This window comes from Pandoraea sp. PE-S2T-3 (genome assembly GCF_002179965.1).
Classification (GTDB): Bacteria; Pseudomonadota; Gammaproteobacteria; order Burkholderiales; family Burkholderiaceae; genus Pandoraea.
Genome location: NZ_NGUQ01000035.1, coordinates 401307 through 458977, shown reverse-complemented (window position 1 = coordinate 458977; position 57671 = coordinate 401307). Strand labels below are relative to the sequence as shown.

Here is a 57671-nt window from a genome sequence, read left to right as displayed (position 1 = left end):
GCGGCGTGTTGGTGGCCTGCGCAATGAAGATGACCGCGAGCGTCAGGTAGATGGAGAACCCGTCAAGGTTGAACGAGTACCCGGTCGGCACGACCAGACCCACGGTGGACTTCTTGATGCCCATCCACTCGAGCTTGCGCATCACGGTCGGCAACACGGCATCGGACGACGCCGTGCCCAGCACGATGGACAACTCTTCGCGGAAATACTTGATGAACTTGAAGATGTTGAAGCCCGCCAGACGCAACACGCCGCCCAGCACCACGGTCACGAATACGGCGCAGCTCAGATAGAACACGAAGACGAGCATGCCAAGTTGCTTGAGCGACGACGCACCGTATTTGCCGGTGGTGAAGGCGACGGCACCCAACACGCCCAGCGGCGCCAGACGGATGATGAACGCCATCACGCGGAAGAACACGTGGCTCAGGTCTTCAATGAAACGCGCGACCGGCTTGCCCCGTTCACCCAGTGCAGCCAGCGCACAGCCGAACATCACGGAGAAGACGAGAATTTGCAGGATGTCGCCCTTGGCGAATGCGTCGGTAATCGTGTTGGGAATGATGTTCAACAAGAAGCCGGCGGTGTCTTTGAGACTCTTGGCGTTCTCGGTGTACGTCGCCATCGCGCTCGGGTCGAGGCTGCGAATGTCGATGTTCATGCCGACACCCGGACGCGTCACCCACGCCAGCACGGCACCGATCACCAGCGCAAAGGTGGTGATGATCTCGAAGTACACGACGGCCTTCACGCCGACGCGGCCCACTTTGCGCAAATCGCCCGCGCTCGCCATACCGCTGACGACCACGCAAAAGACGATGGGGCCAATGACCATCTTGATGAGCTTGAGGAAGCCATCGCCCAACGGACGCAAGGACTCGCCCAACTGCGGAAACCAGATGCCGAGTGCCACGCCTACTACCAACGCGATGACGACTCGGCCAAACAACGAACGGAACAGCCTGGGCATGGTGTGTCTCCTCTGCCTGCGTAGATCTTGCGGATTTTGTTGATCTCTACTTCGACGGATTGCTCTTTCGGGGGCTCTGCGGTACGGCGCTTTCCTCACCATCAGCCAGTTTATCGTTACAAGTCATACCGGTCTGACCAGTGGTGTTATGGCGAATATTAGAAAGTCAATATGTGGCGGTCAAGGCGCACGCGCTGAGGGGATACCCTAGGGCCGCGTCCGGCCCGGGGTACGTGCGTTTCGCAGGCTGAACCCCGCACGGTTTCCCGGGGATGACGGCCGGAACTTCGGTTTCCGGCATGGGGTCGCACTGGGTATCCCCAACAAGTCGCAAACACAGGTCAGGGAGACGCCATGCGAATGAAAGACACGGTGGTACTCGTCACAGGCAGCGCGCAAGGTATCGGGCGCGCTATCGCCATCCGGCTGGCACAGGAAGGCGCGCGCATCGTGGTGGAAGACCGGCAGGACAGCGCGATGGCAGAGCAGACGCTGGATGCGGTACGCAAGGCCGGTAGCGATGGCTGCGTGATCGCCGGTGACGTGGGGCGCGTGGCGGATGTTCAGGCGGTCGTGGCGAAGGCGGTTGAGCAGATGGGGCGGCTCGATGTGCTGGTCAATAACGCTGGGGTGGAGCGTCGCGCCGCCTTTCTGGACGTGACGGAAGCCGACTACGACCTCGTGCTGGACATCAATCTGAAAGGCGCGTTCTTTCTGACGCAGGCGTTTGTTAAGCACCTGCGCGATACGAAGCGCGGCGGGCGCATCGTCAATGTCAGCTCGGTGCACGAAGAGTTGCCGTTTCCCCACTTCACCAGCTACTGCGCCAGTAAAGGCGGCATGAAGATGATGATGCGCAATCTCGCCATCGAACTCGCGCCGCTCGGCATTACGGTCAATAACGTCGCGCCCGGCGCGGTCGGCACGGCGATCAATCAGCAACTGCTCAAGAACAAATCGGAACTCGACGCGCTGCTCGCCAACATTCCGCTGGGCCGTCTTGCCGATCCGAGTGAAGTGGCTAACGCCGTGCTGTTTCTCGCGTCGCCGGAAGCCAGTTACGTGACGGGGACGACGGTGTTCGTCGACGGCGGTCTGCTCTGGAATTATTCGGAGCAATGACCATGACCGACACCGCGCAACGTACGCTTTCGCAAGGGGGCATGACGCCGGAAGTCGCGCATGTCGCGCCCTCGGACGTGCTCACCCCGGCGGACCGGTATCAGGAGTTGTTTGTCGCCGTGCAGACGCAGCGCATCTTCCCCGACAGCAAGACGTTCGTGGACTGTGTGCCGAGACTGGCGCCAGAGGAGGTTCTCCGGCGTTATCGCGAGGACGCCAGCCGCCCGGGCTTCGATCTCCCGGCGTTCGTTTCCGGGCACTTCACGATGGAGCGCATTCCCGACAGCCACTATGTGTCGGACCCGGGGCAAGGGCTGGTCGCCCATATCGATGGCCTCTGGGATGTGCTGACCCGGCTGCCGCAAGCGCACCCGGCCGACAGTTCGCTGCTGCCGTTGCCGCAGTCCTACGTGGTGCCCGGCGGACGCTTTCACGAACTCTATTACTGGGACTCCTATTTCACGATGCTCGGCCTCGCGCAAAGCGGACGCCACGACCTGCTCGTGAATATGGCCGACAACTTCTCGTTTCTCATCGATACGTATGGTCACGTGCCGAACGGCAACCGTACGTACTACCTGAGCCGGTCGCAGCCCGCGATGTACGGTCTGATGATCGAGCTCTTCGAGTCGCACGGCGTGGCGCGTGCGGTCCGCTATTTGCAGCATCTGCTGCGTGAGCACGCCTACTGGATGGAGGGGGAGGAATCGCTCGCTGCCGGTGACGCGTTCCGTCATCTGGTGCGTCTGCCCGACGGCGCACTGCTCAATCGCTATTGGGATGAACGCGATACGCCGCGCGAGGAGGGCTATCTCGAAGACGTCAATACGGCGCTGCATGCCCCCGCGCGTAATGCGGGGGAGGTGTATCGCGATCTGCGCGCCGGGGCAGCGTCGGGCTGGGATTTCAGTTCGCGCTGGCTCGGCGACGCGAACGATCTCTCTACGATTCGCACGACGGCGATTCTGCCGGTCGATCTGAATAGCTTTCTCTTCGCGACGGAGCGGCAGATCGCACGACTGAGTGAAGCGGCCGGTGACGCGCAGCAAGCGCTGGCGTTTGCCGCGCGTGCCGAAGCGCGCCGACGTGCGATGACGCGCTTTCTCTGGAGTGACGACGACGGCGCGTTCATGGACTACGACTGGCAGTTCGGGGAGATTCGTCGGCAATTGACGGCGGCGATCGCCGCGCCATTGTTTGTCGGCATGGCTTCGCGTGAAGAGGCCCATCGCACGGCACGCGCGATGGCCGATCGCCTGATCGCGGCGGGCGGGCTCCGCACTTCAGAGGCATCAATGCAAACCTCAAGCCTTCAGCAATGGGACCCGCCCAACGGCTGGGCGCCGCTGCAATGGATCGCCATTCATGGCCTGCGCAAGTACGGCGAGAATCGGCTGGCCACAGAGATCGCCCATCGCTGGCTGGCGACGGTCGGGGCGCTTTACACGCGGGAGAGCAAGCTAGTGGAAAAGTACTCGCTGCACACGAGCGACGCGATGTGCGCTTGTGGCGGCGGGGGCGGGGAGTATCCGCTGCAAGATGGCTTCGGCTGGACGAACGGCGTGGTGCGGCGCCTGCTCGGCGACCATCCGGAACATCATGCGCACACGGCGCTGGCGCGCGGGCGGCCGCGAGGGTAACCAAGGGCGCAGGGTTGGTGGCGGCAGAGAGGGCGGTCGGGCAGGCCGGAGGCAACCGGGAGGCAGGCGCGCAGCGGGCCCGGCAGGTGGCGCTTGCAGCCCATGGGAGGGCGCTGCATCCGCCGATATTTGGCGTCGTACAATGCGCCATACTGATCCGCGCGTATTTCGCGGAATTCCCGCACGACTTGTGAGGCCTCATGAAGCATTCGGCACACGCCGTAACCGACGCTGCCGTCGCCATCATCCGCGAGCGCATTGAGCGTCAGGTCTATCCGACCGGCGCGATGTTGCCGTCGCAACGCCAACTCGCCGAAGAACTGTCGATCAGCCGCGCCTCGCTGCGCGAAGCCCTCTCGACGCTCGAAGCCCTCGGTATGGTCTCCATCCGCCCCGGCAAGGGCGTGTACGTGAGCGACGCCTCGGCCCGCGTCGGCGTGGCCTGGCGCTTCGCCGACCAGATCTCGCTCGCCGACACGTATCAACTTCGCTACGCGCTCGAAGGCTTTGCCGCCCGGCTGGCCGCCCACGCCGCCGGCGCCGATGAGATGGCATGGCTCACCGACAACGTCGACGAAATGAAGGCTGCCCTCATCGAAGGGGACGTGGATACGGCGGCGCAGCTCGATTTCGCGTTCCATCTGCGCATCGTCGGACTCGCCGGAAACGGCGCCATTGCCGACATCCTGCGCGGCAGCACCGAAATCGTCATGGAAAGCCAGCGCCTGCCGTTCTATCAGCGCGAACTCGTGCTTTCTACCTATCATGAACACATGGAGATCCTCGACGCCCTGCGACGCCGCGATGGCGCCGCCGCAGGGGCCGCGATGGAGCGCCATATCGTGCTGGCGGCCCAGCGGGCGGGCATTCACTTCCCTATCCCCTCTGCGTATTCGTCCGCTGGCGGCCTTGCCCCCAGGGAGAACGCAGAGCGTACTGGTGCTCCACACGTTCAGCTTTGAGATGAAAGGGATTTGCGCTATACTTTGAGGGTTTTGGTCATTTAACCCTCACCCTAGCGCCTACCCGCCTGACATCTCGTCCGCAGTCCGAGCATCCGCTGTGCGCATATTCCGCGCAATTCCGGTGCCCGCGCTGATGTCATCGCGGCGGACGATGGGGCTGGCAGCCGGGGTGAACCCTTCAGGAGTTTCCCGTGCTGCCGTCATTCCCACCCGCTATTCTCGCGCTCGCTGACGGCACGGTCTTTCGTGGGTACGCCATTGGCGCTGCCGGTCACACCATCGGCGAAGTCGTGTTCAACACGGCCATCACCGGCTATCAGGAAATCCTCACCGACCCCAGCTATGCGCGCCAGATCGTCACGTTGACGTATCCGCACATCGGCAACACGGGCGTCAACAGTGAAGACGTCGAAGCCACGAAAGTCCATGCCGCCGGCCTGATCATCAAGGATCTTCCGATCCTCGAATCGAATTTCCGCGCCGACAAAACCCTGTCGCAATATCTGAAAGACGAAGGCGTCGTTGCCATCGCCGGTATCGACACGCGCCGACTCACCCGCATTCTGCGCGAGAAGGGTGCGCAGAACGGCTGCATCCTCGCCGGTGAAGAAGCCGACGAAGGCAAGGCCATCGCGCTCGCCCAGTCGTTCCCGGGTCTCGCCGGGATGGATCTCGCCAAGGTCGTCTCGACGACCGAGCGTTACTCCTGGACGCAGACGGAATGGCGTCTGGGCGAAGGCTACGGCGAGCAAAAAGACCCGCAGTTCCATGTGGTCGCCCTCGACTACGGCGTCAAGCGCAACATTCTGCGCATGCTCGCCGAGCGCGGCTGCAAGGTCACGGTGCTGCCGGCCCAAAGCACGGCTGACGACGTGTTCGCCCTGAACCCGGACGGCGTGTTCCTCTCGAACGGCCCCGGCGATCCGGAACCGTGCGATTACGCCATCGCCGCCACGAAGACGTTCCTCGAGCGCCGCATCCCGACGTTCGGCATCTGCCTCGGCCACCAGATCATGGGCCTGGCCGTCGGTGCGAAGACCCTCAAGATGAAGACCGGCCACCACGGCGCGAACCATCCGGTGAAGGACTTGGCGTCGGGCCGCGTGGTGATCACCTCGCAGAACCACGGTTTCGCAGTCGACGCAAACAGCCTGCCGGACAACGCACGCGTCTCGCACGTGTCGCTGTTCGATGGCACGCTGCAAGGCTTCGAACTGACGGATCGCCCGGCATTCTGCTTCCAGGGTCACCCGGAAGCCTCGCCGGGCCCGCACGACATCGGCTATCTGTTCGACCGCTTCGTGCAGTCGATGGCCGACGCGAAACAAGCCGCCTGAGCGCGACGAACGGATCAGGAAACACGCACCATGCTCGGAAACTCACTCGGCATCGTCAACCTCTGGACCTATCTGGCCGGGGTGGTGGTGGTCATTCTGCTGCCGGGGCCGAATTCGATCTATGTCCTCTCGGTCGCCGCCCAGCGCGGCGTTCGGCAAGGCTACGCGGGCGCCTGCGGGGTGTTCCTCGGTGACACGATCCTGATGGCCCTCGCGGCCGCAGGCGTCGCGTCGCTGCTGCACGCCCAGCCGGCACTGTTCTTCGTGGTGAAGTACTTCGGCGCCGCCTACCTGTGCTGGATGGGCTTCAACATGCTGCGCGGCGCGGTGAAGAACATCCGTGCTGCGCGCGAGAACCCCGCGGCACCGGCGTTGCCGCCGAAGCAGGTGGATGCCGACCGGCCGTTCCGGCGGGCACTGGTTATCAGCCTGCTCAATCCGAAGGCGATCCTGTTCTGCGTGTCGTTTTTCATCCAGTTTGTCGATCCGGGCTACGCCTGGCCGGCGCTGTCCTTTGCAGTGCTGGGCGTGATCGTGCAGACCTGTAGTTTCCTGTACCTGAGCACGCTGATCCTGGCCGGTTCCCGTCTGGCCGAGCACTTCCGGCGACGTCGCCGGTTGAGCGCCGGGGCGACCGGCGGCGTGGGCGCGCTGTTCGTCGGCTTCGGTGTGAAGCTCGCGACCGCGACGCTGAGTTAAATTTTTGTTGAGAACGTTATGCCAAAGCGCACAGACATCAAGAGCATCCTCATCATCGGCGCCGGCCCGATCATCATCGGTCAGGCATGCGAGTTCGATTATTCCGGCGCACAGGCCTGCAAGGCGCTGCGCGAGGAAGGCTACAAGGTCATCCTGATCAACAGCAACCCGGCGACGATCATGACCGACCCGGATACGGCCGATGTGACCTACATCGAACCGATCACCTGGGAAGTCGTCGAGCGCATCATCGCCAAGGAGCGCCCGGATGCCATTCTGCCGACCATGGGCGGCCAGACCGCGCTGAACTGCGCGCTCGATCTGCACAAGCATGGCGTGCTCGACAAGTACAAGGTCGAGCTGATCGGCGCCTCGCCGGAAGCCATCGACAAGGCTGAAGACCGTCTGAAGTTCAAGGACGCGATGACCAAGATCGGTCTCGGTTCGGCCAAGTCGGGCATCGCCCACTCGATGGAAGACGCGCTCGCCGTGCAAGCGCAGATCACCGCCGAGATCGGCGGCAGCGGCTACCCGATGGTGATTCGCCCGTCGTTCACGCTGGGCGGCTCGGGCGGTGGTATTGCCTACAACCGTGAAGAATTCGAAGAGATCTGCAAGCGCGGTCTCGACCTCTCGCCCACGCGCGAACTGCTCATCGAAGAGTCGCTGCTCGGCTGGAAGGAATACGAGATGGAAGTCGTGCGCGACCGCGCCGACAACTGCATCATCGTTTGCTCGATCGAAAACCTCGACCCGATGGGCGTGCACACCGGTGACTCGATCACGGTTGCACCGGCCCAGACGCTGACCGACAAGGAATACCAGCTGCTGCGTAACGCATCGCTGGCAGTGCTGCGCGAAATCGGCGTGGAGACGGGCGGCTCGAACGTCCAGTTCTCGATCAACCCGAAGGACGGCCGTATGGTCGTCATCGAAATGAACCCGCGCGTGTCGCGCTCGTCGGCCCTCGCATCGAAAGCCACCGGCTTCCCGATCGCCAAGATCGCCGCCAAGCTGGCGGTCGGCTACACGCTCGATGAACTGCGCAACGACATTACGGGCGGCGCCACGCCGGCCTCGTTCGAACCGACGATCGACTACGTCGTGACGAAGGTGCCGCGTTTCGCGTTCGAGAAATTCCGTGAAGCCGATGCCCGCCTGACGACGCAGATGAAGTCGGTCGGCGAAGTGATGGCGATTGGCCGTACCTTCCAGGAATCGTTCCAGAAGGCCATGCGCGGTCTGGAAGTCGGCGTGGACGGTCTGGACGAAAAGTCGACCGACCGCGACGAGATCGTGGCCGAAATCGGCGAGCCGGGCCCGGACCGTATCTGGTACGTCGGCGACGCATTCCGTCTGGGCATGAGCCTCGAAGAGGTGTACGCCGAGACCGCGATCGACCCGTGGTTCCTCGCGCAACTCGAAGCCATCATCAAGAAGGAAAAGGCACTCGGCGGCCGTACGCTCGAGAGCCTGACGACCGAAGAACTGCGCTTCCTGAAGCAAAGCGGCTTCTCGGATCGCCGTCTGGCCAAGCTGCTCGGCACCGACCAGACCGCCGTTCGCAAGGCGCGTATCGCCCAGAACGTGCGTCCGGTCTACAAGCGCGTGGACACCTGTGCGGCCGAATTCGCGACCAACACCGCTTACATGTACTCGACCTACGAGGAAGAGTGCGAAGCCCAGCCGACCAACAAGAAGAAGGTCATGGTGCTCGGCGGCGGCCCGAACCGTATCGGTCAGGGTATCGAGTTCGACTACTGCTGCGTGCACGCCGCGCTGGCGTTGCGCGACGATGGTTACGAAACCATCATGGTCAACTGCAACCCGGAAACGGTGTCGACGGACTACGACACGTCGGATCGTCTGTACTTCGAGCCGGTGACGCTCGAAGACGTGCTCGAAATCGTCGACCTCGAAAAGCCGGTCGGCGTGATCGTGCAGTACGGCGGTCAGACCCCGCTCAAGCTCGCGCTCGATCTCGAAGCGAACGGTGTGCCCATCGTCGGCACCAGCCCCGACATGATCGACGCGGCCGAAGACCGCGAGCGCTTCCAGAAGCTGCTGCACGATCTGGGCCTGCGTCAGCCGCCGAACCGCACTGCTCGTGCGGAAGACGAAGCGCTCAAGCTGGCCGCCGAGATCGGCTACCCGCTGGTGGTGCGCCCGTCGTACGTGCTGGGTGGCCGCGCGATGGAAATCGTCCACGAGCCGCGTGACCTCGAGCGCTACATGCGCGAGGCCGTCAAGGTGAGCCACGACAGCCCGGTGCTGCTCGACCGCTTCCTCGACGACGCTATCGAATGCGACGTCGACTGCATCTCCGACGGCACGGACGTCTACATCGGCGGCGTGATGGAGCACATCGAACAAGCCGGCGTGCACTCCGGTGACTCGGCTTGCTCACTGCCGCCGTACTCGCTGTCGGCCGAAACGGTCGCTGAACTCAAGCGTCAAACGGCCGCGATGGCCCACGCGCTGAACGTGGTCGGCCTGATGAACGTGCAGTTCGCGATTCAGCAGGGCAACGGCGTCGACACGATCTACGTGCTCGAAGTGAACCCGCGTGCCTCGCGTACGGTGCCGTACGTCTCGAAGGCGACCGGCCGCCAACTGGCCAAGATCGCCGCGCGTGCGATGGTCGGCCAGACGCTCAAGGAACAACGTGTGACGAGCGAAGTCTCGCCGCCGTACTTCAGCGTGAAGGAAGCCGTGTTCCCGTTCGTGAAGTTCCCGGGCGTCGACCCGGTGCTTGGACCGGAAATGCGCTCGACGGGTGAAGTGATGGGCGTGGGCCGCACGTTCGGCGAAGCGCTCTTCAAGTCACAACTGGCCGCGGGCTCGCGTCTGCCGGCCTCGGGCACGGTGCTGCTCACGGTGAAGGATGCGGACAAGCCGCGCGCCGTCGAAGTGGCCCGCATGCTGCACGCGCTCGACTACCCGATCGTGGCAACACGCGGTACGGCTGCCGCGATCGAAGCCGCCGGTATCCCGGTGCGCGTGGTCAACAAGGTGAAGGACGGCCGTCCGCACATTGTCGACATGATCAAGAACGGCGAGATCGCGCTGGTGTTCACCACGGTGGACGAAACCCGCACGGCCATTGCCGATTCGCGCTCGATCCGTATGTCGGCGCAGGCGCACAAGGTCACGTATTACACGACGATCTCGGGTGCCCGTGCTGCCGTGGAAGGCCTGAAGTACTTGCAGAATCTGGAGGTCTACGACCTGCAAAGCCTGCACGCGCTGCTGCCGGCCCAGGCCTGATCGGGGCAAGGTAACAGGGCGGATCTCCGGCGCGGTTCACGCTGCGCCGGGGGAAGTCGCAAAAATGGCGCGTAGACCGGGGAACCCATCCCCGGCCTACGCGCCAAATGCATTATGTGGTGCGGATTGCCGCGCGATTCGTCACCTGTCGAACTTCGACGCGTGACTGGATTGGCAGCTACGGCAACTCTGCTACACTAACGCCATATAGGTGTCACAGCCGCGGTCAAGCGGCGTTCGCAAAAAGTGCGAATGCGGCTTTGCTGCGGCAATTTTTTTGTCTTTCGGAACAACGCGCATGAGTACCATTCCTCTGACCAAGCGGGGCGCCGAGCTGCTCAAGGATGAGCTGCACCGCCTGAAGACCATCGAACGTCCGGCTGTGATCATTGCGATCTCGGAAGCCCGTGCGCAAGGCGATCTGTCGGAAAATGCCGAATACGACGCCGCCAAGGAAAAGCAGGGTTTCATCGAAGGCCGCATTCAGGACCTCGAATCGAAGCTGTCTGCCGCGCAGATCATCGATCCGGCGGCGCTTGATGCCGAAGGCCGTGTGGTCTTCGCCGCAACGGTCGAACTCGAAGATCTCGATAACGGCGGCACGGTGCTGTATCAAATCGTCGGCGACGACGAAGCCGACATCGACCACGGCAAAATTTCGGTGAGTTCGCCGATCGCGCGTGCGCTCATTGGCAAGCATGCAGGCGACGTGGCCGAAGTGCAGGCCCCGAGCGGCGTGCGTGAGTACGAGATCATCGATGTCCGTTACGTCTGATATGACGACCGGCGTGGCGTCGGCCGGCGGAGCACCACGACTGGAACGACTGTTCCGGTTGGTGGCGACCGTCTGGTGCGGCAGCCAATGGGCGATCGGCTACATTGTCGCGCCCACGCTGTTCGCCGTGCTTGAGTCACGCATGGTGGCCGGCACGGTGGCAGGTCGACTGTTTCACACGCAGGCGTGGCTGAGCCTGGTTTGCGGTGTGTTGCTGGTCTGGCTGGCCACTGCCCTCGTGGCGCGCACGGCCGACGAACAAGCCGCGCGCCGTTATCGCGGCCTGCGTTGGCTGGCGGTGGCGATGATGGTCTGTGTGCTGATCAGCTCGTTTGCGTTGCAGCCGTTTATGGCGCAATTGCGTGCGGCGGCCGAAGCCACGGGCGTCGAGATCGGGCAATCGCCGTATGCAGCACGTTTCGGCATGCTGCATGGTATTTCCAGCGTCATCTATCTGTTGCAAAGCTTGCTGGGTGTGGTGCTGATCTGGCGCCAACCGGTGCGCGGCTAAATGCCGCAGGCGGCGAGAGCGGGCAATCCAGTCGATTGACCGTGGTCGTTGCCCAATAAAAAACGCGCCCGACATTGTGCGGGCGCGTTGTCTTAGGAGCGGTCGGAATCGTGAGAACGAACCACCGTCCCGGTCAGACGCGAAGCGGGCTGAAATCCGCTTCGATCCGGAATGGTCCGGATCAGTCGTTGCGTTGACGCTTGACGCTCGTCTGACGTTTCTTGGCTTTCTTGACGATACCACCAGCCGTCATGCGCTCGTTACCGCGCACGGTCATCTTCTTGACGGCGGGGCGGCGACCGGAGTGCGGGCTGTTCTTGACGACCGTCACGGTGCGCGGTGCGCGACCCTTGACGGTAGTGCCGCTACCGCCGGAGCGTGCGCGCACCGGGGTTTCATCTTCGTCCGGGGTCGGGCGATACACCACGAGCAGTTTGCCGATGTGTTGTACCGGCGCTGCACCGAGTTGGTCGCAAATGGTTTCGTAAATGGCGATGCGTGCGTCGCGTTCGTCACCGAAGACACGTACCTTGATCAGTTCGTGGGCCTTCAGGGCGCCGTCGATTTCCTTGAGCACCGCTGGCGTCAAGCCGTCGGCGCCGATCAGAACGACAGGGTTCAGCGCATGGGCGGCGGAGCGCAGGTCGGCGCGTTGCGCCGGGGTCAGGGTCAAAGCAGACATAGAAGACAGACGAGAGACAAACGAGACAAACGAAGAGGAATGCGCCTGGGAGCGATCACCGGAGCACCTGCCACTGGCAAGTCCGACTCAGCATTTTGGGCGCGCAAGGGCGTATTATCCTGCAAATTCGCAGTGTTTTTGAAGAATTATGGCAAAAAACCGTTTCAGCCACGCCTGGCTGCACGATCACATCAACGATCCCTACGTCAAAATGGCGCAGCGAGAGGGCTATCGGGCCCGCGCAGCGTACAAGCTTAAGGAAATCGATGAACAGGACCGGCTGATCAAGCCGGGCCACGTGATTGTCGACCTTGGCGCAACCCCTGGCAGCTGGAGCCAGTACGCCCGCAACAAGCTCGCAGCAGGTAAGCGGGCCGACGGCGGTATCGACGGCACGATCGTCGCGCTGGACATCCTCCCGATGGAGCCGATTGCCGATGTGACGTTCCTGCAAGGCGATTTCCGCGAGGACAGCGTGCTCGAACAGCTCGAAGAAATCGTCGGGGGCCGGAAAGTGGACCTTGTACTTTCCGACATGGCCCCCAATTTGTCAGGTGTCGCGGTGGCAGATGCGGCGCGGATCGAGCATCTTTGTGATCTGGCGCTGGATTTCTCTCAACGGCACTTGAAACCGGAAGGGGCGTTACTGGTCAAATGTTTCCACGGCAGCGGCTATAGCCAGATTGTCGAAAAATTCAAACGCCAGTTCAAAACCGTGGCGCCGCGCAAGCCCAAGGCGTCTCGCGACAAATCTTCCGAAACTTTCATTCTGGGTCGGGGTTTGAAAAATCCGGCTTGATGCCCGTCAAACCAGCGCTCTGGCGCTATGGTGGCGGTAAAGAATCACTATGGCGGTGCGCCTGCGAGTGGATTAGAATGAATTCCTGGCGCGAAGCGATTTCATGAAGGAGCAACGCTTTGAACAATAATATGTTTTCCAAAGCGGCGGTGTGGTTAGTCATCGCGCTGGTCTTGTTTACTGTTTTTAAACAGTTCGACAAGCCGCACGTCCAGGAGGGCGTGACGTACTCCCAGTTCATGGACGATGCCAAGAACGGCAAGATCAAGAACGTGATAGTGCAAGGGCGTAGCCTTCAGGTGACGCCGAGCGACGGCCAGAAATACACCATCGTGTCGCCGGGCGACATCTGGATGGTGGGCGATCTCATGAAGTACGGCGTGCAAGTGTCGGGTAAAGCCGACGACGAGCCGAACGTGCTCATGTCCGCACTGTATTACCTCGGACCAACGCTGCTGATCATCGGCTTCTGGTTCTTCATGATGCGACAGATGCAGGGCGGCGGTAAGGGCGGTGCCTTCTCCTTCGGCAAATCCCGCGCGCGTCTCATCGATGAAAACGCCAATCCGGTCACATTTGCGGACGTCGCCGGTTGCGACGAAGCCAAATATGAAGTCGGCGAACTGGTCGACTTCCTGAAAGATCCTCAGAAATTCCAGAAGTTGGGCGGTCGTATTCCGCGCGGCGTGCTGCTGGTTGGCCCGCCGGGGACCGGTAAGACGTTGCTCGCGCGCGCCATTGCCGGCGAAGCGAAGGTGCCGTTCTTCAGCATTTCCGGTTCGGACTTCGTTGAAATGTTCGTCGGCGTGGGCGCTGCCCGTGTCCGCGACATGTTCGAAAACGCCAAGAAGCAGTCGCCGTGTATCGTGTTCATCGACGAAATCGACGCGGTCGGCCGTCATCGTGGCGCCGGTATGGGCGGCGGTAACGACGAACGCGAACAGACGTTGAACCAGATGCTCGTCGAAATGGACGGCTTCGAAGCCAACTCGGGCGTCATCGTGATTGCCGCGACGAACCGTTCGGACGTGCTGGACAAGGCGTTGCTGCGTCCGGGCCGTTTCGACCGTCAGGTCTACGTCGGTCTGCCGGATATCCGCGGCCGTGAGCAGATCCTGAAGGTGCACCTGCGCAAGGTGCCGATCTCGAACGACGTCGACGCTTCGGTGATCGCACGTGGCACGCCGGGCATGTCGGGCGCCGATCTGGCCAACCTCGTGAACGAAGCCGCGCTGTTTGCCGCGCGCCGTAACAAGCGCATCGTCGAGATGCTCGACTTCGAAGACGCGAAGGACAAGATTTTCATGGGTCCGGAGCGCAAGTCGGCTGTCATGCGCGACGAAGAGCGCAGGGCAACGGCTTACCACGAGTCGGGTCACGCAGTGGTGGCGATGTCGCTGCCGGGCGCCGATCCGGTGCACAAGGTGACGATCATTCCGCGCGGCTGGGCGCTGGGCGTGACGATGCAGTTGCCGGAGCACGACAAATACTCGGAGTATCGCGACACGATGCTCGTGCAGATCGCCATGCTGTTCGGCGGTCGTGCAGCGGAAGAAGTGTTCCTGAACAAGATGTCGACGGGCGCTTCGAACGACTTCGAGCGCGCCACCAAGCTGGCTCGCGACATGGTAACCCGTTACGGTATGTCCGACGCCCTGGGCCCGATGGTCTACGTCGACACCGAGCAGGACTCGATGTTTGGCCGGATGTCGGCCAAGTCGGTGTCGGAAGCCACGCAGCAGAAGGTCGACGCGGAAGTTCGCCGCATTCTGGACGAACAATACGCACTGGCCCGCAAACTGCTGGAAGACAACCGCGACAAGGTCGAAACGATGACCCAAGCCCTGATGGACTGGGAAACGATCGACGCGGAACAGGTCAAGGACATCATGGAAGGGCGCCCGCCGCGTCCCCCGAAGAATGGTCCGTCGAGCGGTGGCGCATCGGGTGGCAATCCGCCGCTCAAGCCGAGCAACACGCCGGCAACCGTCTGAGACGGTCGCCATTCGGCGAGTTGACCGATAGCGGTTCAGGAAGTACCCAGCAAAAAGGCCGGCAAATTGCCGGCCTTTTTGCTTTGGCACCCGCGGCGATCGTCTGATGAAGTGTCCGAAGACTTGTCCGATGAAGGGATGTCAGGAATTCTGAAATTCCGTGTTACCGAGTGTTTCCGTGGTCGATACACGAAGTGAATCCGGTAACATTACGGCCATACACGATAAGGTCCTACAGAGCCAAGAGTTTCCGAATGTCCACCGAGCCGCTGACATCTTCCGTTCCCCCGTCCGACGACATGACGTTCGCCGTCGCCGGTGACACTACGCCGCCCGCGAAGCCCGACACGCTGGCCCTGGGGCCGCGATTTCGACTCGATGCGCGGCGTGTGCATGTCATGGGCATTCTCAATGTCACGCCCGACTCGTTCTCCGACGGCGGCAAGTTTGCCGGCCGTGACGCAGCACTGCGGCATGCCGAGCAGTTGATTGCCGAGGGTGTGAACATTCTCGATATCGGCGGAGAGTCCACACGTCCGGGCGCCGAGGCGTTGCCGGAGGCCGCCGAGCTTGACCGTGTCGTCCCGATCGTGGAGGCCCTGCGTGACTGCGGCGTGCCGCTCTCCGTCGACACGTACAAGCCCGGTGTGATGCGCGCGGTGCTGGCCGCCGGTGCGGACATGATCAACGACATCTGGGGTTTCCAGAAGCCGGGTGCCGTCGACGCCGTACGCGATAGCGAAGCGGCGCTGTGCATCATGCATATGCTGCACGACCCGAAAACCATGCAGGATGCACCGATCTACACCGACGTCGTGACCGAAGTGGCGGCCTTTCTCGACGGTCGCGTCGACGCCATGATGTCCGCAGGTGTTGCGCCGGAACGTCTGTATCTCGATCCGGGATTCGGTTTCGGCAAGAATCTTGCGCATAATCTCGCCTTGCTCAAGCACCTGCGGGTGCTCTCTCGCGACGGCTTGCCCCTGTTGGTCGGCATGTCGCGCAAGCGCATGCTGGGTGAGATCACCGGCCGTGAGACCCCGATGGAGCGTCAGGTGGCGAGCGTGGCCGCCGCGATGTGCGCCGCCGATCGCGGCGCAGCGATCGTGCGTGTTCACGATGTGGCGGAAACCGTCGACGCGCTTAAGGTGTGGCACGCCGTACGCGACGCCGAGTAATATCGCGGACCGGCTGGATCCGTCGCCGGCGAGCAGTTGGCGAATGCGGCCCGCAAACGGCAAGCGGCAGCGGCGAGGGGACGTGACTGGGACGTCTTTGGTCAAAAATGTCAGCTAGCGCAAACCTCGCCCGACGACGAAAATCGTACACAACGAAAGCAATAGGAACGAAGCGCGCGGCAGGACCTTCCACGGTCGTGACGCGCCAACAGGGAATGACGCAACGATGAAACGACGCTATTTTGGCACCGACGGGATTCGCGGTACGGTGGGCGAGGGGCCCATTACGCCGGAGTTCGTGCTTCGATTGGGGTATGCCGCAGGCCGCGTGCTGGCCGGCAACCAGCTACTGGGCCGCCCCACTGTGCTGATCGGCAAGGACACGCGTGTTTCGGGCTATATGCTGGAAGCGGCACTGGAAGCGGGCTTTGCTGCCGCGGGCGTCGACACGATGATGGCCGGGCCGATGCCCACGCCGGCTGTGGCTTATCTCACCCGCGCGTTGCGTCTCGCCGCCGGTGTGGTGATCAGTGCTTCGCACAATCCGTATCACGACAACGGCATCAAGTTCTTCTCGGCAAACGGCAACAAGCTGCCGGACGAGACCGAGCTGCAAATCGAGGCCGAACTCGACAACCCGATGAGCTGCGTGCGCTCCGAGCAACTGGGCAAGGCCCGTCGACTGGACGACGCCGCCGGACGTTACATCGAATTCTGCAAGAGCACGTTCCCGAACGAGTTCGACTTGCGCGGTGTGAAGATCGTGGTCGATTGCGCGAACGGTGCGGCCTATCACATCGCCCCGCACGTGTTCCACGAACTGGGCGCGGAAGTCATTGCCATCGGCAATCAGCCGAATGGCTTCAACATCAATGAAGACTGCGGCGCAACCTCGCCCGATGCGCTCATGCGCGCGGTGCGTGCCAATCATGCCGATATCGGTGTCGCGCTGGACGGCGACGCGGACCGTGTGCAGATCGTCGACGGCGCCGGCCGCCTTTATAACGGCGACGAGTTGCTCTACCTGCTCGTCAAGGACCGTCTGGAGCACGGCACTGTGCCGGGTGCCGTGGGTACGTTGATGACGAACATGGCCGTGGAAGTGGCGCTGAAGGGCCTTGGCGTGCCGTTCGTGCGGGCCAAAGTCGGTGATCGCTACGTGCTTGAGCAACTCTATAAACACGGCTGGCAGATCGGCGCGGAAGGCTCGGGTCACATTCTGTGCCTCGACAAGCACACGACCGGTGACGGTATCGTCTCGGCATTGCAAGTTCTCGCCGCCATTCGCCGCGCCGACAACAAACCGCTGGCGAAGCTGCTCGAAGGCGTACGCCTGTTCCCGCAGCACATGATCAACGTGCGTACGCCGGTCGGCTACGACTGGACGGCCGATACGCGTCTGGCCGCCGAGCGCGATGCCATCGAGGCAAAGCTGGGCGACTCGGGGCGCGTATTGATTCGTGCATCGGGCACCGAGCCGGTGTTGCGTGTGATGGTCGAAGCTCGCGACGAGTCGCAAGCGACGTCGTTCGCTCAGCATCTGGCCAATGTCGTGAAGGGTGCGGCTTAAGTCCGAAATCTTCCGCTGAACGGCGAGCTCTCGCGGTTCCTGAACACAGCGTGATTGTCACCGTCACCGTCATCGGCACCGGATATCGGCGCCGATGACGGCAGCGGCAGCACCAACCTTCCTATGCCGGGAATGCTCCCCCTCACTGTCACATTTGTGACAGCCTGCCGTCCGTCGTAAGACCAATTCCGACAGTGTCACGGTAATGCCACATTCCCTCCACCCCCTCGTAAATCGCGATACATTGTCTTAGGAAAGCTCCGAAAGCCGCGCCGATATTGGGTTTCACGAAAATGCCATCGACACCGCGCACTGTGTCGAATGTGACATTCCCGGGGCGGTGAGATGACAGTCAGATGGTGAATATCCGGAAATGACACATGATTGTCACATTCGGACTCTATTCTTCGAGCCATCCACACGCTGTACACACCACTCGGAGAAATCCATGAAGCTGATGAAGACTGCGATTGCCGGCCTGGCTGGCGCACTGTTCGCCGCTGGCGCAATTGCGGGCGAGATTACCGGCGCCGGCAGCACGTTCGCGGCCCCTATCTACACGAAGTGGGCCGATTCGTACCAGAAGGCGACCTCGAACAAGGTCAACTATCAAGGTATCGGTTCCTCGGGCGGCATCAAGCAAATTCAAGCCAAGACCGTCGATTTCGCCGGTTCTGACGCCCCGCTGACGGACGAAGAGCTGGCCAAGCAAGGCCTGTTCCAGTTCCCGACGGTGGTTGGCGGCATCGTGCCGGTGATCAACGTTCCGGGCGTGAAGCCGGGCGAGCTGGTGCTGTCGGGTGAACTGCTCGGCGACATCTACCTGGGCAAGATCAAGAAGTGGAACGACCCGGCCATCGCCAAGCTGAACCCGAAGGTCAAGCTGCCGGATACCGACATCGCTGTGGTTCGCCGCGCCGACGGTTCGGGCACGAGCTTCGTGTTCACGAACTACCTGTCGAAGGTCAACGCCGAATGGAAGAGCAAGGTTGGCGAAGGCACGACGGTGAACTGGCCGACGGGTACGGGCGGTAAGGGCAACGACGGCGTCGCCGCCTTCGTGCAACGTCTGCCGGGCGCTATCGGCTACGTGGAATCGGCTTACGCCAAGCAGAACAAGCTGACGTACACGGCCCTGACCAACGCCGCTGGCAAGGTTGTCGAGCCGAACGCCGAAACGTTCAAGACGGCTGCCGGTCACGCCGAATGGTCGAAGACGTTCTACCAGATCCTGACGAACGAGCCGGGCGAAAAGTCGTGGCCGATCGTGGCTGCCACGTTCGTTCTGCTGCACCAGAAGGCTGACGCCGGCAAGGAAGCGCAAAGCGCCGAAGTGCTGAAGTTCTTCGACTGGTCGTTCAAGAACGGCAACCAGACCGCGACGGAACTGGACTACATTCCGCTGCCGGAAGATGTCCTGAAGCAAATCCGCGCCGGCTGGAAGGCAAAGGTGGCCGATTCGGCCAACAAGGCTGGCATCTAAGACGCCTGCCCGGCACCGTGCCACGCTTTGCGGCGTAGCACGGTGCTCCAGACCTGCTTTATCCGCGCCGCCCGCGCCGCCGCCTGATGGTTGATCCGGCAACGGCTGGCGGCGCGTCTCACGAAAGAGACGACATCATGGCAGAAGCCACCAGCCCCCTCGCAACGCCGGGCGCCGCTACGCAGCGGGCTCCGTCTTCCGCTGGCGACATCCTTTTCGCACTGATCGCCCGCGCCGCCGCCGTTATCACGCTGCTCCTGCTGGGCGGAATCATTGTGTCGCTCATCGTGAGCGCACTGCCGTCCATCCAGAAGTTCGGTTTTGCGTTCCTGTGGACGAAAGAATGGGATCCCCCTGCTGAACAGTTCGGGGCACTGGTGCCGATCTACGGCACGATCGTGACGTCGATCATCGCGCTTCTTATCGCTGTGCCGGTCAGTTTCGGCATTGCGCTGTTTCTCACTGAACTCTCGCCCGTATGGCTGCGTCGCCCGCTGGGCACCGCCATCGAGCTGCTGGCCGCTATTCCGAGCATCGTCTACGGGATGTGGGGTCTGCTGGTTTTCGCTCCGATCTTCAGCCAGTACTTCCAGAAGCCGCTGCAAGGCCTGCTTGGCAACGTGCCGGTGATCGGCGCGTTGTTTCAGGGCCCGCCGCTGGGCATCGGTATCCTGCCGGCCGGCGTGATCCTCGCGATCATGATCATTCCGTACGTCGCCTCGGTCATGCGCGACGTGTTCGAAGTGACGCCCGTGCTGCTCAAGGAATCGGCCTACGGTATCGGCTGCACCACGTGGGAAGTGATGTGGCGCGTGGTGCTGCCCTTCACGAAGACGGGTGTCATCGGCGGCGTCATGCTCGGTCTGGGCCGCGCGCTCGGCGAGACCATGGCCGTCACGTTCGTGATCGGTAACACGAACCTGCTCGATAACGTTTCGCTGTACTCGCCGGGGAACAGCATTACCTCGGCACTCGCCAACGAATTCGCCGAAGCCGGCCCGGGTCTGCATACCGCGGCCTTGATGGAACTCGGCCTGATTCTGTTCTTCATCACCTTTGTGGTGCTGGCGCTGTCCAAGCTCATGCTGCTGCGCCTCGAAAAGGGCGAAGGTAAATAAATGACCCAACAAGCGCTCGAATTGGAAACGCCCGACGTGAAGCCTACCGACGCCTTTACCCGCGTGCGGCTGCAAGCCTACCGCCGCCGCAAAAACGTCTTCGCGATCGCGATGTCGCTCGCGGCGATGGCCTTCGGCCTGCTCTGGCTGCTGTGGATTCTCTACACCACGCTCTCGCTGGGCATCGGCGGCCTGTCGCTGTCGCTGTTCACCGAAATGACGCCGCCGCCGAATACGGCGGGCGGGGGGCTTGCCAACGCCATCGCCGGCAGCCTGATCATGGTCGGCGTGGCTACGCTCATCGGCACGCCGCTGGGCATTCTGGCCGGTGTGTATCTGGCGGAATACGGCCAGAAGTCGTGGCTGGCAAGCATCACGCGCTTCATCAACGACATTCTGCTGTCGGCGCCGTCGATCGTGATCGGCTTGTTCGTCTACGCTCTGGTGGTCGCGCAGATGGGTCACTTCTCGGCATGGGCCGGCATCATCGCGCTCGCGCTGCTGCAAGTGCCGATCGTGATTCGCACGACCGAGAACATGCTCAAGCTGGTGCCGAACAACCTGCGTGAAGCGGCCTTCGCACTGGGTACGCCGAAGTGGCGCATTATCGTGAAGATCACGTTGAAGGCGTCGATGGCCGGTATCGTGACGGGCGTGTTGCTGGCCGTGGCGCGTATCGCCGGCGAGACTGCACCGCTGCTGTTCACGGCGCTCTCGAATCAGTTCTGGTCGCTGAACCTGAACCAGCCGATGGCCAACCTGCCGGTCACCATCTTCAAATTTGCCATGAGCCCGTTTGCGGAGTGGCAGGCGCTTGCCTGGGCAGGCGTGTTCATCATCACCCTTGGTGTGCTGTTCCTGAACATTCTGGCGCGCACGCTGTTCGCGAAGAAGTAACCGAACGCGACAACAAACGACGCGACGACATAACGCATACCTGACGGCTGAGACAGACCATGACGAATCCGACACAAGAAATCAAGCTGCCCTCGAAGATCGAAGTCAAGAACCTGAACTTCTTCTACGAGAAATACCACGCGCTCAAGAACATCAACCTGCGCATTCCCGACCGCAAGGTCACGGCCTTCATCGGCCCGTCGGGTTGCGGCAAGTCCACGCTGCTGCGCACGTTCAACAAGATGTACGCCCTGTATCCGGAGCAACGCGCCGAGGGCGAAATCAACATGGACGGCGAAAACCTGCTGACGTCGAAGCAGGACATCGCGCTGCTGCGCGCCAAGGTCGGCATGGTGTTCCAGAAGCCGACGCCGTTCCCGATGTCGATTTACGACAACATCTCGTTCGGCGTGCGCCTGTTCGAGAAGCTCTCGCGCTCGGAAATGGACGATCGCGTGGAGTGGGCGCTGACCAAGGCGGCGCTGTGGAGCGAAGTCAAAGACAAGCTGCAACAGTCGGGCTACGGCCTGTCGGGCGGTCAGCAACAGCGTCTGTGCATTGCGCGCGGTATCGCGATTCGCCCGGAAGTGCTGCTGCTCGACGAGCCGTGCTCGGCGCTCGACCCGATTTCCACGGGCCGCATCGAAGAGCTGATTGCCGAACTCAAGGATGACTACACCGTGGTGATCGTCACGCACAACATGCAGCAGGCGGCACGTTGTTCGGACTACACGGCTTACATGTATCTGGGCGAACTGATCGAATTCGGCGAAACCGAGAAGATCTTCATCAAGCCGGACCGTAAAGAAACCGAAGACTACATCACCGGCCGTTTTGGTTGATCCCCACGAGGAAACCTGCGACATGAACGATAAACACCTTTCCAGCCAGTTCGATTCCGACCTGAATCAGGTTTGCTCGCGCGTCCTCGAGATGGGCGGCCTGGTCGAATCGCAGATCGTCACCGCCATGCAGGGCCTCATCGGGTTCGACCGTGCATTGGTCGACGAAGTGATCGCCAACGAGCACCGTCTCAACACGCTGGAAGTCGAGATCGACGAAGAGTGCAGCAAGATCATTGCGCGCCGTCAGCCGACCGCGCGCGATCTGCGCCTGCTGCTCTCGATTTCGAAGACGATCACCAACCTCGAGCGCGCAGGCGACGAGGCTGAGAAGATCGCCAAGCGCACGCGTCACCTGCTTGAAGACGGTGCGGCACAGAGCGTGAATTTCGCCGAGATCAAGCTCTCGGGCGAAATGGCAGCGCAGTTGCTGCGTCGCACGCTGGACGCGTTTGCGCGTCTGGACATCGTGGCGGCGGCCGAAATCGTGCGCGACGACAAGGCCATCGACAATGAATTCCGTGGCTTCGTGCGAAAATTGGTCACGTACATGATGGAAGACCCGCGCACCATCTCGGCTGGCCTGGATTTCCTGTTCATCGCCAAGGCCATCGAGCGTATCGGCGACCACGCGAAGAACATCGCCGAATTCATCATTTACATCGTCAAGGGCACCGACGTCCGGCACATTTCGCGCGAAGATTTGCAGCGCAAAGTGCAAGGCGAATAACAAGCTCGACATTACTGAAGGTTTGAGAGGCAACCGATGCCCAGCAGCATTCTGATCGTAGAAGACGAGCCGGCGATTTCCGAGCTGATCTCCGTTAATCTGCAACATGCGGGTCACTATCCGATCCGGGCGTACAACGCCGAGCAGGCGCTCACGCTGATTAGCGACGTCCTGCCGGATCTCGTTCTGCTCGACTGGATGCTGCCCGGCAAGTCGGGCGTGACCTTCGCGCGCGAACTGCGGGCGAACGAGCGCACCAAGCACGTGCCCATCATCATGCTCACCGCGCGCAGCGAAGAGCAGGACAAGGTGATGGGTCTGGAGATCGGCGCGGACGACTATGTCACCAAGCCGTTTTCGCCCAAGGAATTGATGGCGCGTATCAAGGCGGTGTTGCGCCGCCGTGCGCCGCAGTTGACCGAAGATGTGGTCAGCGTGAACGGCCTGAAGCTCGACCCGGCCACGCACCGTGTGACGAGCCATCAGACGAGCGGCGACATCAAGCTCGATCTGGGCCCGACGGAATTCCGTCTGCTGCACTTCTTCATGACGCATCCGGAGCGCGTGCACAGCCGCTCGCAGTTGCTCGATCAGGTGTGGGGCGATCACGTGTTCGTGGAAGAGCGCACCGTGGACGTGCACATCAAGCGTCTGCGGGCTGCGCTCAAGCCTGCCGGGCACGATGCTATGATCGAGACCGTACGCGGCAGCGGCTACCGCCTGACGAAGTCGGTCTAAGGCGCTCTGGGCGCTCCGAGGCTGAACCCTGACGTGCGCCGTCGGCGCCGTCAGCCGTCGTTCTCCCCTGCGACTGACGATGGCGTGTGATCGTCTCGTCAGCCCCGGGTAGCGGCGGCAAACCCCTGTGCATCGTCTATGAATATCATTTGGGCCCGTGCGCTGGCGTTCCTGATCCTGCAAGCGGCCATTTCCGTGGCCGTGGGCTGGCTGCTCGGCGCGCGCGCAGGCTACGTCACCGCAATTTTCCTGCTGGTGGTGCAGCTTTTCTTCAACGTCTACCACGCGCAACGCCTCTGGCGTCTGCTCGATGCCCCGGTCTACGGGGAAGTGCCGAGCGCGCTCGGCCTGTGGGGCGAAATCTACTACCGGCTGCACAAGCTCGCGAAGCGCTGGCACAACCAGGTCAAGCAGGTCGAGCAACAGCACGCACGCTTCATTCAGGCCATTCAGGCCTCGCCCAACGGCGTGATCATGCTCGACGAGCATAACCAGATCGAGTGGTGCAACGCGATTGCCGAGACGCACTTCGGCATCGACGCCAAGCGCGATCTACGCCAACAGATCACCCATTTGCTGCGCACCCCCGCCTTCGTGCATTACCTCTCGTCCGAGCGGTATGACGAGGCGCTGATCATGCAGCACATGGGCGTGAAGCGGAACAACGTGCTCTCGATGCAGGTGTTTCCGTATGGCGACAACCGCAAGCTGATCATCTCGCTCGATGTGACTGATCTGGAACGCACGGACGCCATGCGCCGCGACTTCGTGGCTAACGTCTCGCACGAGTTGAAGACGCCGCTGACGGTGCTCTCCGGCTTTCTGGAGACAGTGGGTGAGCTGCCCCTCTCCGCAGACGAAATTCAGCGTTATGTCGAGATCATGCGTCAGCAGGCATCGCGCATGCAGAGCATCGTGAACGACCTGCTCACGCTGGCCAAGCTCGAAGGCAGTGGCAAGCCGCCTTCGGATGAGCGGATCGACATGGGCGTGCAGATGCGCACCCTGCGCAGCGATGCGGAAGGGCTCTCGCAAGGCCAGCATGCGATCGAGGTCACCGGCGTCGACGGGCTGGACGTGCGCGGCGCAGAAGGCGAATTGCACAGCGCGTTCAGTAATCTGGTCAGCAACGCGGTGCGCTATACGCCGCAGGGCGGCAAGATCTGCATCGACTGGAGTGCGACCGACGATGGTGGCGCGCGCTTTACCGTCATCGACTCGGGGCTGGGGATTCCGGCGGAACATATCCCGCGTCTGACCGAGCGGTTCTATCGCATCGATCGCAGCCGTTCGCGCGATACGGGCGGGACCGGGCTGGGGCTGGCCATCGTCAAGCACGTGCTCACGCGCCATCAGGCGGACTTGCGGGTGACGAGCGAGGAAGGGCGTGGCAGCACGTTCAGCATCCATTTCCCGCCGTCACGGGTGGTTCACCGTGCACCGGCCGATCTGCCGGCCGCTGCGCCGTCGAACGTGGCCGCTAACGGTTGATCGATTCGCCGCACAGGCTGGCACGATCCCAACGTAAAAAAAGGCGTCTGACTTAACTGTCAGACGCCTTTTTGTGCCCGCGTGTTTGTCGTTCGCGCGGTTAGTTACCCGTCTGCACGTACTGGGTCAGCTCCTGCATGAGCGCCAGTTGGCTGTTGAACGGCTTCTTGCCCGCGCGACGGCGCAGGTAGCTGCCATCCGGGCGCATCAGCCATGCGGACGTGTTGTCGCGCAGATGCACCATCAACCCTTCGCGAATCACGCGGGCCTTCAGGCGTTTGTCATGCACGGGGAAGGCCACTTCCACGCGACGGAAGAAGTTGCGTTCCATCCAGTCGGCGCTTGAGAGCATGACCTTCTCGTCGCCATGCGCATAGAAGTAGTAAATGCGATGGTGTTCAAGAAAACGTCCCACGATCGAGCGCACGGTGATGTTCTCCGAGAGCCCCGGCACGCCTGCGCGCAGCGAGCAGACGCCGCGCACGATGAGGTCGATCTTCACGCCGGCGCGTGATGCCTTGTAAAGCTCGGCAATGATCGTCGGATCGAGCAACGCGTTCATCTTCGCGATGATGCGGGCCTTCTTGCCCGCCACTGCCGCTTCCGTTTCGCGCCGGATCGCTTCGAGCAGATGCGTGTGCATGGTGAACGGCGACTGCCAGAGGCCGTGCAACTGCGTCTGCCGGCCGATACCGGTGAGCTGCTGGAAGACGACATGCACATCGGCGCAGAGCTTTTCGTCGGCCGTCATCAGGCCGAAGTCGGTGTACAGGCGTGCCGTGCGCGGGTGGTAATTGCCTGTGCCGAGGTGCACGTAGCGCTTGAGGTACGTCTTCTTGCCCTCGTGCGTGCGGCGCACGACCAGCAGCATCTTCGCGTGGCACTTGTGGCCGACCACGCCATACACGACGTGTGCACCGACCGCTTCGAGCCGCGCCGCCCAGTTGATGTTCGTTTCCTCGTCGAAGCGCGCGAGCAACTCGACGACCACGGTCACTTCCTTGCCGTTGCGCGCGGCTTCCATGAGCGCATCCATCAGCGAGGACTCGTTACCGGTGCGGTAGATGGTCTGCTTGATGGCGACGACGTCAGGGTCGCGGGCGGCCTGCAACAGCAGCTCCAGCACCGGCTGGAAGCTGTCGTAGGGGTGGTGCAGCAGCACATCGCCCTGATCGATGAGATCGAACATGGCCGGCGAGGCGATCATGCGCTTGGGCAACGCCGGCACAAACGGTGCAAATTTCAGATCGGGGCGGTCGACCATCTCGGGCAGCGGCATCAGGCGCACGAGATTGACGGGGCCTTTCACGCGGTAGCAATCGGAGTCGGTCAGGCCGCATTCCGTTTGCAGGCGGCGCACGAGCCGCGCGGGCGCACCGGAATCGACTTCGAGACGGACGGCGTCGCCGAGGTGGCGGGCGGGCAGCTCGCCTTGCAGGGCGGTGCGCAGGTTCGTGATTTCGTCTTCGTCGACGAACAGGTCGCTGTTGCGGGTGACGCGGAACTGGTGACAGCCCTTGGCCGTGAGTCCCGGGAACAGTTCGCTCGAAAATCGAAGCATGAGCGAGCTGAGCAGCACGAAGCTGTTGGGCAGCGGGGCAAGGGATGCGGGCATCGGCACCAGACGCGGCAGGGCGCGCGGGGCTTGCACGATCGCGAGTTCCGCGTCGCGTCCGAATGCATCCTTACCTTCGAGTTCGACGGCGAAGTTCAGGCTTTTGTTGAGAACGCGCGGGAACGGGTGAGCTGGGTCGAGCCCGATGGGCGTGAGTACCGGCACCAGTTCGCGCATGAAGTAGTCGCGCGCCCATTCGACTTGGGCGTCGTTCCACTGGCCGGAGGGGTGAAACGCGATGCCTTCGGCCTCGAGTGCGGGCATCAGGCTGCCGAACATGGCGTATTGCTTTTCCACGAGCGCCTGTGCCCGGGAACACACTTGCGTGTAAACTTGCTGAAAAGTCATGCCGTCGGGCGTGAGCATGCCCGGATTTTCGCGCATCTGCTCCTTGAGTCCGGCGACGCGGATTTCGAAGAATTCATCCAGATTGCTACTGACGATACAGACAAAACGCAGGCGTTCGAGCAGTGGCGTGGCCGGGTCGGCTGCCTGGGCGAGCACGCGTTCATTGAACGCAAGGATGCCAAGCTCGCGATTGAGCAGCGGATAATTCATATTGAACGTGCGAAAGACATGGGATTGGCGTGAATTCTTCATCCGTATTGTTACAGTTATATGACATTCACATTTGTCAACGACGTGTCATATTCACTTTGTAACGTATTCGTCATTTATCTGTCGAGTGCGCGTCACGCTTTTCGTGTGCAACAAAGCGTATTTCGACACTCATCGCCCAGGCGCACCCCCACATGAGTACCCCTTCGCCTTTATTAGCGGCCGTCGATCTCGGCTCGAACAGTTTTCGCCTGATCATCGGCCGGGTGGAGGAAACCTCCGCAGGCACGCAGATCTACCAGGTGGATGCGCTGCGCGAACCGGTGAGGCTTGCCGCTGGCCTGAACGCGGAAAAGTATCTCGATCACCCGTCGCAGCAACGCGGCTGGGACGTGCTCAAGCGCTTTGGCGAGCGGCTGCGGGGTTTTCATCCCGATCAGGTGCGCGCGGTCGCGACCAACACGTTGCGCGTGGCGAAGAACGCGCAGGATTTCCTCGGTGAAGCGCAGCGCGCGCTCGGGTTTCCCATCGAAGTGATTGCCGGACGCGAAGAGGCGCGGCTGATTTATGCCGGCGCAGCGCATTCGGTGCCGACTTGTCCGGGAAATCGGCTCGTCGTGGATATCGGTGGCGGTTCGACGGAATTCATTATCGGTCAGGATTACGAACCGTTGATCATGGAGAGTCTGTACATCGGCTGTGTGAGTCATAGCCGTTTGTTCTTTCCCAGCGGCAACGTCGACGACTATGCGATGAAGCAGGCCGAGCTGGCGGCGCGTCGTGAAATCCAGATCATTTCGTCGGCGTTTCGCGAGGCCGGGTGGTCACAGGCGATCGGCTCATCGGGCACGGCCCGTGCGCTGGCCGAATTGCTGGAGGCCAACGGCTTCAACGACGGCGGGGTGCATGGCCTCACGCGCGGTGGTCTGGAGCGGCTCAAACGGGCGCTCATCAAGGCTGAGAACGCTAATCGTCTGAAGCTGGCCGGCTTGAAGCAGGATCGCATTCCGGTGTTGCCGGGCGGCCTGTCGATCATGCTGTCGGTGTTCAACGAGCTTGAAGTCGATCATATGGAGACGACCGACGCTGCGCTGCGTCTGGGCGTGATGTACGACTTGCTGGGCCGTACGCAGCATCAGGACATGCGCGCGGTGACGGTCGAGCAGTTTGTGCGCCGCTACGGCGTGGATCGTGCGCAGACCGAGCGCGTCGGGCGTCTGGCAATCGCGTTGTATCGGCAATTACCGGTGGCTGGCGACGAAGCGGATGCCGACGACGGTCGCGAAGAGGATGAAGCGCTGCTCGGCTGGGCATCGTCGCTGCACGAAATGGGGCTGTCGATCTCGCACAGCGCTTATCACAAGCATTCGGCCTACATCGGCAGCAATGCGGACATGCCCGGCTTCTCGCGTCCCGATCAGGCGCGTCTGGCGGAGTTGTTGCTGGGGCACGTCGGCAAGCTGGGCAAGCTGGCGTCGCAGGCGCAGCAGGTCGACTGGCAATTGCTGTTCTGCCTGCGATTGGCCGTATTGTTTTGTCGCCGCCGCATCGACGCGCTGCCCGAGAGCATCGAGGTGAATCGTCTTGACGACGGCTTTGAGGTGACCGTGCCGCGCACGTGGATCGACGCGAACCCGCTGACCGATTACAGCTTGCAGCGTGAGGCGCAGGAGTGGGAAAAGATTGGTCAGCGCTACAAGGTGGTTTACGCCTGAACGCTGCATTTTCGCGCGCTTGCCGGTTTCCTCACGGCGCCGCTGATCCGACAAATCGACTTGGTGTTGCAGACATGAAAAAGCCCGGCAATTTGCCGGGCTTTTTTTGTCCTTTTGACGCGAACTGAATCGGTTGGGGGGAGGACGTGGCCTGTATCAGGCGTTTTGGAGTTTGCTGAGCAGTTCCGGTCCGAGGAAGTGTCGCGCGTAGCGCGGGTTCATGTCGGACAGGCGGAACATCGTCAGGAAGTCGGCGGTATTGAAATCGGGGTCCCAGGCCGGGGCACCGCAGATGCGGGCGCCGAGGCGCAGGTAGCCCTTGACGAGTGCGGGCGGCTCGACGTCGAGGCCCGATTGGAGTTCGTTGATCGGCAGGGCGATACGCGGCACGGCGTGGTACTCGGCGGGCGCCATGGCGCTTTCGCTGTCTTGCAACTTGCGATAGAGGCTGGCGGCGTAGTGACCACCGTCGGCCATGGGCACGCTGGCGCAGCCGAGCATGGTTTCCAGGCCATTACGCACCATGTACTCCGCCAGGCCGCTCCAGAGGGCCATGATGACGGCGCCGTTGCGGTAGTCGGGGTGCACGCACGAGCGGCCGGTCTCGAGCATCTTGGGGCGCAGATGGTCGAGGCGAGAGAGGTCGAATTCGCTCTCGGAGTATAGACGGCCGAGGCGCTTGGCCTGGTCGGGGGGCAATACGCGGTAGGTGCCGACAACCTTGAGCGAATCCTGATCGCGAACGAGCAGGTGATCGCAGTATTGGTCGTATTCGTCGACGTCCAGGCCTGCCGGGCCTTTGACCGATGCGCCCATTTCTTCGGCGAAGACCTGATATCTCAGGCGTTGGGCTTCACGAAGCTCGCTTTCGTCGCGTGCCCACGCCACAGCCAGATTCGGTTTGACAGGCGTTTCAGGACGAGGAAGACGCCTCCGCGACGTGGGGGTCAGCGAAGAGAGCGGCATGGTGGGGTTCGGCAGGTCGCGCATAAAGGCCCTTTTTGTGACGGTCGCGTTGCGACGTACTTTAAAAAGCATCAATGTCGATTCCGTGAACGGGAGGCGACAATTCTATGACAAAACTCGGAAATTCACGCGGCAGGCCCTAAGGAAAATGCCCGAAAGGCGCCATTTCATTGGCTTTCCGGGGCTTTCGCGTGAATTGGGAATCAAAGTAAATCGGGATTGATGACAGCGCGCACGACGACCTGACTTTCGTCTTCGCGGCGACGCGAGGCGAGCCACCAGATGCCGGCTTTCTTGATGGTCCAGTAGGCTTCCTGGCCGCTGATGAGCAGGCTGGCGAGTTGGCCGAGGGCGGGTTGGTGGCCGACGATGACGACGTTCTGGGCAGTGCCGGGCCAGTCGATGGCGCCGAGCAGGGTCATGGCGTTTGCACCGGGGGCGAGATCACGCACGATGCGGGGGCTGGGGGTGAGGGCGTGCGCGGTCTGAACGGCGCGTACGGCGGGGCTGGACAGGATGATGGTGTCTTCGGGGAGGCGGGCGCGCAGCCACAGGGCGGCTTTTTCGGCTTGTTTGCGGCCGCGGTCGGTGAGTTCGCGGGCCAGATCGGCTTGCGCGCTGAGGGCGAGGGTGGCGGGCAGGTTTTCGGCGTCGGCGTGACGCCAGAGAATCAGGTTCATCGACACGGGTTCGAGCATGTTGAACCTCCCACTATGATGGGTTTTCGTGGCGGCGGCGTGACCGTCGGCGAGACTTTTGCGGGGTGCGGCAACTGCGTAATCGCAAGCGAGTGCATGGCCATTGTGCCAGCCATCGGCAAGAATTCTTGCAGAATTGGCGCGTCTATTTGACGCAGCGCCGAGAACCCTCTACAATTCGCCCTCTTCGTCGGAGCGTAGCGCAGCCTGGTAGCGCATCTGATTTGGGATCAGAGGGTCGTAGGTTCGAATCCTATCGCTCCGACCAGCAGGATTGAAGGTGAAGGGGTTAGCTTCGGCTAACCCCTTTTGTTTTTGTGCGAGCACTACGACAAATCGTCATCGGCACCGGTCCCCCGGATATCGCCATCCTGCATCCACCACCATTCTGCCAAGGCGCCGGCCTTGAACGCTTACATGCCTCTTTGCATGTAAGCGCATTACCTTCCCCAAGCGACGGCACAGAGCGCCGAAATAGCGCTTCGGATGGCCTGTCCTGCATGTTCTCCCGGTAGGTCAAAGTCATCATTCGTTCGACGCCTAACGCCTGACAACGCAATCTGACTCGTTGTGTGCCCTGTTTTGCTGTCGCTAACTGGCTATCTTCCGAGTTTTTCGATGTGCTGTGCTTGGCTCGCGCCATGCGACAAAGGCGCTGAGCGCCCACGCGGCGGTCGATTCACCTCTACTGATCATCCCCGAAGGTTGTTCTTCGCTGCCGACCTCGCGCCGAAACGGGGAATCGCGCTCTAAACTCAGTTCCTGGTCGAACGGACGCGTAATAAAAGGCAAAGACAGCCCCCGTCTCAGCGCTTTGGAGCTCTAGATGATTTGGATCGCAGTGGCGGTTGTATCAGTCAGCGCACTCACTGTTCTCGCCACGATATTGGCGTGGAGGAACAGAAAGACGATGGGCCAGGACAGATGGTTTCGTTCTTCTCGGGCCACCGGAAGTAAGAAACTTCGACGCTTTGATCGAGCCACGACCTACTACAACCCCAAGCAATTTCGACGCCCTGGAAAAATTGATGATCAGCGTTAAATTAGGTCGCCTGCTCGAGCCCGATCTCACCGAACTTGTCGAGAAGGGCCGTCAAAGCTCGACGTGTGAGGTTCTGCGCGACGGCGTGAGGCTCATTCAAAATCAGGCGTCGCTGCTTGCGGCGTTGGACGCGGCGGTCGACCGGGCAATTGACGACTCAGACGCCGGGCGTGGTCAGCCGGCAACCGACATGCTTGACCGACTGGAGAAGAAATACAAGGCGATGATGATCGACGAGGCGTGATCGTTTACATCCCGCACAGTGCGCGAAACCACGCGGCGATTCCGTTCAAGAATATCTGGGGAAAGCGGCCGCTCACCAGTTATCCCTCAAATCGCATCCTTGCCATCCCCGGCACGCACAAAAGCACATAAAGCGTATCAGCGGCAACGACGCTTCGGCCGAGTGAGTTGCCATCCGCGTCCATCACTCCACCCCCATATGCCCGCGATCATTGATTTCGCGGATGAGTGAGCGCAGCGCGCTGACGATACGTTCGGTTAAGCCCTCGGGCGGACGGCGTTTCGCCCACACCAGTCCCACATCCATCGACGGCACGCTCGTGCTCAGATCCCGCCGCAAGATTCGTCCGCCATCGATGGACCACGGGCGATAAACCAGATCCGACAGGATCGACACGCCATAGCCCTGTGCCACCAGACTGCGAATCGACTCGATAGACCGCGTGCGGAAATGCACCACCGGTTCGACATGCGCCGCATGCCAATAGCGCTCGACCGTCTGCACGTGTTCGTCCATATCCAGCAGTAAAAACCGCTGACCGCGCACGTCATCGAGCGTGACGCTCGCCTTGTCGAGCAACGGGTGCCCGGGGCTCGTCCAAAGCCGGCGCGTGGAGCGCAACATGGTCTGCAAGACCAGCCCATCGGCCACCACATTGGACACCAGCAGCAGTGCCAGATCGATGTCGCCTGCGAGCACTGCCGCTTCCACCGCTTCGCGGTCGCCTTCGATCAATGTGAGTTCGACATTCGGAAACCGCTTGGACAACATGCTCGCCACCGATGGCAATAAATACGCCGAAATCGTCTCAGTGACCGCAAGCCGCAGGCGCCCGCCAGCATCGTCGGGCAAGGTGCGCGCTTCGTGAAGGGCATCGTCGGTGGCGTTCAGAATGCGATACGCGTGCCGTAGAAACCGTTCTCCTGCCTCGGTCGGCCGCAACCCCTTCGCATGCCGGACGAACAACTGCGCCCCCACGATCACTTCCAAATTCTGCAAAGCAATCGTCAGCGACGACTGCGACGCACTGCACCGTTCGGCAGCCCGCATCACCTGCCCAGTCTCGGCAACAGCCACGAAATATTCGATCTGACGAAGGGTTGGCTTCATTTAAAAAATCAATATTGCAAAGTATATTTTTTATATTAGTAATAAAAAAGGCCGCTGTATAGCATCGGAATATCGATTCCTATAGAGACGGACGGGACATGGTTCAGGAGGTCAAGCCCGGGTTCTGCACGCTGTGCAGATCTCGCTGCGGCACGCTCAATCGGGTGGAAAACGATGCACTGATTGCAGTCGAACCCGATCCCTCGCATCCGAACGGCGCTGCCATGTGTCGCAAGGGGAAGGCTGCGCCTGAGCTCGTGCATCACCCCGACCGGCTGACGACACCGTTGCGCCGGACTGCGCCCAAAGAGGCAGACGATCCCGGCTGGCAGCGCATCTCGTGGGACGAAGCCCTGACCGAGATCGCAACGCGGCTCGGCGACATCCGCCGCGAAAGCGGGGCGCATGCCGTGGCCTTCGGCGTGACGACCCCGAGCGGAACGCCCTTGTCCGACAGCATCGACTGGATCGAGCGCTTCATCCGGGTCTTCGGCAGCCCGAACACCGTCTACGCGACAGAAATCTGCAACTGGCACAAAGACTTCGCGCACGCCTTCACATTCGGTTGCGGCATGCCGACGGCCGACTATGCACAAGCGGACGTGATCATGCTCTGGGGCCACAATCCGACGAGTACCTGGCTGAGTCAGGCCAATGCCATCGGGCGCGGGCGTGTCCGCGGCGCGAAGCTGCTCGTCGTCGACCCGCGCAAGACACCGCTTGCCGCCGACGCCGATGCGTGGCTGCCGGTGCGCCCCGGTACCGATGCCGCACTGGCGCTCGGTCTCGCACGCAGACTGATCGACACCGGACGCTACGACGAGACGTTCGTGCGCCGGTGGACCAACGCCCCCTTGCTCGTACGAAACGACAACGGCCGCTTCCTGCGAATGAGCGATCTGAACACGACGTCGGCAGCCGGTGCATCGCCCGATGCCTTCGTGATCTGGGACGAGACCGCTGGCGCACCGCGGGCTTACGACACAACGCACGCACTAAGCCGCGACGCCGCCAATCGCGCTGCGCTGCGTGGCGAATTCATCCTGAGCGCCAATGACGGCTCGCACATCAGCTGCCGCCCTGCATTCGATCATCTTTGCGAAGGGCTGGCCGATTACGATCCGGCGACGGTGAGCGAATTGTGCGGCGTCTCGCCTGAACAACTCGATGCCGCCGCCGACCTGTTCACCGGCGCCCAACGCGTGGCGTATCACGCGTGGTCCGGCGTGGCGCAGCATGCGAACGCTACGCAAATCGAGCGGGCCATCGCTGTCGTCTATGCGCTCACGGGAAGCTTCGACCGGCGGGGTGGCAATCGCGTGATGACGCGTCAGCCCGTGAACGCCGTCAGCCAGCACGATCTGCTGAGTCCCGAGCAACAGGCGAAGGCGCTGGGCATCGATGAACGTCCGCTGGGGCCGCCAGCGCGCGGCTGGGTGACGGCACGCGACACCTACCGCGCAATTCTCGACGGCGATCCCTACCGCGTGCGAGCGCTGTTCTGCTTCGGCACCAATGTGCTGGCCTCGCAGGCCGACTACGAGATGGCGCGCGAGGCGCTCGAAGCGCTCGAATTCCACGTCCATTGCGATCTGTTCGAGACGCCCTCCGCGCGTTACGCCGATATTCTGCTGCCGGTGAATACGCCGTGGGAGCGCGAAGGACTGCGTGCGGGCTTCGAAATCGACGACCGCGCCGACGCCTTGATTCAACTGCGTCAGCGCATGGTGTCGCCGCGCGGCGAATCGCGCAGCGACAACGACATCGTGTTCGATCTCGCCGTGCGGCTGGGGATGGGCGACGCCTTCTTCGGCGGCAGTCTCGAGGCGGGCTGGAATTACCAGCTTGCCCCGACCGGACTCGACGTGCAGACGCTGCGCGCGCATCCCGAGGGCATCTCACGTCCGCAGCCGCAGTACGAGCGCAAGTACGCCCGCACCGAGGCCGGCAGTGTGCGCGGGTTTGCCACCGAGACCCGGCGCGTCGAGCTGTATTCCGAGCGGTTGCTGCGTCACGGCTATCCCCCCGTGCCAGTGCATGTGGCTGCGCGTGCCACGACCGAAGACGACACGACACATTTCCCACTAGTCCTCGGCTCAACCAAGAACGGCTACTACTGCCACAGCCAGCATCGCGGACTCGCGAGTCTGCGCATGCGCGCCCCCGACCCGGTGGTGCATCTGCATCCGTCGTTGGCAGCGCAGAAACAACTTGCCGCGGGCGACTGGGTGAGGGTGACGACACCCGTGGGCGTCGCACGTTTTCGCGCCGCGTTCGACGAGGGACTCGCAGCCGATGTGGTGCTCGCGGAGTATGGCTGGTGGCAGGCATGCGACAGCGTGGGCCGTCGCGGCTTCACCATGGCGGGTGAGCAGTCGAGCAACTACAACGCGCTGGCGACGGCGCAGGACATCGATCCCATCAGCGGATCGTCGCCGTTGCGGTCATTACGCTGCGACATTTCACGCGATGCGGCAAGCGATCCGGCGCATCGGCCGTGGCAAGGCATGGCGCGATTTCGCATTGCCGGACTCACCCCGGCGGCAGACGGCGTTCGCGCCATCGAATTCGAGCCACTCGATGAGGTTGGGCTGCCTGACTATCTGGCGGGACAGCATGTGACCGTGCGCGTGCCGATTCCGGGCCACGCGCAGCCCCGGACGCGTGCCTATTCGCTCACAGGACCGGCCAACGAGCGCGAGCGTCGCGGCTATCGCATTGCCGTGCGGCATCAGCAGGGGCGCACGCGCGAAGGCGAGGCGTTCGAGGGCACGGTCTCCAGTTGGCTTAACACCGGTGCGCGCGTGGGCGATGTCATCGAACTGGGCGCGCCGTCCGGACGCTTTGTTCTGCCGCTGCAAACCCGGCAGCCGGTCGTGTGCTTCGCCGGGGGGATCGGGATCACGCCGTTTCTCTGTTATCTCGAGTCTCTGGCAGAGCAAGCCGAGCGAGCCGAGCAAGCGACCGTGCCGCCCCCCGAGGTTTGGCTGCATTACGCGAACCGAAACGGTGCCACGCACGCGTTTCAGGCGAGACTGGCGGCGCTCGCGCTGCGTCTGCCCGGCATCCATATCGTCAATTACTACGACGCACCGCGCGACGCTGATGTGCTTGGCCGCGATTACGCCACCACCGAACGGCTGTCTGCTGCCGTGGTCACCGACGACCTGATCGCACGCCGCGCACGCTTCTACCTGTGCGGCCCGGAGCCCATGATGGCGGCCGTGATGGACGGGCTTGCCGCCCGTGGCGTGCCTGCATTCGACATGTTCAAGGAGGCGTTCCGCTCACCGAGCGCGCCGCGTGTCGATGCCGATGCCGCATGGCCGGTCACGTTCGCGCGCTCGGGGCGAGAAGCCGTCTGGACCCCCTCGCACGGCAGCTTGCTGTCGTTTGCAGAATCGTTGGGGTTGACCTTGCCGAGCGGTTGCCGCGTCGGGCAATGCGAGAGTTGTGCCGTGCGCGTGCTGTCCGGCGAAGTCGATCACATGAGCGACGTGGCGCTCGACGAGCCCGGCATGTGTCTGGCCTGTCAGGCGGTGCCGCGCGAAGCCATCGTGATCGACGCGTGAAATTTCCATCCCATTTCGAAGAGGAATCTTGTTCATGAAAATCATCGACGCCCAAGCCACCCGCGATGCATTGACGTTTGGCCCGTTGCTGGACGCATTGCGCACCATGTTCATCGAGGGTTGCGAAGTGCCATTGCGTCACACGCACGTCATTCCCGAACCGGGGATGCAGGCGGGCATGACCGTGCTGATCATGCCGGCGTGGCAGCCGGGCGGCCTGATGGGCATCAAGACGGTGAACATTGCACCGGCCAACGCACAGCGCGGCGTGCCGGGGCTGCATTCGACCTATCTGCTCTACGACGCGTGCACCGGTGTGCCGCTCGCGCAGATGGACGGCAACGAGATCACGTCGCGCCGCACGGCGGCCGCCTCGGCGCTGGCCGCCTCGTATCTGGCGCGCGAAGACGCGACGCACCTCGCGCTGCTCGGCGCAGGACGCGTCGGTTCTCTGGTGCCGCTGGCGTACCGTGCCGTGCGTTCGATCACGCGTGTCAGCGTGTGGGATCGCGATGCACAGGCGGCCGGGCGTCTGGTCGAGCGCTTGCAGGAACAGGGGCTCGACGCGGTCGTCTGCAAGAGCGCCGAAGCGGCTGTCGCCGGTGCCGACATTGTCACGTGCGCGACCCTCGCCACCGAGCCGGTGGTGCAAGGCGAGTGGCTTGCGCCCGGCGTACATCTGGATCTGATCGGCAGCTTCACGCCGCAGATGCGCGAGGCGAGCGACGCTTGTTTCGTGGGGGCTTCGTTGTTTGTCGACACCGAGGAAGCGCTGGCGAAATCAGGCGAACTGCTCGGCCCGATGTCGCGCGCGGTGTTTTTGGCGCAGGACGTGCGCGGCACGCTGGCCGATCTGTGCCGCGCGGGATGCTTGCGTCGCGAGGACGCCAGCGAGCGTACGGTGTTCAAGGCGGTCGGCACGGCGCTGGAAGATCTGGCGGCCGCCAAGCTCGTCTGGCAGGCAACGCAATAAGGCTGACAGCGTCGAGCGCGACAGCAAAAGTGGCAGGCGGCGATGCGCCGCAACCGAGGGGCAGGGGACTAGACGGAAACACGGGGCGGGCAGTGCGCGGTAGGGCATCGCCGATCAACACACACATAAGGGAACGCAGGAAATGAAACCGGGAACTTCACTATCGAGCACGATGGAGGCGCCGCAAGACGGCGGCCCTCTGGAGCGTCTGGCGGCGTCGGTCACACGTTGGTCGGAACGCTGGTTTCCCGACGCCTATCTGTTTGCGGCGCTGGCGGTCATCGTCTGCGCAGGCGGGGCGTTGGCGATCGGCGTGCCGGCCGTCAAGGTGGGGGTGGCGTTCGGCGACGGCTTCTGGAGTCTGATTCCGTTCACGATGCAAATGGCCATCGTGGCCATTTCAGGCTATGTGGTGGCGGTCTCGCCGCCGGCGGCGGTGCTCATCCGCAAGATGGCGGCATTGCCGCGCAGCGGTCGCAGCGCGGTGGCGTACGTTGCGTTCGTCAGCATCGTGCTCTCGCTGTTCAACTGGGCCATCAGTCTGGTGTTCAGCGGCTTGCTGGTGCGGGCCATTGCGCGACGCGAGAACATTCGCATGGATTACCGGGCCGGTGGCGCGGCGGCCTATCTGGGCATGGGCGCGACGTGGGCGCTGGGCCTGAGTTCGTCCGCAGCGCAGTTGCAGGCCAATCCGGCCAGTCTGCCGAAGGCGCTGGTCGAGATCACGGGCGTGATCCCGTTCTCGGACACGATCTTCCTGCCGCAGTCGATGGCGATCGCGGGCGTCCTGACGGTGGTGTCTGTCGTGCTGGCTTATTTTTCGGCGCCGCGTGACGCGCGTGCGACGTTGGCCGCCGACCTCGGCGTGTCGCTCGACGATACGACGAAGACCTATGCGAAGCCACAACGCCCGGGCGATTGGCTTGAGTACAGTCCGATCGTCACGGTGCTGATCGTGGCGCTCGGTGTGCTCTGGATCGGGCACGAGTTCACGACAAAAGACCCGTTGCTGGCGATCTCGAACCTGAACACGTACAACTTCGTGTTCCTGATGCTGGGCATGCTGCTCAACTGGCGTCCGCGCCGCTTTCTCGACGCGATTGCGAAGTCGGTCCCGTCTGTGGCCGGCGTGTTGATCCAGTTCCCGCTGTATGGCGGCATCGCGTATCTGCTGACCAAAGCGCCGGGCATCGATGGGCAGACGCTCTCACATCACTTGTCGAGCTTCTTCGTGGCGATCTCGTCGCAGTCGTCGTTCCCCGGCGTCATGGGCGTGTATTCGGCGGTGCTGGGCTTCTTCGTGCCGTCGGGCGGGGGCAAGTGGATCATCGAAGCGCCTTACGTCATGCAGGCGGCCAACGATCTGCATGTGCATCTGGGATGGGCGGTGACGGTCTACAACGCCGCCGAAGCGCTGCCGAATCTGATCAATCCGTTCTGGATGCTGCCGCTGCTCGGCGTGCTCGGTCTGCGCGCACGTGACGTGGTGGGTTATACGTTCACGCAACTGCTGGTGCACTTCCCGGTGGTGATCGTCATGTTGTGGCTGCTGGCGCAAACGTTGACTTACCATCCGCCGGTCATGCCGTGATCTGAAGGGCGTCATTCGCCGGATACCGCCTCCGGGTATCCGGCATCCTTCGGATCAGCCGTGCTCGCAGTGCGCCTGTCCGGCAGTCTTTCCGCCATGTACCGCCCCGGCGACGTGCCGAGTGCGGTGCGGAACATCGTCACGAAACTGCCGGCGCTTTCGTAGCCCAAGTCGTCAGCCACCTGCTGAACGGAGGCGCCGCTACTCAGCCATTTCACCGCCAGCATCAGGTTGAGTTGCTGCCGCCAGCGACCGAAACTCATCCCGGTTTGCTCGGTCAGCAGACGCGAAAGCGTTCGCTCGCTCACGCCCACGTGTCGCGCCCATGTCCGTATCGTTCCGCGCTCGGCGGGCGTCTCCATGATGGCCTCGGCAATTTTGCGAAGCCGTGAATCGGACGGCATCGGCAGATGGAGATTGCCGATGGACGCGGCGGCAAGCTCGTCGAGCAGCAGCACCGCCAAGTGCGACTCCGCACCGCCTTCCGGATAGCGCATCGGAAACGAGGCCGAACGAATCACCAACTCCCGTAGCAGCGGCGTCGTCGAGATCGCACAGCACGTCGACGGCAGGTGCGAGGCGACGGCTGGATCGATGAAGGCCACGTACACCTCGACCGTGCCCGCCGCCGTCACCTTGTGCAGCACACTGCCGGGCACCCAGAGCGCGCTCTGGGGCGGCACCATCCACAGACTGCCCTCGATTTCGCAAGTGAGCGCCCCGCGCAGCAGGAGCATGAACTGCGCTTTCTTGTGCGTGTGGAAGTCCTTCTCGTGTCGATGTTCTCCATCGCCGGTGGTCGCGACATCGATACCCGCAGCACCAATGGTCACCACCGGGCGAGGGACGAGGTCCGGATCTTCCCATTCGAAGGGATCGGTCAAAGAGGTCAGCACGGGCATGGCATGAGCGCTCGGGCGCGGTTTTCAGACGATTGGCAAGAATTCAGAACATATTGGCGGAATTTCCCAATGTCGCCAAGTCGCGCCTTTTCTACCATGCATCCACGGCGAGCGGATTCTCCGCCCGCCATGGTGCATAGGAAGCGAATCATGGATTCATTGAGTGTCGGGCGTGTCGAGCAGACCTTGCAGCGGCTTTTCCTTGAGGCGGCGCAGGCCGATGGACAACTGATGGCGCAGTTCGACGCCGGCTCGACGGCGCACGCCGAGCAAACCCTCGCCGACGCCGTCGACGAGATGATGGCTGCCGAGCGGCGCGATCTGCGTGGCGTGTATCGGGGCTACGCAAAGAATTTTCTCAACGTCACGCCGGCGTATGGCCGGTTTCTCTATGAGTGCGCACGTATCTGCAAAGCGACGCGCATCGTCGAATTCGGCACGTCGATGGGCATCTCCACGATCCATCTGGCGGCGGCGCTTCGTGACATGGGCGGCGGTCATCTGATCGGGACGGAACTTGAGCCGGAGAAGGCGGAACGGGCGCGTGCGCATCTTGAAGAGGCGGGGCTTGCCGATCTGGTCGACATCCGTGTCGGCGACGCGCGCGAGACGCTTGCCGATGTGGGCGGAGAGATCGACATGGTGTTGCTCGATGGGGCGTTCAGCCTCTATCTGCCGATACTCAAGCTGCTGGAGCCGCACCTGAAACCCGGCACGCCAATTCTTGCTGAAAACGCTTTCGATCACGACAACGACTATCTGGCGTACGTCCGCAACCCGGCGAACGGGTATCTCTCGCAACCGATCCCCATCAACGAGGGCCGGGGCAACGAATTTACGGTGGTGACGCGATGAACATGAGAGCTCCCGACGCTGTGATGCCTCAACCGGGGCCCGTCAGCCGCGCCCTGATCCGCATGTTTATGAAGCGGGCGCGCATCGTTCACGCGGAAGCGCTCACCGATGACGTTCGTCTGCTGACGATCGAGAGCCCGGCGTTCCGAGGTGTTGATTGGGTGCCCGGTCAGAAGATTCAACTGACCATGGGCTCGGCCTTTGTCGCGCGAACTTACACACCGATCGAATGGGATGGCGTTGCGGGCAGAACCCGCATCGTGTCCTATGCGCACGGTAGCGGGCCGGGCAGTACGTGGGTACGTAACGTGATGCCGGGCGACGAGTGCACCGTCTTTGGCCCGCGCGCGTCGCTCGATGTGGGGCGCGTGTCAGGCGCGTGCGTGATGCTCGGCGACGAGACGTCGATTGCGTTGACGTATGCGTTTCGCCAGCGCCTTACCGAAAGCGCCGTCAGGTGTTTGCTTGAAGTCGGCGATTTGGTGGATACGCACGAAGTGCTGGGGCGGGTGGGGCTCGACGGCGTCGAATTGTTCAGTCGTTCGGCGGGCGATGAACATCTCGAAGATATGGCAAGTCGGTTGTCGGCACCTGCGATGGCGGGGGCGACGTTTGTCCTGACGGGCAAGGCGTCCTCGATTCAGCGCTGGCGCCGGGAACTGAGCGCACTCGGCGTGCCGGCCGCGAGAATCATGGCCAAAGCGTATTGGGCGCCCGGCAAGACGGGGATGGACTGAGCCGGCGTTTCTCCTGATCAACGACGGGGTGCGGCAGTGGTGACGCCGGTGTTCCCCGTCGTTGCTGGCCGAGGGCTTGATGTCGCGTGCGAGGGCATTCCGTTTTCGTCGTGATAGGATCGCTTCATCCACGTGAATGTAGTCGTGGCATTTATCCGATCCGGGCTCGCCCTCAGGCGAACACATCAGGAGGCCAGTATGTCTGCCGAGCAGAAGACGTCGCATCGCGGGTTCACCATCATCACCGTTCTCGAGCGGCTCTCCAAAGGCCGCGCGCGACTCTCCGCCAAAGTGCTGGCGAATGACGAAGGCCACAAGCAGCGGCTCGGCGGCAAGAAACTGCTGCAAGCCAAACGCTGGTTCGATCATTTCGCCGATGACCTGGCAGAGCCTGTCATCGCCGGCCTCAAGCACACCATCGATCTGGAACTGGCCGCGGCTGCGCGTACGGCTGCCGCGAAAGCGAAGGTGTCGGCCGACACCGCCAAGCCGGCAAAAGCGGTTAAGCCCGCTAAGGTTGCAAAGGCTGCCAAGCCCGCGAAAGCCGTAAAACCCGCCAAGGCAGCGACGCCGCCCAAGACGGATAAACCCGCCAAGCCGGTGAAAGCGGCGAAAGCCACCAAGCCAGCCAAGCCGGCGGCGACGCAATCCGCCAAGCTGCGCAAAGTCGTCAAGCCGGCCAAACCGGCGCCGGTCGGCACACCTGCTGCAAAGCCCTTGAAAACGGTTCCCGCGAGCGGCACAGCCTGAGTGGCTGACTGACTGTGAAAGCGTTCCGCAACTAGCAACGCGAACGACACATCGCTCGCAACGCTGTCTGAATCTGCTGCAAAAAAACGGCGCGCGCCTCTTCGGCGACGCGCCGTTTTCATTTTTGCGCGGTGTCTGCATCGGGCGAGTCACGCAGAGATTTTCAACGCATCACGTCACTTCATTGCGCCGCGCGAATAGCGAATATCACGCTCACCGAAGCAATGCGAACGTGGCTGCATATGTTGCCAATTACGAGTGTTGCAATCGCACCACTGCTGTGCGAAACGGCCATTTCTCATGTCAGAATGCACCCGCTTGCGAATGACCGGCGGTGCTTTTCCCTCATAAGGAAAGCACCGCTGATCATTTGGTGAGTACTCCATTGCATATGCGGTTGCAGCAATCCGTGTCACGGGGCACGTGGCAGCCGACATCGTCTGGAGAGATCCGCTCAGCGGACAAGAATTCAAAAAATCACTACCAAAGAGGATAAGAATGAAGCGCATCCAACGTACCGCACTGGCCCTCGCCAGCTTCGCAGTGGCCGCACCGGCCATGGCTCAAAGCAATGTGACGCTCTACGGCGTGATCGACGCTGGCATTGGCTATGTGAATAACGTTGCCTCCGGCCTGAATGCCAAGGGCGCCCACAACATCCAGGCCGTGAGCGGTATCGGCCAAGGTAACCGTTGGGGCCTGAAGGGCTCGGAAGATCTGGGTAGCGGCCTGAAGGCCGTGTTCGTGTTGGAAAACGGCTTCGCCCTGACCAACGGCACGATGTCGCAGAACGGCCGCATGTTCGGTCGTCAGGCCTATGTCGGTCTGCAAAGCACGCAAGCCGGTACGGTCACGATCGGTCGCCAGTACGACTCCGTGGTTGACTTCGTGAGCCCGCTCACGTCGGCCAAGCAATGGGCCACGCAATACGGTGCGCACGTCGGTGATATCGACAACCTGTACAACTCGTTCCGCGTGAACAACTCGATCAAGTACACGAGCGTGAACTACAACGGGTTCTCGTTCGGCGCACTGTACGGGTTTAGCAATCAGCCGAACACCGGTAACGGCACGGGCTTCTCGAATAACAACGCATGGAGCGTGGGTGCTTCGTACGCCAACGGCCCGTTGATGGCTGCCGCCGGCTACATGCATCTGGCTGGCCCGGGCACGGCTAACGGCAACGGCGCCGTGACCAACGACTACTCGAGCGCCACCGACATCTTCTACACGAGCGCCGTCGACAAGCACGACATCGCCGCCGCAGGCGTGTCGTACCAGATCCAGGCCGCGACGATCGGCTTCGTGTACAGCTACGCGAAGATCAACTACGTCAACCAGTCGTCGATTCGCGTGAACACGTTCGAACTGAACGGCAAGTACCAGATCACGCCGAACCTGCTGGGCGGTCTGGCATTCGTCTACAGCGATGGCAGCGTGAGCGGTGCGACGGCACTGTCGGGTATCAGCAAGGGCACGAAGCCGCGCTGGTTCCAGGTCAACGCTGGCGGCGTGTACGCGTTCAGCAAGCGCACGGAATCGTACCTGACGGGCGTCTACCAACGCGCAACGGGTGATGCAGTCGTGGCAGCGATCGACAACGTGGGCGGCCCGACGGGCACCGGTGCACAGTCGCAAATCGCCGTGATCGCTGGCCTGCGTCACAAGTTCTAAGCACCCAAGGTCGAGGGCCGGTGACGGCCCCGGTCTGATACGGGAGCGTGGGTGATAGGGAAATAGTGCGGTGTCGTGCTGATTTCCCGCGTCTTACCTGCGTTTCCCGGCCCAAACGGGCTCCGCTACTGTCAGTGGAGCCCGTTTGCATCATGGGGTCCGCAAATCGTGTGCAATTCACGCGCTTTGTGTGTATAATCCCGACCTTGTCCAAAACTTGGGCATCGCGGGGGAATTGTGCTCAGTGACGAACGAAGAGCGCAGTTTCGCCATCAGTCAACCCATTCAGCCAGTCTGGAAGGCGGGATGTACGCTTCGGGGCCAGCGCCAATGCGCAGGTAGCGAGAGCGGACATTAAAAGCCAATCGGGAGATCGCCGAGGAGGTGAGTCGCGGTCCCGCCAGATGTGGTGTAGTGCAGTCCGTAGCAAGTCCGTTCGTCGCGCCTGGCAGGAGGAATCTCCGGCAGGGCGGTGAAAGGTATCTTTGCGCGGTAGTTAATATTCCGGCTTTCTGAGCCGATTCACTATACGAGTTATTGCATGACCAAGATCGTTATCAAAGACGGTGAACCCGTTGAAGTCGCACTGCGTCGTTTCCGCCGCGCCATCGATGGCACGGGCCTGATCAAGGAAGTCAAGGCACGTGCGGCTTACGAAAAGCCGACGGCTGAGCGCAAGCGCAAGAAGGCTGCTGCCGTGGCCCGTCTGCGTAAGCGTCTGCGCAGCCAGACCCTGAAGAAGAAGATGTACTAAGCATGCCTTGCGCCGTTACGGCGCATTGGTTTGCGAAGTCGAGAAAACCCGCCGCGAGGCGGGTTTTTTCATGGGCAGGCCTCGTCTGGCGGTTTGCTACACTCTGGACTTCCGCGCCTTGTCTTTCAGCGCTCTGACTTTCAGCACTCTGACTTTCAGCGCCTCGGCTCATTCCTCGGGCGCGATATTCCCCACGATTCCAATATGAAAACGTTGACCACTGAAGCGCTCGACGCGCTCACCCAGCAGGCCGAGCAGTCGCCGCGTCTGCGCATGAACCAGAATCTGCACGACGCGCTCGACGACCCCATTCAACGTCTGGCGATTGCGATGGAGCCGGCGACCTATATTCGCCCGCACCTGCACCGCCATACTTGGGAATTGCTGACGGCGTTGCGTGGCCGTTTCGTCGTGTTGACGTTCGACGAGGCCGGCGTGGTGACGGATCGCAAAGTGCTCGGTGAAGACACGCTGGTCATCGAGTCACCGATCAATGTGCATCACACGGTGCTCTCGCTCGACCCGGGCGCTGTCATCTTCGAAGCGAAGCATGGCCCGTATCGTCCGTTTGTCGAAGCCGACTATGCACGCTGGTCAGCGCCCGCAGACACGCCGGAAGCCACCGCCTTCATGGCGTGGGTAAAGACGGCGCAGGTCGGCGATCGCTGGGCGGCCTAAGCAGCGGGTGGCTTGTTTTCCGAGCGGTTTGCCCCGCACCACGTGACGGCAAACCGCTGGTGGTTTGCCTGATCAGCGGGTCCAGCCCTGAAATTCGGCGGAGAGTGAGTGCAATGCTTGCGCCGCCGCCTCGACCGCACCGCGCCAGTCGTTTCCGCCGCTCCGCGCGTTCCCCACGTTCCCTGACAATGCAGCACCGAACAGTCGCATCTGTGCGTAACCAGCGACAGCGGGCTGCGTCGACGTATCCACGTGCCAGACCGGCACGCCCAGCCCCCCGGCGAGGTGGGTGCGGGCAATATCCAGAGAAATCACGAGATCCAGATTGTCGATGAGGGCAGCCTCGTCGGCGAGGTCGTCGCAGTCGGTCCGCCAGTCGATCCAGTCGACACGTGAAGGGGGCGTCGCATCGGTGGCCGTGTGGCCGTGGCTGCCAAGCGGCACCCACGAAACGCCGGGCACCGCGAGTAGTGGAATCAGTGGCGTTAGCGCGGTCAGTCGCGCTAGTCCGGCGAGTTCCGCTGACCGGTCTGCGATGGGGGCGTTGGCGAGCGAGTGGCCACGAGACGCCATGGTCTCTGGCGGGGCGCCTGTGCCCGGACGTTGACCACCAGCGGTGATGCCCGGCCACGCAATCCCTACGCAAAGCCCGTGTTGTGCTGACGCGGCCAACCGATCGCGCCAATGACGTGCGGATGTGGCGGCGACACGCAGATGGGGCATGCCGGCATGCGCGGCGGCCGCGTGCGGGCCAAGGGTTTTGGCCAGCGCGCCAAGCGCACAGCGAAGATCCCAGTCGGAGACGTCGCGCGGCATGCGCGAGAGTACAACCACGCGATCTCCCAGCGACCATTCCACGAGTCGCCGCACGTTGGCGGGGCCAACGAATCCCACTTTGCCGAATCGTGCCGCGACGGTCTCCAGATGACGCAGTTGACCCACGATGTCGCCTTCGTGCCCGCTGCCGATCACGATCAGGTGCTGATGCAACGTGTCGCCGCCCCCAGCCCACGTCGGTAAGGGGCAATCGGGGTGCGGACTCAATGCCGCGCCGACTTGTGCCCAGGCCTGGGCGATAGCGTCGGTGGTGTCAGGGAGCGAGGTGTCGCCCGAGGCTGGCGGGCAGGGCGTAGGCGTGCGTGAAGAAGGCTTCGTCATGCGAATCCCGGCGTCGAGAATGGGCAATCCGGCGAAGAGACCGCGCCGGGCGTCCGATAGGGGCCGAGGGCGGCGACGTGCGCCTGCGCAGGGGTTGGCAGGCTCGTGAGAAATGATAGGGGAGGGGGTAGCCGGTCGCGGTGCCCGGCTTTTGCCGCTCGGCCGGTTTCGTTTGCCGGCGGGCAAAATATTTGTCGCCGGATGGCGTCATTCAAGACGTCATCCGGCGTTCAGTGCCCGCTGCCAACGCAGCGGTTAGCGGGCGGCTGAAATTACTGTGAGGCCGTCTTCTTCTTTTTCACGACTTTCTTCGGTGCGGGTGCATCGTCGTCCTGAACGGTCAGCTGACCGCCCGTGCCGAGGCCACCGGCAACGTTCTGTTGCTTGTAGTTCTTCACGGCGCGCACGACGTTGTTGTACGAGTCAGTGAATGCAGCGACGATGACCTTGCCCTCTGCCGTATTCGAATAGCCGCCCAGCGAACCGCCGGCCGAGCTGCCGATGATGCGGCCCAGCGCGCCGAAGTCCATGCTGCTGGCGCTGCCTTCTGCGGCGGCGATCTGCACGCTGGAGCGGTTGTCGATGACGGTCAGCAGCGTGCTGGCTTCCTTCGAGTTCATGCTGCCGGCGAGCGCGCCGATGGCTGCGCCGATACCGCCCGGCAGCAGGCCGGCTACGCTGGCACCGGCACCGCCGGCGTTGTTGTTGGTGAACGTGATCGACGGGCTGATCGCGTAGTCGGCGGCGACCATCTTGCCCTTGCCGAAGTTCGACTTGTTACGCAGTTCGCCCGAATCCTGAAGCGCGCGCTCGCCCATGATGGTATTCATGCCACGGCCGCGATCGACCACGACGAAGCAGTTCGACTGTTGCACCAGGAGCTTGAGCACGGGCACCGTGGAGCCCAGCTTGTATTGACCGGTCAGCACGCCGTACCACGGGGCGGTGGTGTCTTCGATGACGGCGATCGTGCCGAGCGGGCGATCGCACTTTTCGAGCTGCTGATTGGCGTTTTCCGAGTTCGCACCGCCAGCCGAGCCAGTGGCAGCCGTCTTTGCGCTGCTGCTGCCCATGTTCATGGTGGAGCAACCCGCCGTGATGCCTGCTGCGAGAAGCAGGGCGGTGACTTTTACGAGTTGGTGTGCCATTTTCCTAGTTCTTTAGAATGTTGTTCTGGAAGATGGGCAGCGTTGCCGGTGTCGATGAAGGCGTCGAGTCGGCCGAGTCGGTGTCGCTGCCGCATGCCAGGAGTCCTAAAGCGGGGGAGATCGGGATTAATAGGCGATCTACGGTAGGACTCCTACGCTGAAATGCTCCGTAAGAACATCCCGCGCCGCATGCTAGCACGTCGGAAATGGGTGGCAATCCTATCAAAAATCATGGGGATTACGAATGGATTAGGGCACGGATTCCCTGCGTATTAGGAAAGGATTAAGGGTTATCCATATATATATTAACTATCATCCGGCAACGTCAATGGCGGCGGGGGTTTGCGAGCCGTCTATGTGACGTTATTATTACGGCGATGCACATAGGGATGAGGTTGTCCGGCAAGTGCGGTTAGACGGCCATTAAGGTTGCGATGAAGTCAAAGGAGTGCGGATCAAAGCGCACCCAAGTCCTCCGGGGGTTATTGGTAAAAACTGTAATCAGGAGAGCGACGCAATGGCAGCAAGCATGAATGGCACGATCGCATTGGCGGGCATGGCAGGTGTTCTGACGATGGTTTTCGGTGCGGCGCCGGCCTATGCTGCGGGAGGTATCTGTAACGGTCGTTCGGCGATCATTACGGCGTGGCCGTGCACGGAGAATGGCAAGACGGGGACGTGTCTGCTGTGGGGCAGTGACAAGATGCGTGCAGGCGCGTGGACTGACAAGGGCGCTTACGTGCTGGAGGGCCCGGATCTGAGTGCGAAGAGCGTCAGCTATCAGGAAGCGTGCGGGACGGGGCGCTGTGCGCGCCCCGAAATGGCCGGGTGCGCCGAGCCCGTCGATGCGGGAACGCCGAAAACGCAGGCGTATCGGACGTTGACCAACTAGTCCTTGGTCCCCCCGACAGGAATCGAACCTGTATCTAGCGCTTAGGAGGCACTCGTTCTATCCATTGAACTACAGGGAGGGAATGGATTCTATCCAGTAGCGTGACGCCCTTGAGTACAAGGGCGGCGCCTTATTTGGCAAGGCTTTTCAGTCGATTGCAACACCCCTAACGTGTCACTCCGAATCACCCGGCAACCTACTGTCTCACGTCTTCGTTGCTACAATTTTGCTACAGCACGGAGACGACAATGGCATCCATTCTGCAGGTAGAAGAGCGCTGGCGCGCTCAAGTCCGACGCGAGGGCAAGAGTATAGCAAAAACGTTTCGCACAAAGGCGCAGGCGACTGCGTGGGCACGCGAAATCGAGGTTGCTATTGACGACGGCAAGAACATCGACAAAGTGTCGGTCAAGACGCTGGTGCCGGCGATCATCAACCACTACCGGAAGCTGCGGGAGGAGTCTGGTCGGCCGGTGCGGGCCAAGTCCACCGAGGAATACACGCTGAAGTATCTGTCGGAGCACTTTAGCGGGACACCTATTGAGCAGCTGCCGGTTATGTGGACACTAAGTTAAGCTTTGCGAGCTTGCTCAAATTCAACGGGGCTGACGTACCCCATCGTCGAATGTCTGCGAGTCGGATTGTAGAAGCGTCCGATGTAGAAGAACACGTCTGAGCGAGCTTCTTCCCGCGTACGATAACCTTGCGTGCATTGCGCTCGGGTTTCAGAGTGCCAAAGAAGCTTTCCATCGCCGAGTTGTCCCAGACTTCACCAGCCCGACTCATGCTGCATGTAATGTCCTGTTCAGCCAGCAGGCGCTGGAAGTGTTCGCTGGTGTATTAGCTGCCCTGGTCGGAGTGATGCAGTAGTTCTTTGGGCCGTCCTCGTCGCCAGACGGCCATCATCAATGCGTCGGCAACCAATTGCGAAGCCATGCTGCTCTGCATCGACCAGCCGACGACGCGCCGAGAATACAGATCGAGAACGACAGCGACGTATAACCAGCCTTTGGCCGTCCAAATATAGGTGAAATCGGCCACCCATTTCTGGTCAGGGCCATCCGCACGGAACTGGCGATCGAGCACGTTACCGGCGATCGCGCTGCGTGCACCGACATCCTTCGGTAGCCCACGACGTCGGGGTCGGTCCCCCAGGCCCCGGAACTGTAAGAGTCGTAACTCTGTGCTGACCGCAGCGAAAACCGAGAGCTAGCAGGTCTCGCCAGACGCGGCGAGCGCCATAGGTTCTGTCGCTGGCCATGAAGCTTTGCCGAACCTGCTCGCCAAGAACTTTGTCGTCTTGATTGCGTTGGCTGGGTGGCCGGGATAGCCACGCGTAGAAGCCACTACGCGAGACACCGAGCGCATCAAACATCAGATTCACCGGCCAGATACCTCGATGTTTCGCCATGAAGCCGAACTCCACATCGACTCCTTGGCGAAGAAGGCTGCGGCTTTTTATAGTTGGTTGCGCTCCATGCGGAGCTTCGCCACTTCCTTTCTCAACCGTTCAATCTCGGCTTGCTCTGACTTCATCACACCGTGGCCAGGAAACGCTTGGTGTGGGGGGGGCTACTGTGTTTTCTCGCACCCACATACGCAACACGTTCTCATGCACATTGAGGTCCCGAGCCGCCTGCGCAACTGACACACCGCGATCCTTGACCAGCTTTACAGCCTCGACTTTAAATTCCCTGCTGAACTGCCTTCTGCTGTTCGTTTACCACCTCCGGTTACATTGTCCACCTCAACTTGGTGTCCATGAAACCGGCAGCAGCCCAGTCGCTGGTGTTGCAGGTCATAAGGACTGGCAACATTCGAAACGTTACACGAACCTTCCGCCCGAAGACCTCGCTGAGAAAGAGAAATTGCTTCCGTTCAAGAGGAGTGGATGCGCCAATGACTAGCCTGCGTTAGCGAAGCGCGTGCCGTCCCATCTCTCTATTATCCAAGATCCGGATGTTTACAGCTCGCGTTGAAACATGTTTGGATGCCGTGTATTTTTGGAATAAATCAGATCCTTCGTGATTATTTTCTGTAATCAGAGTGGGTCGAAGCTGCAATTCTCCGTAGCCGCAACGTCTTGACGGATGATCGTGGTCGACGACGGTATGGGACTGATAGATCCATGAAAAACGAGCTAACTAACTTGATTCGTGATTACCAGTTGAGAGTCCACAAGGCACTGGTATGTATGCACCGATCTGGCATTCGCATGCCAGGTTCAATTCTGCAATGGATTGACAACGATATTCAACCAAAGGGCATGCTTGACGGTGACATTAAGTACTTGAAGCACGGCGCAGGATGCACGGTCTATCTCCCGGATGGAGAGATCGATTTTGATTTCGGGCGTTTGGGAGAGATAAACGGGTTCGACCTGTGGCGCTTGTCTCGTTTTGCTGGCGAAGAACTCTCTGCATACGGTTTTGAGAGCGTGGAGGCTCTGGAGGTGTGCTTTGATACAGCAGTCTCCGAGGGGCATTTGGTTTACGCGGGACATATCTATTACGTCGCGAATCGTCCGCGAGTACTAGCTGTCGACATCGACAGCCGGTTGCCGGGGGATAACCTACCTCCTCGCAATCTCGATATCGTGCTTGTACTGCACAGTCATTATTTCCAGGCTGCCGAAGTAATGCTCGAGAACTACGATAATTTGCAACGGAAATGGGATAAGCAAAATTCGCTGAGTCACCGAAAGTTCGTTGATCTGCGAATCTATATGTCTTCCTGGCTGGGATTTCTTGCCGTGACATGCGAAGGCTTCGAAGAGCTTGGAATGCATCTTCTCCTTCAGAATGGTCGTCCAGCAGAATTTAAGGAATTACTACCAAAGAGCGATGCCCTGGGGAAAATGATAAAGCAGCATCGACATCCGCTTAGAGAGCTCCGAAACAAGACGTTTCATCTTCGTGAGGATCCGGAGGCAATTCGACGATTCTTCGCTCCCGACGCAGAAAGACTTCCGTGGGCTCGCAAGTTGCACGACGCGTTTGATGAATTCTTCTCGGATTACCGCCTCCAATGTGAGGTCCATTACGCGCAAAACGGACGGTTAGGCGAGATACGCATAACACGGGAGCCGCCACAACGACTTTCGAGACGGTGAGATGCTCGCGCGCAAAACGGTTGGAGGTCTCCGGGAGCGGCCCTGGCGCAGTTGTTGCCAATACTCCCGAGCACTCAATTGTACGGCCCTAAAAAGCGCGATCCGTTAAAGTGGATCATGTGTGTGGGGGCGTCTGCGATCCAGACCTCCGATTCCCATGCGATCGCAGGGAGGTATTTAAGGAAAGTTTTGCGGTCTGGGAAAGCGGATACATATACCAAGCCGGCAGTGCAGGTGCTGAACAGGCGTGCCAGTTCGATTTGACGTTTGGATTCCACCGGCCCGTGACTCGTAACGGACTCAATCAGCAAGAGCCAGTTCTTGTCCCGCATGTAGATGACCACATCAGGAAGCTTGCCGTGGTTATCCAGTTCCACACCAAGGCTTGCTAGTAGGTCTTTGTCAAAAAATCCATGCTTGTCTCCCGTGTCGCCCACGTAGACCAAATCTCCACCCGGGGCATATCGAGGTCCAAAACCTTCCACGATTTCTCGGATGAGCTCGGAGTGGACGCCGGGCGACAAAGTGATCTGATAGCCTTCTTTGACCTTTACGGGCACCATCTGCATCTCACGTACTTTGGCGTACTGCTCCACTAGGCTCATACGCTCCGCTTTGTACGCGTCCAACGCGTCCCCGTATGCGTCAGTCCCGTAATGCACCAGGACGCCCATTAGATTGGGCTCAATCTGGTACACAGCCTTGGGACTATTAACGGGACGATTCGGCTTGTCGGGGTTGTAGATGCACACCCCAGCTCCAATAAACTGGTGCATAGACTGCCGACGGAACGTCTCCCGTGTGTTTGGAGCGTAAGCGGTCTCATAGTGTTCTTTGGCCCAGTCCATGATGGGCGTGATGCCGATTAGCGGCGCTTCGCAGTCAGCCCAAATCTTGGTGGGTGTCATGTTCACTAGTGCAAGTAAACATAAGGCGGTGCGCTCATTGAGTTGGGGCCTAGGCATGCCCAGATCCTCGAGAATGGCAAGCGCGTCCTGTAGCTTCTTCTCTTTGCTCATATGGTCAACAGTGCATCTAATTCTTCTTGTTTCAAACCAAGACTATAGCCTTTGGCCAGCTTACGTAGTAGTTCAAGGCTTGGGAATTTCATGTTCCGCAGGTCGGTGGCGTTAACCTGCGTGTGCCCTGAAAATACGCGGAAGTATTCGTCCAATGCGGTGGAATTGAGGAACACCACAAGCCCCTTGGCGACGTCCAAGGGGAGGCCGCCCTTTTTGATGTGCAGGACGTTCCAGTGGTTCTCGAAGCCCACCATCTCGCTCTTAGTATCCTCAGGGGTAATCAGGTAGGCCATTACACGGCGGCGTTCTTCTTTCGCTGAGAAGCGGCGAACAACGACATAGTTGCCTTCCTTCATTAGCCACTTATCGACCTCCGGACTTCGGAAGATCGCGTTTGGCTTCTTGTGTTCTTTGGGCCATTCGAAGCCGCGCGGCGTCATGTGGTGCGGGTAAATACACGGCGCCGTGCCGGGCCCAGGGTATTGGCTCCACCATTCTTTCAAGCGGAAATCTACTACGGGACCGGTGCGGACTTCTACACCCAGCTCCTTCAAGCTGTGTGTGAAGTACTTGTGGTGCGTCTCGGTACTCTCGTTGTCCTTAGGGATGCGGACAAATCGCTCCTCATCCGCGGGTTGCACGACGTCCTCAAACGGGACTGTGCGGCCGTGTAGGCCCTCAAAGCTGGCGTCGTCCGAGAATGAAAGCGACACATCGCCCTGTATGCCTCCAGCCGTGAGCTTCAGGATGACGTTCTCTTGCAACACATCGTCGTCTTTGAATGCGTGGTTACGCGACCCAAACACATGGATTGCATCGACAGAACACTTCTCAAGCATCATGTCTCGGAACGGTTTGTAGTAGGGGCCGTTGCAAAAGGACCTAGGGATGATGGCGACGATTTCGCCGTGTTGCTTCATCTGCAAGATTGAAAGCGCAAGAAAAGCTGTGTAGAGATTCGTCGTTTCCACACCTACTTGCCGACAGGCTTGTCGATGAAGGGAGTTCGTGCCGATCTTCCTGTATGGGGGGTTTAGGATGGCGTGGGTGAACCGTGTGCCTTCGCCGACCTGGATGCGGTGTACCGAATCGAAGACGAAGTCTTTCTGGTGAAGTTTGTACGGAACAGCCTGGCTATCAAGGTTCTCCTTGAGGTAGTTCGCCATCACGGGATCTATCTCCCATGCCTCACAGTGTTTGAGCTTCAAAGTGTTGCTGGCAGCAAGCGTCAACGAACCGATTCCAGCTCCCGCATCCAACAGCACGGCATTCGCTTTCCTGGTAAAAAGCCCCGACATGAATTCCGCGATCTTGAACGGCGTCATGAACTGGCCAAGAACCCCTTTTTCTTTGGGTTTCAATTTGGCGTTGGCTTCATGTCGAAGGGAATCTACAACTGCTTCATTCATAACCAGATCAGGGAGGACTCGCGCTTCAGGACGGTGCAGGCGCGAGACTTTGCTAGTGGTGATCGCTAACGTGAGCGTGCGGTAGCCCGAGGGGCCAGCCACGTAATGATACCTTCCTGCACGGAGAGCCAACTAGCCGACTTTGCGCCTGTATCGAATGACAGCATTGAGCCGGTTAGACGCGCAGGACGCGGTGGGGACAAGTACATCACGTGCACCGACCGTGGGAGAGATGCGGTGCTCCGCAGCGTCTGTAGCACCGCCGAGTAATGCTGCTATAGATTTGCTATAGCCCAGCATAAATTCCTTTCGAATCAGCGTCTTGCGTTCTAATTCTATTCGCTGAACTACACGGAGGGCGCGAGGACTGCCGATACGTTGATCGTAGGTCTCGCGAGCGCAAGAGTATATCAAAAAGCTATTTCCGGGCGGGGGCGACATGTAACGGCCCGGGATTCCGCCTAGGCGAGGCGCGCCCTTGTCGCCTCGTCGATCTGTTCGCGCACGGCACGCAGCAGCGGTATCGCATCCGTGTACTGCCGGCCGTAAGACAGATTGAATGCGTAATCGAAGTCCGGCGGGTTAAGACCTTGTGTGTGTTGCAGCAGGGTTTCGAGCTTGTCGAGGGCTTTCACCGCACGAGCCTCGGGCGTCGCCGCCTGCACGTACTCCTCCCACCAGCCGACGATTTGCGCACGCATGGCCGCATCGAGCGGTTCGCATATCGCCATCAGGTCGCGTCGCTCGACGTCGTCCTTGCTGCCACCCGCCAGTTGCTCCGGCGCAGGCACATCGCCACCCAACGCCTCGCCCAGATCGTGCACCAGGCATAACGCCAGCACCTTCGTGCTGTCGACGTCACCCAATTGATCCATGAACAGCATCGCCATCAGACTGAGCCGCCAACTGTGCTCGGCGGTGCTTTCCTGACGTCCGGACGACGTGTAACCACTTCTGAGCACGTCTTTCAGTCGCTCGCATGTGCGCAGGAAATTCAACCTGCCTTCGATCTGTTCGTGCGTCATGTGCGTCATGTGAGTCGTCTCCTGTGCCTGTCGATGCCGTTTCAACGCGTCAGCATAGATCCGGGTCCTCGCCGACGCTACGCATAAATTATGCGTAGCAGACGCCGCCAGTATTCACCGCGATCACAGCGTCTCGACCAGCCGCGCGACGGTGCCGTCGGAAAGTGTAAGGCGTGTCCACCGGCAGCGGCTGGCCCGGATCGGCACCTCCACCGAGACGTTGCTGCCCGTATCGAACTCGATCGACGACGCACGCTGCTCATACCATCCCGCGTCACGCAGTGAGGCTTCGCGCGCTACGATCGCCTCCGTGGCGAAGGGCCACAACGACACCCCCATCAATACCGGCAACGGCTGCGAAAACTCCGCCGCACGTGAAGCGGAACACGCGAGCAGACGATGCGTGTGATCGCACACGAGATGGACGGCGCGCGAGTCAAACGTTACCAGTCGTTGCAACGCATAATCACCCCCCGAGTCGAGCCGTGCCGCGAACAGCGCTTCGATACGCGCGAGCGCATCGCCCGTGATCGGCAACGTACCCGCTTCCCATCGCGACACCGTCGATTGCGAAACGCCGAGCCACTCGGCCGCATGCGCCTGCTTGATCCGGCGCAGTACGCGCCACCGCCGCAGCGTCGCGCCGGGCGTTGCCAGCGTAGGCGTACCCACGCGATTTTCCATGGTGTGTCTCCTGCAACACTGAACTCGGGAATTTCCCGATAGAACAACTGTGCGCGTCATTTGTTCCATTGACGCTACAAATTGGCGCTCCTAGAGTCGGGGCCATGATGACTCGACCCAACCTGCTCATGAAAACGTCCGCCCTCAAGCGTGCGACGTATCGCGTTCTGCGCGAGTAAGCCGCTGCCTCTCGACGCACGCCTCACATCGCGATAGCCCATCTCGCCAATCGCGTCTTTGCGTGAGCGCGCGTTCCCCACACCGCCCCTTGCCGATCGACGTGCGCTGTCCGCGCGCGGCGCGGCGTCGTGCGCCCTGACGTTTGCCTGCCGCCCGGCGATTGCTGCTTGCGGCGACGGCTGACGCCCGGCGTCGTGGGGCACTGTTTTCTTCAACAAAAGAAAGACGCCAAGCCTCATGACGCATATCACTCGCAAAACGCTGCCGCTCGCCAGCGCCGCACTCCTTCTCGCGACAACGGCAGTACCCGCCTTCGCCCAATCGAGCGTCACGCTCTACGGCGTGATCGAAGCCGCCATCGTGTCACAAAATCACGCCAGCCCAACAGGCGGCCGTGTGGTCTCGGTCAATCAGGCAGGCGAGGGCTTTCTCTCGGCCAGCCGCTTTGGCCTGCAAGGTATCGAAGACCTCGGTGGCGGGACGAAAGCACGCTTCGTGCTCGAAAACGGCTTCAATTCGCAAGCGGGCACGTTCGATCAACAGGGGCAATTGTTTGGCCGGCAGGCGTTCGTCGCCTTGCAGGGTGTGTGGGGCGAAGTCGCGCTGGGACGTCAGTACACCGGCGCGGTCGTCGCGATCTCGATGGTCGATCCGATCTTTATCGGCGCACCGCCCACGAACTCGTGGCTCGTGTATCTCACCGGTCAGCGCTTCAATAACGCACTCACGTGGACGAAGAAGTTCGGTCCGTTCGGCATGAACCTGCAATACGCGCTCGGCGGCATCGCCGGCCAAGCCTCGGCGCGCTCATCGGCATCGGGCGGCCTGTCTTGGGAGCAGGACGGCAACGTCTTCACCGGCCAGTTGCAGCAAACGCACGATTCGCAAAGCCGCTCGGCGAAAACGTGGTCGCTCGGCGCGAAGGTCAGTTACGGCCAGTGGAAATTCCATGCTGACTACCTGCAAAGCCAGCGCGATCCGGGCTTCGATGTGACCAACGGCGGCCTCGACTACGCGTCGATTACCAACATGAGCACTGCCGCCACGCCGACCACGGTCGCCGCCATCGGCTCGGTGTTTTCCGCCGCGCGTCGCGATCAGTTCTTCACGCTCGGGACGAGCTATCTGCTCAACCCGTCATGGCAGTTCATCGTGGCCTACATGCAGGACAACACGAGCGCCGTGAACTTCAGCGGCAAACGGCAGACGGTCTATGGCGTCGTCGACTACTTCTTCTCGAAGCGCACTGATGTGTATTTTGCCGCGGCCTATGAACGGGTCGACGGCGGCTGGTCCGGACTCTTCGGCACGACAACCACCAATTGGACCGGTGGCAACGGCGTGAAGCTCAATGGTTACGACAACCAGATGAGCTACTACGTGGGTCTGCGCCATCGCTTCTGATGACCGATGAAACGCAAGCGGCGCAGCATCGAAAAATGCTGCGCCGCATGATGCAATCCCTTGCTGTGCCTGCGTTTGCAGCGCGTCGCGCAACGAATCTGAAATAGCTTAGGTGTTTTCCCGATAGGACATTTTGTCTGTCCATTTGTTCTATTGACCGGACATTATGACACTTCCAGAATCGCCGCATGGATACCCCACTACCGCTTCCGAAGTACCACCAGATCTACCTCGTGCTGCGCGAGCAATTGCAGGAGGGGCGTTTCGACCGGGACGGTGTGCCGGGCGAACATCTGCTGGCCGAACAGTTCGGCGTTGCGCGGATCACGATCCGCAAGGCCATGGAAATGCTCGTGGCTGACAAACTCGTCGTGCGGCGCCCGGGGCTGGGCACG

General features: G+C 61.4%; 48 protein-coding genes, 2 tRNA genes and 1 pseudogene (2 of these 51 cut by a window edge). 36 read left to right on the top strand and 15 right to left on the bottom strand.

What is annotated here, in order from left to right:
* On the bottom strand, positions 1-970 hold the 5' portion of the coding sequence (locus tag CDV46_RS22470; RefSeq protein ID WP_087686750.1) for a C4-dicarboxylate transporter DctA. The gene continues 353 nt to the left of window position 1, outside the view; only the first 970 of its 1323 coding nucleotides appear in the window; the start codon lies at positions 968-970; its stop codon lies beyond the left edge, outside the window.
* 354 nt (positions 971-1324) lie between these two features.
* Here CDV46_RS22470 and CDV46_RS22465 point away from each other — a divergent pair, with 354 nt between their 5' ends.
* The 8 genes from CDV46_RS22465 to CDV46_RS22430 all read left to right on the top strand — a co-directional run bounded on the left by CDV46_RS22465 (position 1325) and on the right by CDV46_RS22430 (position 11286).
* Positions 1325-2092, top strand: a complete 768-nt coding sequence (locus CDV46_RS22465; RefSeq protein ID WP_087686751.1) for an SDR family NAD(P)-dependent oxidoreductase — start codon at positions 1325-1327, stop codon at positions 2090-2092.
* Between the two features lie 2 nt (positions 2093-2094).
* Positions 2095-3732 (top strand): alpha,alpha-trehalase TreF, encoded by a 1638-nt coding sequence (gene treF / locus CDV46_RS22460; protein WP_254916160.1) that lies wholly within the window; start codon positions 2095-2097, stop codon positions 3730-3732.
* A gap of 200 nt (positions 3733-3932) precedes the next feature.
* On the top strand, positions 3933-4694 hold the full coding sequence (locus tag CDV46_RS22455; protein WP_087725059.1) for a FadR/GntR family transcriptional regulator: 762 nt from the start codon (positions 3933-3935) through the stop codon (positions 4692-4694).
* A 194-nt stretch (positions 4695-4888) separates the two neighbouring features.
* Complete coding sequence (gene carA, locus CDV46_RS22450) at positions 4889-6034, top strand: glutamine-hydrolyzing carbamoyl-phosphate synthase small subunit (RefSeq protein WP_087686754.1); 1146 nt, start codon at positions 4889-4891, stop codon at positions 6032-6034.
* Between the two features lie 30 nt (positions 6035-6064).
* Positions 6065-6733 (top strand): leucine efflux protein LeuE, encoded by a 669-nt coding sequence (gene leuE, locus CDV46_RS22445; RefSeq protein ID WP_058377903.1) that lies wholly within the window; start codon positions 6065-6067, stop codon positions 6731-6733.
* Positions 6734-6751: 18 nt separating this feature from the next.
* Positions 6752-10000, top strand: a complete 3249-nt coding sequence (gene carB, locus CDV46_RS22440) for a carbamoyl-phosphate synthase large subunit (protein ID WP_087725057.1) — start codon at positions 6752-6754, stop codon at positions 9998-10000.
* A 298-nt stretch (positions 10001-10298) separates the two neighbouring features.
* Positions 10299-10775, top strand: a complete 477-nt coding sequence (greA, locus tag CDV46_RS22435) for a transcription elongation factor GreA (protein WP_087686757.1) — start codon at positions 10299-10301, stop codon at positions 10773-10775.
* Complete coding sequence (locus CDV46_RS22430) at positions 10759-11286, top strand: DUF4149 domain-containing protein (RefSeq protein ID WP_087725055.1); 528 nt, start codon at positions 10759-10761, stop codon at positions 11284-11286. The genes greA and CDV46_RS22430 overlap by 17 nt, the downstream gene beginning before the upstream one ends.
* 181 nt (positions 11287-11467) lie before the next feature.
* Here the strand turns inward: CDV46_RS22430 and CDV46_RS22425 are convergent, their stop codons facing one another.
* Entirely contained in the window at positions 11468-11968 is a 501-nt protein-coding gene (locus CDV46_RS22425) for a YhbY family RNA-binding protein (protein WP_087686759.1), read from the bottom strand.
* Between the two features lie 148 nt (positions 11969-12116).
* Between CDV46_RS22425 and CDV46_RS22420 the strand changes: the two genes are divergently transcribed.
* From CDV46_RS22420 to phoR, 11 genes are all read left to right on the top strand, one after another.
* Positions 12117-12767, top strand: coding sequence for an RlmE family RNA methyltransferase (locus CDV46_RS22420; protein WP_087686760.1), 651 nt, complete (start codon positions 12117-12119; stop codon positions 12765-12767).
* A 119-nt stretch (positions 12768-12886) separates the two neighbouring features.
* A complete protein-coding gene (ftsH, locus tag CDV46_RS22415; RefSeq protein ID WP_087686761.1) occupies positions 12887-14761 on the top strand; it encodes an ATP-dependent zinc metalloprotease FtsH in 1875 nt (624 codons plus the stop codon).
* Between the two features lie 254 nt (positions 14762-15015).
* On the top strand, positions 15016-15939 hold the full coding sequence (gene folP / locus CDV46_RS22410; RefSeq protein WP_441339352.1) for a dihydropteroate synthase: 924 nt from the start codon (positions 15016-15018) through the stop codon (positions 15937-15939).
* A 226-nt stretch (positions 15940-16165) separates the two neighbouring features.
* Positions 16166-17509 carry a phosphoglucosamine mutase gene (glmM, locus tag CDV46_RS22405; RefSeq protein ID WP_087686762.1) on the top strand — a complete coding sequence of 448 codons (1344 nt, stop codon included), beginning with the start codon at positions 16166-16168 and terminating at the stop codon, positions 17507-17509.
* A gap of 448 nt (positions 17510-17957) precedes the next feature.
* A complete protein-coding gene (gene pstS / locus CDV46_RS22400) occupies positions 17958-18992 on the top strand; it encodes a phosphate ABC transporter substrate-binding protein PstS (RefSeq protein WP_058377911.1) in 1035 nt (344 codons plus the stop codon).
* A gap of 137 nt (positions 18993-19129) precedes the next feature.
* The gene (pstC, locus tag CDV46_RS22395) at positions 19130-20110 is read left to right on the top strand and encodes a phosphate ABC transporter permease PstC (protein ID WP_087686763.1); all 981 of its coding nucleotides are present in this window, start codon (positions 19130-19132) and stop codon (positions 20108-20110) included.
* Positions 20111-21007, top strand: a complete 897-nt coding sequence (pstA, locus tag CDV46_RS22390; RefSeq protein ID WP_058377913.1) for a phosphate ABC transporter permease PstA — start codon at positions 20111-20113, stop codon at positions 21005-21007.
* Between the two features lie 59 nt (positions 21008-21066).
* A complete protein-coding gene (gene pstB, locus CDV46_RS22385; protein WP_087686764.1) occupies positions 21067-21849 on the top strand; it encodes a phosphate ABC transporter ATP-binding protein PstB in 783 nt (260 codons plus the stop codon).
* A 22-nt stretch (positions 21850-21871) separates the two neighbouring features.
* Positions 21872-22579 (top strand): phosphate signaling complex protein PhoU, encoded by a 708-nt coding sequence (phoU, locus tag CDV46_RS22380; protein ID WP_058377915.1) that lies wholly within the window; start codon positions 21872-21874, stop codon positions 22577-22579.
* A gap of 36 nt (positions 22580-22615) precedes the next feature.
* A complete protein-coding gene (gene phoB, locus CDV46_RS22375; protein WP_058377916.1) occupies positions 22616-23317 on the top strand; it encodes a phosphate regulon transcriptional regulator PhoB in 702 nt (233 codons plus the stop codon).
* A 138-nt stretch (positions 23318-23455) separates the two neighbouring features.
* Positions 23456-24808, top strand: a complete 1353-nt coding sequence (gene phoR, locus CDV46_RS22370; RefSeq protein ID WP_087686765.1) for a phosphate regulon sensor histidine kinase PhoR — start codon at positions 23456-23458, stop codon at positions 24806-24808.
* 100 nt (positions 24809-24908) lie between these two features.
* On the opposite strand, the gene ppk1 is transcribed toward phoR, so the two are convergent.
* Positions 24909-27023, bottom strand: coding sequence for a polyphosphate kinase 1 (ppk1, locus tag CDV46_RS22365; protein ID WP_087686766.1), 2115 nt, complete (start codon positions 27021-27023; stop codon positions 24909-24911).
* 152 nt (positions 27024-27175) lie between these two features.
* On the opposite strand from ppk1, the gene ppx reads away from it, so the two are divergent.
* Entirely contained in the window at positions 27176-28696 is a 1521-nt protein-coding gene (ppx, locus tag CDV46_RS22360) for an exopolyphosphatase (protein WP_087725053.1), read from the top strand.
* Between the two features lie 156 nt (positions 28697-28852).
* Here ppx and CDV46_RS22355 read toward each other — a convergent pair whose 3' ends face one another.
* The gene (locus tag CDV46_RS22355) at positions 28853-29686 is read right to left on the bottom strand and encodes a GNAT family N-acetyltransferase (RefSeq protein WP_058377920.1); all 834 of its coding nucleotides are present in this window, start codon (positions 29684-29686) and stop codon (positions 28853-28855) included.
* A 179-nt stretch (positions 29687-29865) separates the two neighbouring features.
* Entirely contained in the window at positions 29866-30342 is a 477-nt protein-coding gene (locus CDV46_RS22350) for a SixA phosphatase family protein (RefSeq protein WP_058380175.1), read from the bottom strand.
* 209 nt (positions 30343-30551) lie between these two features.
* Between CDV46_RS22350 and CDV46_RS22345 the strand changes: the two genes are divergently transcribed.
* A tRNA-Pro gene (locus CDV46_RS22345) sits at positions 30552-30628 on the top strand.
* A 760-nt stretch (positions 30629-31388) separates the two neighbouring features.
* Positions 31389-31646, top strand: a complete 258-nt coding sequence (locus CDV46_RS22340) for a ribbon-helix-helix domain-containing protein (protein WP_087725052.1) — start codon at positions 31389-31391, stop codon at positions 31644-31646.
* Positions 31647-31829: 183 nt separating this feature from the next.
* Here the strand turns inward: CDV46_RS22340 and CDV46_RS22335 are convergent, their stop codons facing one another.
* Complete coding sequence (locus CDV46_RS22335) at positions 31830-32756, bottom strand: LysR family transcriptional regulator (RefSeq protein ID WP_087686826.1); 927 nt, start codon at positions 32754-32756, stop codon at positions 31830-31832.
* Positions 32757-32854: 98 nt separating this feature from the next.
* Here CDV46_RS22335 and CDV46_RS22330 point away from each other — a divergent pair, with 98 nt between their 5' ends.
* From CDV46_RS22330 to CDV46_RS22320, 3 genes are all read left to right on the top strand, one after another.
* Complete coding sequence (locus CDV46_RS22330) at positions 32855-36328, top strand: molybdopterin-dependent oxidoreductase (RefSeq protein WP_087725050.1); 3474 nt, start codon at positions 32855-32857, stop codon at positions 36326-36328.
* Positions 36329-36362: 34 nt separating this feature from the next.
* The gene (locus CDV46_RS22325) at positions 36363-37301 is read left to right on the top strand and encodes an ornithine cyclodeaminase family protein (protein WP_087725048.1); all 939 of its coding nucleotides are present in this window, start codon (positions 36363-36365) and stop codon (positions 37299-37301) included.
* Positions 37302-37443: 142 nt separating this feature from the next.
* Entirely contained in the window at positions 37444-38892 is a 1449-nt protein-coding gene (locus tag CDV46_RS22320) for a short-chain fatty acid transporter (protein WP_087725045.1), read from the top strand.
* A gap of 11 nt (positions 38893-38903) precedes the next feature.
* On the opposite strand, the gene CDV46_RS22315 is transcribed toward CDV46_RS22320, so the two are convergent.
* Positions 38904-39794: an AraC family transcriptional regulator gene (locus CDV46_RS22315; RefSeq protein WP_087686830.1), complete on the bottom strand. Its 891-nt coding sequence runs from the start codon at positions 39792-39794 to the stop codon at positions 38904-38906.
* 150 nt (positions 39795-39944) lie between these two features.
* Here CDV46_RS22315 and CDV46_RS22310 point away from each other — a divergent pair, with 150 nt between their 5' ends.
* The 6 genes from CDV46_RS22310 (at position 39945) to CDV46_RS22285 (ending at position 45242) form a co-directional block, all read left to right on the top strand.
* On the top strand, positions 39945-40649 hold the full coding sequence (locus tag CDV46_RS22310) for an O-methyltransferase (RefSeq protein WP_087725043.1): 705 nt from the start codon (positions 39945-39947) through the stop codon (positions 40647-40649).
* A 2-nt stretch (positions 40650-40651) separates the two neighbouring features.
* Positions 40652-41386: a siderophore-interacting protein gene (locus CDV46_RS22305; RefSeq protein ID WP_176399154.1), complete on the top strand. Its 735-nt coding sequence runs from the start codon at positions 40652-40654 to the stop codon at positions 41384-41386.
* A gap of 198 nt (positions 41387-41584) precedes the next feature.
* The gene (locus tag CDV46_RS27230) at positions 41585-42136 is read left to right on the top strand and encodes a hypothetical protein (RefSeq protein WP_087725038.1); all 552 of its coding nucleotides are present in this window, start codon (positions 41585-41587) and stop codon (positions 42134-42136) included.
* A gap of 498 nt (positions 42137-42634) precedes the next feature.
* Positions 42635-43810 carry a porin gene (locus CDV46_RS22295; protein WP_064675052.1) on the top strand — a complete coding sequence of 392 codons (1176 nt, stop codon included), beginning with the start codon at positions 42635-42637 and terminating at the stop codon, positions 43808-43810.
* Between the two features lie 541 nt (positions 43811-44351).
* Positions 44352-44564, top strand: coding sequence for a 30S ribosomal protein S21 (gene rpsU, locus CDV46_RS22290; RefSeq protein ID WP_010806331.1), 213 nt, complete (start codon positions 44352-44354; stop codon positions 44562-44564).
* A 204-nt stretch (positions 44565-44768) separates the two neighbouring features.
* Positions 44769-45242 carry a WbuC family cupin fold metalloprotein gene (locus CDV46_RS22285; RefSeq protein ID WP_087686834.1) on the top strand — a complete coding sequence of 158 codons (474 nt, stop codon included), beginning with the start codon at positions 44769-44771 and terminating at the stop codon, positions 45240-45242.
* Between the two features lie 72 nt (positions 45243-45314).
* Here CDV46_RS22285 and CDV46_RS22280 read toward each other — a convergent pair whose 3' ends face one another.
* Together CDV46_RS22280 and CDV46_RS27225 are read right to left on the bottom strand one after the other, a co-directional pair.
* Complete coding sequence (locus CDV46_RS22280; RefSeq protein ID WP_140413457.1) at positions 45315-46400, bottom strand: glycosyltransferase family 9 protein; 1086 nt, start codon at positions 46398-46400, stop codon at positions 45315-45317.
* Between the two features lie 272 nt (positions 46401-46672).
* A complete protein-coding gene (locus CDV46_RS27225) occupies positions 46673-47548 on the bottom strand; it encodes a CsgG/HfaB family protein (protein WP_170935849.1) in 876 nt (291 codons plus the stop codon).
* A 517-nt stretch (positions 47549-48065) separates the two neighbouring features.
* Between CDV46_RS27225 and CDV46_RS22270 the strand changes: the two genes are divergently transcribed.
* Positions 48066-48440 (top strand): hypothetical protein, encoded by a 375-nt coding sequence (locus CDV46_RS22270; RefSeq protein ID WP_087725036.1) that lies wholly within the window; start codon positions 48066-48068, stop codon positions 48438-48440.
* 4 nt (positions 48441-48444) lie between these two features.
* Here CDV46_RS22270 and CDV46_RS22265 read toward each other — a convergent pair.
* Positions 48445-48519 (bottom strand) — tRNA-Arg (locus CDV46_RS22265).
* Positions 48520-48688: 169 nt separating this feature from the next.
* Here CDV46_RS22265 and CDV46_RS22260 point away from each other — a divergent pair.
* The gene (locus tag CDV46_RS22260; protein WP_087725034.1) at positions 48689-49015 is read left to right on the top strand and encodes a hypothetical protein; all 327 of its coding nucleotides are present in this window, start codon (positions 48689-48691) and stop codon (positions 49013-49015) included.
* On the opposite strand, the pseudogene CDV46_RS26940 reads toward CDV46_RS22260, so the two are convergent.
* Positions 49012-50109, bottom strand: a pseudogene (locus CDV46_RS26940) (IS3 family transposase). The gene CDV46_RS22260 and the pseudogene CDV46_RS26940 sit on opposite strands and share 4 nt — an antisense overlap.
* A gap of 459 nt (positions 50110-50568) precedes the next feature.
* Between CDV46_RS26940 and CDV46_RS22245 the strand changes: the two are divergent.
* On the top strand, positions 50569-51552 hold the full coding sequence (locus CDV46_RS22245; RefSeq protein ID WP_087725029.1) for a DUF6896 domain-containing protein: 984 nt from the start codon (positions 50569-50571) through the stop codon (positions 51550-51552).
* Positions 51553-51626: 74 nt separating this feature from the next.
* On the opposite strand, the gene CDV46_RS22240 is transcribed toward CDV46_RS22245, so the two are convergent.
* From CDV46_RS22240 to CDV46_RS22225, 4 genes are all read right to left on the bottom strand, one after another.
* Positions 51627-52571 carry a BsuBI/PstI family type II restriction endonuclease gene (locus tag CDV46_RS22240; RefSeq protein WP_087725027.1) on the bottom strand — a complete coding sequence of 315 codons (945 nt, stop codon included), beginning with the start codon at positions 52569-52571 and terminating at the stop codon, positions 51627-51629.
* Positions 52568-54085, bottom strand: coding sequence for an Eco57I restriction-modification methylase domain-containing protein (locus CDV46_RS22235; protein ID WP_217896761.1), 1518 nt, complete (start codon positions 54083-54085; stop codon positions 52568-52570). Before CDV46_RS22235 ends, CDV46_RS22240 begins: the two co-directional genes overlap by 4 nt.
* A 359-nt stretch (positions 54086-54444) precedes the next feature.
* Positions 54445-55008 carry an HD domain-containing protein gene (locus CDV46_RS22230; RefSeq protein WP_087725093.1) on the bottom strand — a complete coding sequence of 188 codons (564 nt, stop codon included), beginning with the start codon at positions 55006-55008 and terminating at the stop codon, positions 54445-54447.
* Between the two features lie 123 nt (positions 55009-55131).
* Positions 55132-55692, bottom strand: a complete 561-nt coding sequence (locus tag CDV46_RS22225) for a helix-turn-helix domain-containing protein (RefSeq protein WP_087725023.1) — start codon at positions 55690-55692, stop codon at positions 55132-55134.
* 417 nt (positions 55693-56109) lie between these two features.
* Here CDV46_RS22225 and CDV46_RS22220 point away from each other — a divergent pair, with 417 nt between their 5' ends.
* The gene (locus CDV46_RS22220; protein WP_087725021.1) at positions 56110-57276 is read left to right on the top strand and encodes a porin; all 1167 of its coding nucleotides are present in this window, start codon (positions 56110-56112) and stop codon (positions 57274-57276) included.
* A gap of 188 nt (positions 57277-57464) precedes the next feature.
* A protein-coding gene (locus CDV46_RS22215; RefSeq protein WP_087686839.1) for a GntR family transcriptional regulator crosses the window boundary here: on the top strand, positions 57465-57671 show its 5' portion. 591 nt of this gene lie beyond the right edge of the window; only the first 207 of its 798 coding nucleotides appear in the window; its start codon is at positions 57465-57467; its stop codon lies off the right edge, out of view.

Excerpts from the sequence above, each read along its gene's own strand:
- CDV46_RS22465 (WP_087686751.1), top strand. The coding sequence starts at position 1,325 with ATGCGAATGAAAGACACGGTGGTACTCGTCACAGGCAGCGCGCAAGGT.
- treF (WP_254916160.1), top strand. The coding sequence starts at position 2,095 with ATGACCGACACCGCGCAACGTACGCTTTCGCAAGGGGGCATGACGCCG.
- CDV46_RS22455 (WP_087725059.1), top strand. The coding sequence starts at position 3,933 with ATGAAGCATTCGGCACACGCCGTAACCGACGCTGCCGTCGCCATCATC.
- leuE (WP_058377903.1), top strand. The coding sequence starts at position 6,065 with ATGCTCGGAAACTCACTCGGCATCGTCAACCTCTGGACCTATCTGGCC.
- carB (WP_087725057.1), top strand. The coding sequence starts at position 6,752 with ATGCCAAAGCGCACAGACATCAAGAGCATCCTCATCATCGGCGCCGGC.
- greA (WP_087686757.1), top strand. The coding sequence starts at position 10,299 with ATGAGTACCATTCCTCTGACCAAGCGGGGCGCCGAGCTGCTCAAGGAT.
- CDV46_RS22430 (WP_087725055.1), top strand. The coding sequence starts at position 10,759 with ATGTCCGTTACGTCTGATATGACGACCGGCGTGGCGTCGGCCGGCGGA.
- CDV46_RS22425 (WP_087686759.1), bottom strand. The coding sequence starts at position 11,968 with ATGTCTGCTTTGACCCTGACCCCGGCGCAACGCGCCGACCTGCGCTCC.
- CDV46_RS22420 (WP_087686760.1), top strand. The coding sequence starts at position 12,117 with ATGGCAAAAAACCGTTTCAGCCACGCCTGGCTGCACGATCACATCAAC.
- folP (WP_441339352.1), top strand. The coding sequence starts at position 15,016 with ATGTCCACCGAGCCGCTGACATCTTCCGTTCCCCCGTCCGACGACATG.
- glmM (WP_087686762.1), top strand. The coding sequence starts at position 16,166 with ATGAAACGACGCTATTTTGGCACCGACGGGATTCGCGGTACGGTGGGC.
- pstS (WP_058377911.1), top strand. The coding sequence starts at position 17,958 with ATGAAGCTGATGAAGACTGCGATTGCCGGCCTGGCTGGCGCACTGTTC.
- pstC (WP_087686763.1), top strand. The coding sequence starts at position 19,130 with ATGGCAGAAGCCACCAGCCCCCTCGCAACGCCGGGCGCCGCTACGCAG.
- pstA (WP_058377913.1), top strand. The coding sequence starts at position 20,111 with ATGACCCAACAAGCGCTCGAATTGGAAACGCCCGACGTGAAGCCTACC.
- pstB (WP_087686764.1), top strand. The coding sequence starts at position 21,067 with ATGACGAATCCGACACAAGAAATCAAGCTGCCCTCGAAGATCGAAGTC.
- phoU (WP_058377915.1), top strand. The coding sequence starts at position 21,872 with ATGAACGATAAACACCTTTCCAGCCAGTTCGATTCCGACCTGAATCAG.
- phoB (WP_058377916.1), top strand. The coding sequence starts at position 22,616 with ATGCCCAGCAGCATTCTGATCGTAGAAGACGAGCCGGCGATTTCCGAG.
- phoR (WP_087686765.1), top strand. The coding sequence starts at position 23,456 with ATGAATATCATTTGGGCCCGTGCGCTGGCGTTCCTGATCCTGCAAGCG.
- ppk1 (WP_087686766.1), bottom strand. The coding sequence starts at position 27,023 with ATGAAGAATTCACGCCAATCCCATGTCTTTCGCACGTTCAATATGAAT.
- ppx (WP_087725053.1), top strand. The coding sequence starts at position 27,176 with ATGAGTACCCCTTCGCCTTTATTAGCGGCCGTCGATCTCGGCTCGAAC.
- CDV46_RS22355 (WP_058377920.1), bottom strand. The coding sequence starts at position 29,686 with ATGCGCGACCTGCCGAACCCCACCATGCCGCTCTCTTCGCTGACCCCC.
- CDV46_RS22350 (WP_058380175.1), bottom strand. The coding sequence starts at position 30,342 with ATGAACCTGATTCTCTGGCGTCACGCCGACGCCGAAAACCTGCCCGCC.
- CDV46_RS22340 (WP_087725052.1), top strand. The coding sequence starts at position 31,389 with ATGATCAGCGTTAAATTAGGTCGCCTGCTCGAGCCCGATCTCACCGAA.
- CDV46_RS22335 (WP_087686826.1), bottom strand. The coding sequence starts at position 32,756 with ATGAAGCCAACCCTTCGTCAGATCGAATATTTCGTGGCTGTTGCCGAG.
- CDV46_RS22330 (WP_087725050.1), top strand. The coding sequence starts at position 32,855 with ATGGTTCAGGAGGTCAAGCCCGGGTTCTGCACGCTGTGCAGATCTCGC.
- CDV46_RS22325 (WP_087725048.1), top strand. The coding sequence starts at position 36,363 with ATGAAAATCATCGACGCCCAAGCCACCCGCGATGCATTGACGTTTGGC.
- CDV46_RS22320 (WP_087725045.1), top strand. The coding sequence starts at position 37,444 with ATGAAACCGGGAACTTCACTATCGAGCACGATGGAGGCGCCGCAAGAC.
- CDV46_RS22315 (WP_087686830.1), bottom strand. The coding sequence starts at position 39,794 with ATGCCCGTGCTGACCTCTTTGACCGATCCCTTCGAATGGGAAGATCCG.
- CDV46_RS22310 (WP_087725043.1), top strand. The coding sequence starts at position 39,945 with ATGGATTCATTGAGTGTCGGGCGTGTCGAGCAGACCTTGCAGCGGCTT.
- CDV46_RS22305 (WP_176399154.1), top strand. The coding sequence starts at position 40,652 with ATGAGAGCTCCCGACGCTGTGATGCCTCAACCGGGGCCCGTCAGCCGC.
- CDV46_RS27230 (WP_087725038.1), top strand. The coding sequence starts at position 41,585 with ATGTCTGCCGAGCAGAAGACGTCGCATCGCGGGTTCACCATCATCACC.
- CDV46_RS22295 (WP_064675052.1), top strand. The coding sequence starts at position 42,635 with ATGAAGCGCATCCAACGTACCGCACTGGCCCTCGCCAGCTTCGCAGTG.
- rpsU (WP_010806331.1), top strand. The coding sequence starts at position 44,352 with ATGACCAAGATCGTTATCAAAGACGGTGAACCCGTTGAAGTCGCACTG.
- CDV46_RS22285 (WP_087686834.1), top strand. The coding sequence starts at position 44,769 with ATGAAAACGTTGACCACTGAAGCGCTCGACGCGCTCACCCAGCAGGCC.
- CDV46_RS22280 (WP_140413457.1), bottom strand. The coding sequence starts at position 46,400 with ATGACGAAGCCTTCTTCACGCACGCCTACGCCCTGCCCGCCAGCCTCG.
- CDV46_RS27225 (WP_170935849.1), bottom strand. The coding sequence starts at position 47,548 with ATGGCACACCAACTCGTAAAAGTCACCGCCCTGCTTCTCGCAGCAGGC.
- CDV46_RS22270 (WP_087725036.1), top strand. The coding sequence starts at position 48,066 with ATGGCAGCAAGCATGAATGGCACGATCGCATTGGCGGGCATGGCAGGT.
- CDV46_RS22260 (WP_087725034.1), top strand. The coding sequence starts at position 48,689 with ATGGCATCCATTCTGCAGGTAGAAGAGCGCTGGCGCGCTCAAGTCCGA.
- CDV46_RS22245 (WP_087725029.1), top strand. The coding sequence starts at position 50,569 with ATGAAAAACGAGCTAACTAACTTGATTCGTGATTACCAGTTGAGAGTC.
- CDV46_RS22240 (WP_087725027.1), bottom strand. The coding sequence starts at position 52,571 with ATGAGCAAAGAGAAGAAGCTACAGGACGCGCTTGCCATTCTCGAGGAT.
- CDV46_RS22230 (WP_087725093.1), bottom strand. The coding sequence starts at position 55,008 with ATGACGCACGAACAGATCGAAGGCAGGTTGAATTTCCTGCGCACATGC.
- CDV46_RS22225 (WP_087725023.1), bottom strand. The coding sequence starts at position 55,692 with ATGGAAAATCGCGTGGGTACGCCTACGCTGGCAACGCCCGGCGCGACG.
- CDV46_RS22220 (WP_087725021.1), top strand. The coding sequence starts at position 56,110 with ATGACGCATATCACTCGCAAAACGCTGCCGCTCGCCAGCGCCGCACTC.